This window comes from Phenylobacterium montanum, assembly GCF_018135625.1.
In the GTDB taxonomy this organism is placed as follows: Bacteria; Pseudomonadota; Alphaproteobacteria; order Caulobacterales; family Caulobacteraceae; genus Poindextera; species Poindextera montana.
In genome coordinates, this window is the sequence record NZ_CP073078.1 from 1714418 (window position 1) to 1768975 (window position 54558).

At 67.6% G+C, this 54558-nt stretch carries 59 protein-coding genes (1 of these 59 running past the window's edge); 31 read left to right on the forward strand and 28 right to left on the reverse strand.

From position 1 onward, the window contains the following. Positions 1-204 carry the start of a methyl-accepting chemotaxis protein gene (locus KCG34_RS07535; protein WP_211939765.1) on the reverse strand. It extends 1296 nt beyond the left edge of the window, so 204 of the gene's 1500 nt are visible here — the first part of the coding sequence; it begins with the start codon at positions 202-204; the stop codon falls past the left edge of the window. 185 nt (positions 205-389) lie between these two features. After that, complete coding sequence (locus tag KCG34_RS07540; protein WP_211939766.1) at positions 390-1181, reverse strand: competence/damage-inducible protein A; 792 nt, start codon at positions 1179-1181, stop codon at positions 390-392. A 59-nt stretch (positions 1182-1240) separates the two neighbouring features. Between KCG34_RS07540 and sfsA the strand changes: the two genes are divergently transcribed. From sfsA to KCG34_RS07560, 4 genes are all read left to right on the forward strand, one after another. Further along, positions 1241-1978: a DNA/RNA nuclease SfsA gene (gene sfsA, locus KCG34_RS07545; RefSeq protein ID WP_211939767.1), complete on the forward strand. Its 738-nt coding sequence runs from the start codon at positions 1241-1243 to the stop codon at positions 1976-1978. A 77-nt stretch (positions 1979-2055) separates the two neighbouring features. Next, the gene (locus tag KCG34_RS07550; RefSeq protein WP_211939768.1) at positions 2056-2523 is read left to right on the forward strand and encodes a hypothetical protein; all 468 of its coding nucleotides are present in this window, start codon (positions 2056-2058) and stop codon (positions 2521-2523) included. 136 nt (positions 2524-2659) lie between these two features. After that, complete coding sequence (locus tag KCG34_RS07555) at positions 2660-2956, forward strand: type II toxin-antitoxin system RelB/DinJ family antitoxin (protein WP_211939769.1); 297 nt, start codon at positions 2660-2662, stop codon at positions 2954-2956. Next, complete coding sequence (locus KCG34_RS07560) at positions 2943-3224, forward strand: type II toxin-antitoxin system RelE/ParE family toxin (RefSeq protein WP_211939770.1); 282 nt, start codon at positions 2943-2945, stop codon at positions 3222-3224. The genes KCG34_RS07555 and KCG34_RS07560 overlap by 14 nt, the downstream gene beginning before the upstream one ends. A gap of 16 nt (positions 3225-3240) precedes the next feature. On the opposite strand, the gene KCG34_RS07565 is transcribed toward KCG34_RS07560, so the two are convergent. Then, positions 3241-4167, reverse strand: a complete 927-nt coding sequence (locus KCG34_RS07565) for a phytanoyl-CoA dioxygenase family protein (RefSeq protein WP_211939771.1) — start codon at positions 4165-4167, stop codon at positions 3241-3243. Positions 4168-4346: 179 nt separating this feature from the next. Between KCG34_RS07565 and KCG34_RS07570 the strand changes: the two genes are divergently transcribed. The 4 genes from KCG34_RS07570 to radC all read left to right on the forward strand — a co-directional run bounded on the left by KCG34_RS07570 (position 4347) and on the right by radC (position 7856). Continuing rightward, the gene (locus tag KCG34_RS07570) at positions 4347-5063 is read left to right on the forward strand and encodes a TylF/MycF/NovP-related O-methyltransferase (RefSeq protein WP_211939772.1); all 717 of its coding nucleotides are present in this window, start codon (positions 4347-4349) and stop codon (positions 5061-5063) included. A 1-nt stretch (position 5064) separates the two neighbouring features. Beyond that, positions 5065-6225 (forward strand): class I SAM-dependent methyltransferase, encoded by a 1161-nt coding sequence (locus KCG34_RS07575; RefSeq protein ID WP_211939773.1) that lies wholly within the window; start codon positions 5065-5067, stop codon positions 6223-6225. Positions 6226-6357: 132 nt separating this feature from the next. After that, positions 6358-7179 carry a type I methionyl aminopeptidase gene (gene map, locus KCG34_RS07580; protein ID WP_211939774.1) on the forward strand — a complete coding sequence of 274 codons (822 nt, stop codon included), beginning with the start codon at positions 6358-6360 and terminating at the stop codon, positions 7177-7179. A gap of 71 nt (positions 7180-7250) precedes the next feature. Continuing rightward, positions 7251-7856: a RadC family protein gene (gene radC / locus KCG34_RS07585; protein WP_249138259.1), complete on the forward strand. Its 606-nt coding sequence runs from the start codon at positions 7251-7253 to the stop codon at positions 7854-7856. Here the strand turns inward: radC and KCG34_RS07590 are convergent. Genes KCG34_RS07590 through KCG34_RS07615 form a run of 6 tightly spaced genes read right to left on the reverse strand, consistent with a single transcriptional unit; the run spans position 7853 to position 12426 of the window. Continuing rightward, on the reverse strand, positions 7853-8287 hold the full coding sequence (locus tag KCG34_RS07590) for a DUF1810 domain-containing protein (protein ID WP_211939775.1): 435 nt from the start codon (positions 8285-8287) through the stop codon (positions 7853-7855). The genes radC and KCG34_RS07590 overlap by 4 nt on opposite strands. A gap of 3 nt (positions 8288-8290) precedes the next feature. Then, the gene (locus KCG34_RS07595) at positions 8291-9364 is read right to left on the reverse strand and encodes a Glu/Leu/Phe/Val family dehydrogenase (RefSeq protein WP_211939776.1); all 1074 of its coding nucleotides are present in this window, start codon (positions 9362-9364) and stop codon (positions 8291-8293) included. 12 nt (positions 9365-9376) lie between these two features. Next, complete coding sequence (locus KCG34_RS07600) at positions 9377-10396, reverse strand: alpha/beta fold hydrolase (protein WP_211939777.1); 1020 nt, start codon at positions 10394-10396, stop codon at positions 9377-9379. Further along, a complete protein-coding gene (locus KCG34_RS07605; RefSeq protein WP_211939778.1) occupies positions 10393-10977 on the reverse strand; it encodes a uracil-DNA glycosylase family protein in 585 nt (194 codons plus the stop codon). The genes KCG34_RS07600 and KCG34_RS07605 overlap by 4 nt, the downstream gene beginning before the upstream one ends. Before the next feature lie 59 nt (positions 10978-11036). Next, the gene (locus tag KCG34_RS07610; protein WP_211939779.1) at positions 11037-11276 is read right to left on the reverse strand and encodes a DUF3253 domain-containing protein; all 240 of its coding nucleotides are present in this window, start codon (positions 11274-11276) and stop codon (positions 11037-11039) included. Position 11277: 1 nt separating this feature from the next. Then, complete coding sequence (locus KCG34_RS07615) at positions 11278-12426, reverse strand: acyl-CoA dehydrogenase family protein (protein ID WP_211939780.1); 1149 nt, start codon at positions 12424-12426, stop codon at positions 11278-11280. Between the two features lie 79 nt (positions 12427-12505). Between KCG34_RS07615 and KCG34_RS07620 the strand changes: the two genes are divergently transcribed. After that, positions 12506-12961, forward strand: a complete 456-nt coding sequence (locus tag KCG34_RS07620; RefSeq protein WP_211939781.1) for a PaaI family thioesterase — start codon at positions 12506-12508, stop codon at positions 12959-12961. Here the strand turns inward: KCG34_RS07620 and KCG34_RS07625 are convergent. From KCG34_RS07625 to KCG34_RS07635, 3 genes are read right to left on the reverse strand one after another with little or no spacing between them, the layout of a single operon-like run. After that, the gene (locus KCG34_RS07625; RefSeq protein ID WP_211939782.1) at positions 12958-13815 is read right to left on the reverse strand and encodes a nickel/cobalt efflux transporter; all 858 of its coding nucleotides are present in this window, start codon (positions 13813-13815) and stop codon (positions 12958-12960) included. The genes KCG34_RS07620 and KCG34_RS07625 overlap by 4 nt on opposite strands. Positions 13816-13817: 2 nt before the next feature. Continuing rightward, complete coding sequence (locus tag KCG34_RS07630; protein WP_211939783.1) at positions 13818-14816, reverse strand: class I SAM-dependent methyltransferase; 999 nt, start codon at positions 14814-14816, stop codon at positions 13818-13820. A 44-nt stretch (positions 14817-14860) separates the two neighbouring features. Next, the gene (locus KCG34_RS07635) at positions 14861-15121 is read right to left on the reverse strand and encodes a metal-sensing transcriptional repressor (protein WP_211939784.1); all 261 of its coding nucleotides are present in this window, start codon (positions 15119-15121) and stop codon (positions 14861-14863) included. A 145-nt stretch (positions 15122-15266) separates the two neighbouring features. On the opposite strand from KCG34_RS07635, the gene KCG34_RS07640 reads away from it, so the two are divergent. From KCG34_RS07640 to KCG34_RS07665, 6 genes are all read left to right on the forward strand, one after another. Then, positions 15267-16226, forward strand: coding sequence for an ornithine cyclodeaminase family protein (locus KCG34_RS07640; protein ID WP_211939785.1), 960 nt, complete (start codon positions 15267-15269; stop codon positions 16224-16226). Further along, on the forward strand, positions 16223-17347 hold the full coding sequence (locus KCG34_RS07645; RefSeq protein WP_211939786.1) for an aminotransferase: 1125 nt from the start codon (positions 16223-16225) through the stop codon (positions 17345-17347). The genes KCG34_RS07640 and KCG34_RS07645 overlap by 4 nt, the downstream gene beginning before the upstream one ends. Beyond that, complete coding sequence (locus KCG34_RS07650; RefSeq protein WP_211939787.1) at positions 17344-17961, forward strand: helix-turn-helix transcriptional regulator; 618 nt, start codon at positions 17344-17346, stop codon at positions 17959-17961. Before KCG34_RS07645 ends, KCG34_RS07650 begins: the two co-directional genes overlap by 4 nt. 69 nt (positions 17962-18030) lie before the next feature. After that, a complete protein-coding gene (locus KCG34_RS07655) occupies positions 18031-19005 on the forward strand; it encodes a phytanoyl-CoA dioxygenase family protein (RefSeq protein ID WP_211939788.1) in 975 nt (324 codons plus the stop codon). Positions 19006-19235: 230 nt separating this feature from the next. Further along, positions 19236-21614: an ATP-binding protein gene (locus KCG34_RS07660; RefSeq protein ID WP_211939789.1), complete on the forward strand. Its 2379-nt coding sequence runs from the start codon at positions 19236-19238 to the stop codon at positions 21612-21614. Between the two features lie 98 nt (positions 21615-21712). Beyond that, positions 21713-23410, forward strand: a complete 1698-nt coding sequence (locus tag KCG34_RS07665) for an amidohydrolase (RefSeq protein WP_211939790.1) — start codon at positions 21713-21715, stop codon at positions 23408-23410. Here KCG34_RS07665 and KCG34_RS07670 read toward each other — a convergent pair. The 5 genes from KCG34_RS07670 to KCG34_RS07690 all read right to left on the reverse strand — a co-directional run bounded on the left by KCG34_RS07670 (position 23401) and on the right by KCG34_RS07690 (position 27355). Next, entirely contained in the window at positions 23401-23889 is a 489-nt protein-coding gene (locus KCG34_RS07670) for an NUDIX hydrolase (RefSeq protein WP_249138260.1), read from the reverse strand. The genes KCG34_RS07665 and KCG34_RS07670 overlap by 10 nt on opposite strands. Next, positions 23886-24881 (reverse strand): inorganic phosphate transporter, encoded by a 996-nt coding sequence (locus KCG34_RS07675; protein ID WP_211939791.1) that lies wholly within the window; start codon positions 24879-24881, stop codon positions 23886-23888. Before KCG34_RS07675 ends, KCG34_RS07670 begins: the two co-directional genes overlap by 4 nt. A gap of 16 nt (positions 24882-24897) precedes the next feature. Further along, positions 24898-25536, reverse strand: a complete 639-nt coding sequence (locus KCG34_RS07680; protein WP_211939792.1) for a DUF47 domain-containing protein — start codon at positions 25534-25536, stop codon at positions 24898-24900. An 89-nt stretch (positions 25537-25625) separates the two neighbouring features. After that, positions 25626-26627, reverse strand: a complete 1002-nt coding sequence (locus KCG34_RS07685) for a zinc-dependent alcohol dehydrogenase family protein (RefSeq protein WP_211939793.1) — start codon at positions 26625-26627, stop codon at positions 25626-25628. A gap of 110 nt (positions 26628-26737) precedes the next feature. Further along, complete coding sequence (locus KCG34_RS07690) at positions 26738-27355, reverse strand: glutathione S-transferase (protein ID WP_211939794.1); 618 nt, start codon at positions 27353-27355, stop codon at positions 26738-26740. A 170-nt stretch (positions 27356-27525) separates the two neighbouring features. On the opposite strand from KCG34_RS07690, the gene KCG34_RS07695 reads away from it, so the two are divergent. The 6 genes from KCG34_RS07695 to KCG34_RS07720 all read left to right on the forward strand — a co-directional run bounded on the left by KCG34_RS07695 (position 27526) and on the right by KCG34_RS07720 (position 34627). Further along, on the forward strand, positions 27526-28665 hold the full coding sequence (locus tag KCG34_RS07695) for an ABC transporter permease (protein ID WP_211939795.1): 1140 nt from the start codon (positions 27526-27528) through the stop codon (positions 28663-28665). Continuing rightward, positions 28662-29426: an ABC transporter ATP-binding protein gene (locus KCG34_RS07700; protein WP_211939796.1), complete on the forward strand. Its 765-nt coding sequence runs from the start codon at positions 28662-28664 to the stop codon at positions 29424-29426. Before KCG34_RS07695 ends, KCG34_RS07700 begins: the two co-directional genes overlap by 4 nt. Further along, positions 29426-30397 carry an HlyD family secretion protein gene (locus KCG34_RS07705; RefSeq protein WP_211939797.1) on the forward strand — a complete coding sequence of 324 codons (972 nt, stop codon included), beginning with the start codon at positions 29426-29428 and terminating at the stop codon, positions 30395-30397. Before KCG34_RS07700 ends, KCG34_RS07705 begins: the two co-directional genes overlap by 1 nt. Positions 30398-30605: 208 nt before the next feature. Continuing rightward, positions 30606-31511, forward strand: coding sequence for an SDR family NAD(P)-dependent oxidoreductase (locus KCG34_RS07710; RefSeq protein ID WP_211939798.1), 906 nt, complete (start codon positions 30606-30608; stop codon positions 31509-31511). 184 nt (positions 31512-31695) lie between these two features. Further along, the gene (locus KCG34_RS07715; RefSeq protein WP_211939799.1) at positions 31696-33117 is read left to right on the forward strand and encodes an MFS transporter; all 1422 of its coding nucleotides are present in this window, start codon (positions 31696-31698) and stop codon (positions 33115-33117) included. A gap of 85 nt (positions 33118-33202) precedes the next feature. Next, entirely contained in the window at positions 33203-34627 is a 1425-nt protein-coding gene (locus tag KCG34_RS07720) for an MFS transporter (protein WP_211939800.1), read from the forward strand. 3 nt (positions 34628-34630) lie between these two features. Here KCG34_RS07720 and KCG34_RS07725 read toward each other — a convergent pair whose 3' ends face one another. Continuing rightward, entirely contained in the window at positions 34631-35395 is a 765-nt protein-coding gene (locus tag KCG34_RS07725) for an AraC family transcriptional regulator (protein WP_211939801.1), read from the reverse strand. Between the two features lie 101 nt (positions 35396-35496). Between KCG34_RS07725 and KCG34_RS07730 the strand changes: the two genes are divergently transcribed. Then, positions 35497-36741 (forward strand): MFS transporter, encoded by a 1245-nt coding sequence (locus KCG34_RS07730; protein ID WP_211939802.1) that lies wholly within the window; start codon positions 35497-35499, stop codon positions 36739-36741. 3 nt (positions 36742-36744) lie between these two features. Here the strand turns inward: KCG34_RS07730 and KCG34_RS07735 are convergent, their stop codons facing one another. The 6 genes from KCG34_RS07735 to KCG34_RS26000 form a co-directional block, all read right to left on the reverse strand. Further along, positions 36745-37845 (reverse strand): NADH:flavin oxidoreductase, encoded by a 1101-nt coding sequence (locus KCG34_RS07735; RefSeq protein WP_211939803.1) that lies wholly within the window; start codon positions 37843-37845, stop codon positions 36745-36747. A gap of 218 nt (positions 37846-38063) precedes the next feature. Further along, entirely contained in the window at positions 38064-39287 is a 1224-nt protein-coding gene (locus KCG34_RS07740) for an acyl-CoA dehydrogenase family protein (RefSeq protein ID WP_211939804.1), read from the reverse strand. Between the two features lie 5 nt (positions 39288-39292). After that, positions 39293-39583 (reverse strand): putative quinol monooxygenase, encoded by a 291-nt coding sequence (locus tag KCG34_RS07745; RefSeq protein WP_211939805.1) that lies wholly within the window; start codon positions 39581-39583, stop codon positions 39293-39295. 72 nt (positions 39584-39655) lie between these two features. Next, positions 39656-40246 (reverse strand): DUF3052 domain-containing protein, encoded by a 591-nt coding sequence (locus tag KCG34_RS07750; RefSeq protein WP_211939806.1) that lies wholly within the window; start codon positions 40244-40246, stop codon positions 39656-39658. Then, positions 40246-41043 (reverse strand): crotonase/enoyl-CoA hydratase family protein, encoded by a 798-nt coding sequence (locus tag KCG34_RS07755; protein WP_211939807.1) that lies wholly within the window; start codon positions 41041-41043, stop codon positions 40246-40248. Before KCG34_RS07755 ends, KCG34_RS07750 begins: the two co-directional genes overlap by 1 nt. A gap of 123 nt (positions 41044-41166) precedes the next feature. Next, a complete protein-coding gene (locus tag KCG34_RS26000; RefSeq protein WP_256440754.1) occupies positions 41167-41301 on the reverse strand; it encodes a hypothetical protein in 135 nt (44 codons plus the stop codon). Positions 41302-41626: 325 nt separating this feature from the next. On the opposite strand from KCG34_RS26000, the gene KCG34_RS07760 reads away from it, so the two are divergent. Genes KCG34_RS07760 through KCG34_RS07775 form a run of 4 tightly spaced genes read left to right on the forward strand, consistent with a single transcriptional unit; the run spans position 41627 to position 45356 of the window. After that, the gene (locus KCG34_RS07760; RefSeq protein ID WP_211939808.1) at positions 41627-42301 is read left to right on the forward strand and encodes a TetR/AcrR family transcriptional regulator; all 675 of its coding nucleotides are present in this window, start codon (positions 41627-41629) and stop codon (positions 42299-42301) included. After that, the gene (locus KCG34_RS07765; RefSeq protein ID WP_211939809.1) at positions 42298-42669 is read left to right on the forward strand and encodes a c-type cytochrome; all 372 of its coding nucleotides are present in this window, start codon (positions 42298-42300) and stop codon (positions 42667-42669) included. Before KCG34_RS07760 ends, KCG34_RS07765 begins: the two co-directional genes overlap by 4 nt. Before the next feature lie 10 nt (positions 42670-42679). After that, positions 42680-44089 (forward strand): FAD-linked oxidoreductase, L-gulonolactone oxidase family, encoded by a 1410-nt coding sequence (locus KCG34_RS07770; RefSeq protein ID WP_211939810.1) that lies wholly within the window; start codon positions 42680-42682, stop codon positions 44087-44089. Beyond that, positions 44076-45356 (forward strand): alanine racemase, encoded by a 1281-nt coding sequence (locus tag KCG34_RS07775; protein WP_211939811.1) that lies wholly within the window; start codon positions 44076-44078, stop codon positions 45354-45356. Before KCG34_RS07770 ends, KCG34_RS07775 begins: the two co-directional genes overlap by 14 nt. Before the next feature lie 72 nt (positions 45357-45428). On the opposite strand, the gene KCG34_RS07780 is transcribed toward KCG34_RS07775, so the two are convergent. Together KCG34_RS07780 and KCG34_RS07785 are read right to left on the reverse strand one after the other, a co-directional pair. Next, positions 45429-46574: an acyl-CoA dehydrogenase family protein gene (locus KCG34_RS07780; protein ID WP_211939812.1), complete on the reverse strand. Its 1146-nt coding sequence runs from the start codon at positions 46572-46574 to the stop codon at positions 45429-45431. Between the two features lie 78 nt (positions 46575-46652). Beyond that, positions 46653-47852, reverse strand: coding sequence for an acyl-CoA dehydrogenase family protein (locus KCG34_RS07785; RefSeq protein WP_211939813.1), 1200 nt, complete (start codon positions 47850-47852; stop codon positions 46653-46655). A gap of 53 nt (positions 47853-47905) precedes the next feature. On the opposite strand from KCG34_RS07785, the gene KCG34_RS07790 reads away from it, so the two are divergent. Further along, complete coding sequence (locus KCG34_RS07790; protein WP_367576022.1) at positions 47906-48769, forward strand: endonuclease/exonuclease/phosphatase family protein; 864 nt, start codon at positions 47906-47908, stop codon at positions 48767-48769. 3 nt (positions 48770-48772) lie between these two features. Here the strand turns inward: KCG34_RS07790 and KCG34_RS07795 are convergent, their stop codons facing one another. Next, positions 48773-49480, reverse strand: a complete 708-nt coding sequence (locus KCG34_RS07795; protein WP_211939814.1) for a glutathione S-transferase N-terminal domain-containing protein — start codon at positions 49478-49480, stop codon at positions 48773-48775. A gap of 172 nt (positions 49481-49652) precedes the next feature. Here KCG34_RS07795 and KCG34_RS07800 point away from each other — a divergent pair, with 172 nt between their 5' ends. The 3 genes from KCG34_RS07800 (at position 49653) to KCG34_RS07810 (ending at position 53534) form a co-directional block, all read left to right on the forward strand. After that, a complete protein-coding gene (locus KCG34_RS07800) occupies positions 49653-50900 on the forward strand; it encodes a cytochrome P450 (RefSeq protein WP_211939815.1) in 1248 nt (415 codons plus the stop codon). A gap of 499 nt (positions 50901-51399) precedes the next feature. Continuing rightward, positions 51400-52659: a patatin-like phospholipase family protein gene (locus KCG34_RS07805; protein WP_211939816.1), complete on the forward strand. Its 1260-nt coding sequence runs from the start codon at positions 51400-51402 to the stop codon at positions 52657-52659. An 11-nt stretch (positions 52660-52670) separates the two neighbouring features. After that, on the forward strand, positions 52671-53534 hold the full coding sequence (locus tag KCG34_RS07810) for a transglutaminase family protein (protein ID WP_211939817.1): 864 nt from the start codon (positions 52671-52673) through the stop codon (positions 53532-53534). A 119-nt stretch (positions 53535-53653) separates the two neighbouring features. Here KCG34_RS07810 and KCG34_RS07815 read toward each other — a convergent pair whose 3' ends face one another. Beyond that, positions 53654-54112, reverse strand: coding sequence for a hypothetical protein (locus KCG34_RS07815; RefSeq protein WP_211939818.1), 459 nt, complete (start codon positions 54110-54112; stop codon positions 53654-53656). Here KCG34_RS07815 and KCG34_RS07820 point away from each other — a divergent pair. After that, complete coding sequence (locus KCG34_RS07820; RefSeq protein ID WP_211939819.1) at positions 54111-54446, forward strand: hypothetical protein; 336 nt, start codon at positions 54111-54113, stop codon at positions 54444-54446. The genes KCG34_RS07815 and KCG34_RS07820 overlap by 2 nt on opposite strands. Positions 54447-54558 lie beyond the last annotated feature (112 nt).

Below are 54558 nucleotides of genomic sequence, written 5' to 3' on the forward strand. Positions count from 1 at the left end.
GAAGTTGCTGTCGCGGCGGCCCTTTAGGTCAGAAAGGGCATAGCCGGTGGCGCGCAAAAAGGCGTCGTTGGCGTCGAGGATGGTCCCGTCCAGGTCGAACTCCACCACGGCCTGGGCGCGCTGGATGGCGGCGCTCATCGCCTCCAACTCGGCCATCCTCGTGGCCTGCTGTTCGCTCGCCCGGTTGCCGCCGAAAAGACCCATGCCCGCCGCCCCTGATGTTCGAATCCCGGCGCCGCGCGAAAGAGATTCGCGGCGCCTCTCGATTAGGCCGGCTTATGGTTAAGAGGGCTTAAAGAGCGGCTGCGAAAGAACACTCGCCCTTGAGGACTAGGGCGCAGAAAAGGCACACCTTTTCCTTGTGATTCACAGTGGGTCGAACCACCGCCTCAGGCGCTGTTGGCGACGGCCGCCTTGGGTTCGGGATCGATGATGGCGCCGGTGATCCCGGCCGCAGTCAGGGCCTCCACCAGCTCCTGGATCGCCGCCTCGATCTCGCCGGCGTCGCGCCCGCGCAGCACCAGGTTCGCGCCGTAGCCCTCTGGGGTAAAGAAGGGATAGCTGCCCAGCGCCATGGCCGGATGCGCCCTGGCCACCTGTTCCAAGGGCTCGGCGATCACCCCTTCGCCGAAGCCCTCGACCCGGACCGTGCGCGACAGCACCACCGCCCCGCCCTTCAGCCGCCAGCCCACGTCCTCCAGCATGCCGCGCATCACCTGGGGCACGCCGGCCATGACGAAGACGTTGCCGATGGTGAAGCCGGGCGGGCCGCCGACCGGGTTCTTGACCAGCTCGCCGCCCTCCGGCACCCGCGCCATGCGCCGGCGGGCCGGGGTCAGCTCCACGCCCTGCCAGCGCGCCTGCATCATGGCGATGATCTCAGGGTGCTCGCTCAGCGGGACGCTGAAGGCCGCAGCCACTGCGTCGGCAGTGATGTCGTCATGGGTCGGGCCGATGCCGCCGGTGGTCAGCACATAGTCGTAGCGGGCGCGCAGGGCGTTCAGCGCGTCCACGATCTCCTCGTGCACGTCCGCCACGACCCGCGCCTCGGCCAGGTCCACCCCGTGGGTTCCGAGGAACTTGGCGATGGCGTTCAGGTTGGTGTCCTGGGTGCGGCCGGAGAGGATCTCGTCGCCTATGATCAGGACGGCGGCCGTCACCCGCTCGGTGGTCGCATTCACGGCTCAGCTCTCCTATGGTCCGGCCCAGGTTCCTTTTCGCTATCCGAGTTAGGCTTCCGATGCAGTTCCCGCAACCGCTGGAGCACGGCGTGCTGCTGCAGCGCTACAAGCGCTTCTTCGCCGACGTGCGCATGGACGATGGGCGCCAGATCACCGCCCACTGCCCCAACCCCGGCGCCATGCTGGGGCTGAACATGCCGGGCCTGGGCTGCTGGCTCTCGCGCTCCGACGATCCCAAGCGCAAGCTGGCCCATACCCTGGAACTGGTGGAGGTCGAAGGCGGCCTCGTCGGCATCAACACCCTGCACCCCAACCGCCTGGTCGCCGAGGCCCTGACCGAGGATCGAATCCCCGAGGTCTCGGGCTATGCCGTGCATCGGCGGGAGGTCCGCTATGGCGAGAACAGCCGGGTGGATTTCCTGCTGGAAGACGAGGGCCGCCGCTGCTGGCTGGAGATCAAGAACTGCCACCTGATGCGCCAGGCGGGCGTGGCGGAGTTCCCCGACTGCGTGGCGGCGCGCTCGCTGAAGCATCTGCGTGAGCTTGCGGCGATGGTTCAGGCCGGCGATCGCGCCGTGGCCCTGTTCGTCGTACAACGCACAGACTGCGACCGCTTCAGCGCCTGCCGCGACCTGGACCCGGCCTTTGCGCGCGGACTCGACGAGGCGGCCGAGGCGGGCGTCGAGGTGCTGGTCTATGCCTGCGAGATGGACGTGCAGGCGGTCAGGATCGCACGGCGGATTCCTTGGCTCGGTAGCGCTGGCGAAGGGGGGCGCGCCGTCGTCGGGCTGACGTAGTCGCCGACGCTAGGATTCACGCATGCGGCGGTACTAGACCCATTGCAGTCGCCAGGTACATCCAGGATTTTAGGTGCATGAGAGAACATGACGCCGCGGCTGAAGCGCGGCTTTTTGATCGATTCGATTGTTGCCTCCCGTATGGCGACAAGCACGCAGCGTCGGGATTGATCGGTGAGGGCATTGAGATTTCCGTCAACGGTGCGTTTGGAGTGCTGGAGGAAATTTGTAATCCTCCTCCATCGGAGGATGTCTCATCTTCCCGCCGTCTCGATCTCCTCAACGAGTGGTGTGAGGTAAAGGGTCTGGATTTTCACCCTCTTGCCCGGCCGATCAGTCGGGTGGCAGCCTCAATGATCCGAGGTCTTCACGCGTCAGCCGAAGAATGCCTTGGCCTGATCGTCACCATTAGCCAATACCCAGCGCAGCGCGCGGCCCTGAACATCGTCGCCTCAGCCCTGGCCCCCGATGACGCGGAAGGCCAGGATCGCGTCGGCGACTTGGAGAGCGAAATCCGAGGTAGGTGGGACGGGATGGGCGTCTGAAGCCAATGGCAGAAATCCGCCTATCCGAGCCCTTAGGAACGACGGGTTTCGGGGAGCCGAACGGGCGCAAGTACGGAAGGCGTTGTCCGTATCGCAGTTGAGATACATACTGGCCCGCGATCACCAGGAGACTCCGATGGCCCAGACCACGATGCTGCATGTTCGGGTCGACAACGACTTGAAGGCCGATGCTGCGGAAAAGCTCGCCAGCTTCGGCCTGACGGTTTCCGACGCCGTGCGAATCCTGCTTACCCGCATCGTCAAGGAGGGCGGGTTGCCGGCCGGGCTTGCGGCCGACCCCAACGCCTATGACGCTTGGTTCCGGATGAAGGTCCATGAGGCTTTGGACGACACGCGGCCTGCAGTTGATCATCGGCAAGTGATGGACGAAGCACAGGTGCTGATCGACAGGAAGCGGCGTGCTGGCGCTTGAATGGCGGCAAGCGGCGCGCGCCGACCTGCTGGCGATCGTCGATTTCATCTCTGACGACAATCCCGAAGCAGCCCAGCGTTTGAAGGATCAGATCGAGGCCAAGGCGGCGAAACTCGCAACGCGTCCCAAGCTCTACCGGCACGGCCGCGTCCCCGGGACCCGCGAGATGTTGGTCCGGCCGAGCTATGTCGTGATCTACATGGAAAACGCCCGCGCGGTGACGATCCTGCGCATCTTGCATACGGCGCGGCAGTGGCCGCAACCTTAAGAAATATGACCGCGCCTCAGGCCCTGTTGACCGTATTGCCCTTGATCTGCGGCGAGCCGTCGGCGGCGAGGTCTAGGCGGGTGCTGGCGAGGCGAGCTGGCCCCTTCAAAGCGGCGTTGAGGTCGTCGATGGCGGCCTTGGTCCCTGGCCGCTTGGCGATCAGGTAGCGCAGGGATATGCGTTCGTGGTCGGCGGCGTCGGGCTGGGTGCCGTGCAGGGTGCAGGCGTGCCAGATGGCGACAAAGCCGGTCTCGCCGGTCAGGATGCGCTGGGCGCAGGCCACCTCCTGCCCCGCCCGGTCACCATAGAGCCAGGCCTCGCCGTCGCGGCGCAGGTCGTGCGGGAACACCGTCGCCCCCAGGGCGTGGCTGCCGTCCAGCAGGTACAGCGGCGCGTCGGCCCGGGTTACCGGATGCAGGTAGCAGTAGAGGGTGACGAAATCGGCGTCGCGGTCCTTGAAGTCGATCAGGTCCTGGTGAAAGTCGATGCCGTAGAAATAGGTGACGTCTCGATACTCGGGCCGCACATAGGGGCCGAGGTTGTTGACCAGGTCGTCGCCGATCTTGTCCTTGACCCACCCCGGGATCGCGCTCTGGGGCACGCCGCAGACGATCTTGCGGTTCAGGACCTCCCAGCCCTGCCCCAAAAGCGCGTCCAGGGCGCCCGTGACCATCGGCGAGCCCTCGACGAAACCCAGGCGGTCGGCGAACCGGTCCAGCAGGTTGCGCCCGGGGCGCGGATTGACGCCGGTATATTGCGGGTTCGCCTCGAAGCTCGCCTGGTCGAGGAACAGCGCCTGACCGAAGCTGCGGTCTGCGCGGATCTCGGCCAGCAGGGCGGCGGCGGCCTCGGCGTCTACGGGCGCGGGCAGGATGTGCCGGCCATGCTCGGTAAAGTCGGAGACGGCGGCGGAGGTCGCCGGCTGGGTTTCGCCAAAGGCCATGGCCAGGTCCTTGAGGGGTCCAATAGCGCCCGAGACTTTCCCATTGTAGTTAATGGCGGCTGAAACCCGGCTGCGACGTAATGCGTCACGTCGGCGCGGCGGCGCGAACGCCATTCGAAGCTATCCTTAACCCGTCATCAATAACGTCGGTCCCGACCACACGGCTTTGAGGCATCCCGATGATCCCGACGGACGAGACCCTGCGCACGCTGCTGAAGCGTCACCTCGACGACCACGACCTGATCGCCAATCTCGCCTCGTTCGGCCGGCGCATGCATTTCATGAAGCCGTTCGCGCACTACGAAGTGTTCCAGAAGGTGCGCGACCTGCCGGGCGACATCGTCGAGTGCGGCGTCTACAAGGGCGCCTCGCTTCTGACCTTCGCGCGGTTCCTGGAGACCTTCTGTCCCGGCGACCGGACGCGGAAGGTGATCGGCTTCGACCACTTCAAGGGCCTGGCGATCCGCACCGACAAGGACGGAACGGACGCACGGGTCAAGAACACGCCGGAGGGGTGGAACTCTTCGGGCTTCCAGGAGACGCTGTACGCCCTGGTCGACGCCTTCAACCAGGACAGCTTCGTGCCTCAGCGCGCGCGGGTCGAGCTGGTGGACGGGGATGTGAGCGAGACGGCGGCGCGCTATGCGGCCGACAATCCGGGCCTCAGGATTTCCCTGCTGCACCTGGACATGGATCTCTACGCCCCGACCCTGGCGGCGCTTGAGGCCTTTTGGCCCAGGATCGTGACGGGCGGCGTGGTCCTGTTCGACGAATTCGCCATCCGCGAATGGCCGGGAGAGACCGAAGCGGTCGAAACCTTCTTCAAGGGCGCGGTTCCGCGGATCGAGAAGTTCGGCTGGACCTCCGCGCCCGGCGGTTTCCTGGTCAAGGCCTGACATGGAAAACCAACCGATCGGCCGGGCCTGCTTCGTCTGCGGTTCGGCCGCGGGCGTGCGGATGTTCGACCAGGCGATCGAGGTCTGCGGCCTCGGGCCCGTCCGCTATGGCCTGCGCTGCTGCGATGGTTGCGGGCTGGTGCTGCAGGATCCGGCGGTGTCGCCGCAGACCATGGCGCGGCAATACGCCATGTTCTCGAACTACCTGGCGTTCGGCGACGGCGATCCGCCGCTGTCGTCGACCGCCGCCCGGATGCTCGACTGCGTCGCGCGCGCCGACCTGAAGCCGGGGCGGGTCTACGACGTCGGGGCCGCGGCCGGCTTCATGCTCTGGCACTTAAGGGCCCAGGGGTGGAAGGTCGGCGGGTGCGATCCGTCGCCGGCCGCCGTCGCCCAGGCCAAGGCCCGCTTCGGCGTGGAGCTCGACACCGGAACCGGTGAAATCACCCTCAAGGACCACGCCGGCCTCGATCTCGTCACCATGAGCCATGTGCTCGAACACATCTACGATCCGGCGGCGGCCCTCGGCGTCGTCCGGGCGGCCCTGGCCGAGGGCGGTCATCTGCTGATCGAAGTGCCGTGCCTGACGGCGCCCGAGATCAACCCGCCCGGGCTGTTCATGATGGAGCACCTCAACTACTTCGAGGCCGGCTCGCTGAAAAACCTGCTCTCCGGCGCCGGGTTCGAGATCGTGGACAGTGAAGTCACGCTGGATTTCTTCCCCTTCCCGGTCATCACCGTCCTGGCGCGAAAGGCCAGCGCCACCGGCGGAGCCGGCCTGGTCAACGGGTTCGCCGACAACCTGCGCTTCCTGGAGACCTATGCCGGCGTCGACGCCGAACGATGGCGCTCGGTCGACGCCCGCCTGCGGTCGGCGCTGGCGGAGGGGGAAGAGGTCTATGTCTGGGGCGCAGGCATCCATACCTCGACGCTGCTGACACGGACCTCGCTGGAGACTTGGGCCAATATCCTGGCGATTACCGACCGCGACAGCCAGAAGCATGGCCATAGGCTCGGCCATCATCCTGTCGTCGAACCGGACGCTGCGCTGCAGAGCGGGCGCAAGATCGTGATCTCGTCCTATGTTTCGGAAAAGGCGATCGCAGCGAGCCTTGGGGGCCAGGGCGTGGCGCCGGACCGCAACGTCCGCCTCTACACTTGAGCGGGCAGGCCTACGTGGCGGCCGATATGCGACCACGGCGCAATCTGGCCGTTGAAGATTTGTGCTATCGTTGCGACATAAGGGCCGCCGCCCCATCTTGGCGGCCACAGTGACCGGACTACAGGAACACCCATGAACGATCTTGCCCTGGAAGCCTCCGCCACACGGCGCGGCAATGGCATCAAGATCCATACGCCCGACGAGTTCGAGGGCATGCGCCGCGCCGGCAAGCTGGCGGCGGAGTGCCTCGACATGCTGACCCCGCATGTGAAGCCGGGCGCGGTGACCGACGAGCTGGACCGGCTGGCGCGGGAGTTCATCCTCGACCACGGCGCCCTGCCCGCCTGCCTGTTCTATCGCGGCTACGCCAAGACCCTGTGCATTTCGCCCAACCACGTGGTCTGCCACGGCATTCCCGGCTCCAGGACCCTGCGCGACGGCGAGATCGCCAATATCGACGTGACCGTGGTGGTCGATGGCTGGCACGGCGACACCAGCCGCATGTACCTGGTGGGCGACGTTCCCACCCGCGCCCGGCGCCTGGTGGACATCACCTATGAGGCCCTTGACCGGGGCCTCGCCGCCGCCAAGCCTGGCGCGCGCCTGGGCGACATCGGCTATGCGATCCAGTCCTATGTGGAAGCCCAGCGCTGCTCGGTGGTGCGCGACTTCTGCGGCCACGGCCTGGGGCGCGTGTTCCACGACAATCCCAATATCCTGCATTTCGGCCGCCGCGGCGAAGGCGCGGTGCTGAAACCTGGCATGTTCTTCACCATCGAGCCGATGGTGAACCTCGGCAAGCCGCAGGTGAAGCTGCTCTCCGACGGCTGGACGGCGGTCACCCGCGACAAGTCGCTGTCGGCCCAGTGCGAGCATTCGGTGGGGATCACCGAGGACGGCCTCGAGATCTTCACCCTCTCGCCCGCCGGCCTCTACCGCCCGGCCGCCGCCTGAGCAACGCCGCCGATCATTCGGACCACAGGGAGCGCCTGCGCGAGCGTGCGCTGAAGGGCGGCCTGGGCGCTTTGCCCGACTATGAACTGCTCGAGCTTTTCCTGTTCCGCTCGATCCCGCGCAAAGACGTGAAGCCGCTGGCCAAAGCGCTGCTGGCCCGGTTCGGCGACCTGGGCGGGGTGCTGGGCGCCTCCATCCCCGAACTGCGCGCCGTCAGCGGTATCGGCGAGGCCGTGGCCCTGGACCTGAAGCTGCTGCACGAGGCGGCGATCCGGCAGGGCCGCGCGCCGGTGGCCAAGCGGCCCCTGATCGGCTCGGCCAGCCAACTGCACGCCTATATCCGGCTGGCCCTGGCCAATGAGGCGCGCGAGCAGTTCCGGGTGCTGTTCCTCGACAAAAAGAACCAGCTGATCGCCGACGAGGTGATGAACCACGGCACGGTCGACCAGGCGCCCGTCTATCCGCGCGAGGTGATGCGCCGGGCGCTTGAGCTCTCATCCAGCGCGGTGATCCTTCTGCACAACCACCCCTCCGGCGACCCGAACCCCTCGTCCGCCGACGTGACCATGACCAGGCTGGTGGTCGAGGCCGGCAAGCCCCTGGGCGTCACCGTGCACGACCACCTGATCGTCGGCCGGCAGGGCGTTGCGAGCCTGAAGGGGCTGGGGTTGTTCTAAGGCCGACCCAGCCGCTCCAGCGTCGCCGGATCAACCTCGCCGTCATAGAAGCGCCGCAGCGCCTCGCCGAACACCGGCTGCTCGGGCGCGACCGCGGCGAACAGGGTCAGGCAGGAGCGGAACTTCATGTCGTCGGGCGAGCCGAAGATCTCGTGGGCGGTCTTCTCCGGCGCCGCCGTCACGATCGCCGTCAGCTCGCGCAGCCGCGGCCCCAGGACCGGGTGGGCCAGATAGGCCAGCGCCTCGGCGCGGCCGGTGATGGCATAGCGCTGGGCCATGGGGCTGAAGCCCAGTCCGGCGATCTGGGGAAAGATGAACCACATCCAATGGCTGGCCTTGCGCCCGCGCCTCAGCTCCTCGCGCACCCGGTCGATCACGCCGTCCTGGGCCTCGACGAAGCGCTGCAGGTCGAACGGATCGGCGCCGGTCATGGCTCAGGCCGCCGCCTTGGCTCCGGCGCGGGTCAGCCGGGCCTTGGCGACCTGGTTCGCGATCAGGTGGGTCGGGCGGTGTTCGTCGATCGAGCGCTGCAGAATCTCGCCCAGGGTCTCGGTCAGGCGGGCGAGCTTGGCGTCGACCCAGGCGCGGTCGAAGGCTTCGCCCAGCTCCAGCGCGCGGATCTCCGCCGCCACATTGATGATCCCGCCGCCGTTGATCACATAGTCGGGGGCGTAGATCAGGCCCTTTTCGTAGAGGGCCTGGCCGGCCTCGGCGCTGGCCAGCTGGTTGTTGGCGCCGCCGGCGATGATGCGGGCGCGGATGCGGGCCAGGGTCTCGATCGAGATGGCGCCGCCGAGGGCGCAGGGGGCGAAGACGTCGCAATCCGTGTCGAAGATGGCGCCGGGCGCGACCAGCTCAGCTCCGGTGCGGTCGGCCACCTGTTCGGCATGGGTCATGTTGGCGTCGGTGATGGTCAGGACCGCGCCGGCAGCGGCCAGCTTGTCGGCCAGGGCGCCGCCGACATTGCCGACACCCTGTATGGCCACCCGCACCCCGTCGAGCTCGCGGCCCAGGGCGCGGCGCACGCACAGCTGCAGGCCGCGGAACACGCCCTCGGCGGTGACCGGGCTGGGATCGCCCGAGGCCGCGTCGTGTCCCTCCAGCCCCGCCACGTAGCGGGTGCGGCGGCGGGTGTGGGCCAGGTCGGCGGGCGAGACCCCCACGTCCTCCGCCGCCCAGTAGCGGCCGCCCAGCTGCTCCACCGCCTCGCCGAAGGCCTCGAACAGGGCTGGGGTCTTCTGGGTGCGGGAATCGCCGATGATCACCGACTTTCCGCCGCCGAGCTCCAGGTCGGCCACCGCGTTCTTGTAGGACATGGCCCGCGACAGGCGCAGGGCGTCGTCCAGGGCCGCCTGGTCGTTCTCGTAGGCCCACATGCGCACGCCCCCGGCGGCGGGCCCGCGGACCGTGGAGTGCACGGCGATGATCGCCTTCAGCCCGGAAGCTTCGTCGAAGAAGGCGTGGACCCCTTCGTGGCCCTCGAAGGCCGGGGACTGGAACAGGGGCATGGGCGGGGCTTTCTAGCGGGTGGCCTGGACGGTCGGCTTCTCGGCCGGCGTCGGCGCGCCGGGAATGGGCGGTGTGTGCGACGCCAAGCGCGCCGCGGGGTCGCGGATATAGCCTTCGATGTCGCGCCAGACCACCCCCGCCTGCTTGTCGACCAACAGCAGGTGCCAGCCGTTGGGATAGAGGGCCGAGCGGTCGTCCGGCCGCAGTTTGCGGGCCGCCTCGAAGTGGGAATGCAGGGGTATGATCTGGTCGTGCTTTCCGGCGAGGTAGAGGGCCGGAATACTTGTCTGCCCGGCCTTCTCCCAGGCGGTCTGCATCAGGTCGACCAGGCCATACAGAGTGTCGGTGCGCGCGCCCCAGATCATCAGGGGATCGCGGCCCATGTGGCGCAGCTCGTCGATATTGTCGCTAGCGAGAATGTGGTTTTCCAGGAACCGCGGCGGGTTCATCACCAGTGGGCCGTCGATGTGGGCGGTCAGCCACAGGGCCGCGCTGTTGGGCCAGGGCTGGCTGGACCAGCCCCACACGGCTGGCGAGACCAGGACCAGCCGGTCCGCGGCCGGCGGCCGGTCGGAGGAGAAGGCGTCGATGGCCACAGCCGCGCCCATGCTCTCCCCAGCCACGGCGATGATCGCGTGCGGATAGCGCTGGCGGGCCAGGGCGGTGATCGTGCGCAGGTCCTCGGCCATCAGGTCCTGGCCGCCCCAGACGCCTCGCGCCGGCGAGCGGCCGAAGCCGCGCTGGTCATAGGCGATGGTCGTGATCCCGTCCTGGGCCCATTGTTCGCCGGCCAAGTGGAAGGCGTTGGCATAGTCGTTCATGCCGTGCAGGCCGATCACCACCGCCCAGGGCTCGCCGGTGGCAGGGTCCCATTCGCTGAGGCCGAGCCGGGCGCCGTCGAAGCTGACGAAGGCGTGCTCCTCCAGCCGCGGCCCCTGGAAAGTGACATCGGGCTTGCCGGCCAGCTGGGTCACCGGCGCGCAGGCGGCCAGCAGCATAAGGACGGCGGCGGTCAGGACAGCTCGGATCATGCGGCCAACATGGAGACTATGCGCGTGCGCAAATATGGCGCCGCTTCGTCTTCGAACCAGGGATTCTTCTTCAGCCAGGCGGTGTTGCGCCAGGAGGGGTGCGGCAGGGGCATCAGGTCGGGCAGGAGCGACCGCCAGGCGGCCACCGTCTCGGTCATGTTGGCGCCGGCCCGCTTTCCGAGCGCCCAGGCCTGGGCGTAGGAGCCGACCAGCAGGGTCAGCTTCACCTGCGGCAGTTCAGCCAGCAGCCGCTGTCGCCAAAGCGCGGCGCAGCGCGGCGGCGGGGGATAGTCCCCGCCCTTGGGCGCCGTGCCGGGATAGCAGAAGGCCATCGCCGCGACGCCTATCGCCGGGTGACCGTAGAAGGTCCCGCGATCGACGCCCATCCAGGCGCGCAGCCGATCGCCGGAGGGATCGTCGAACGGCAGGCCGCTCTCGTGCACCCGCCGCCCCGGCGCCTGGCCGCAGATCAGGATGCGCGTGTCGGCGCTGACCCGCACCACCGGCCGCGGCTCGTACGGCAACTCCTCCGCACAGGCCCGGCAGGCTCTGATCTCGGCAAGGACGGCGTCCAGGGACATGGCCCCTGTCTAGCGTGCGTCGCCGCCGGGCTCCAGACGACCGGGGGACGCAGGGGGCGTCAGGGCAGCCGCAGCCGATACACCCCTTTGAAACTGTCCGGGTCGGCCGGCTTGCCATGGCGGGTGATGACCAGCCGCTCCTGGCGGGCGAGGCCGATGGCGGTGGCGCGGACCTGGCCCAGCATGCGCCGCCAGCCCTCGGCGTCCACCGCCCGCGCCACCTGCTCGGGCGAGACCGACTTGCCGGGTTCGAGCCCCTTCAGGAGGTCGAAAATGGCCTCTTCGATGGGAGAACGCACCTCACCCGCCCCGCTTCATCGTCTCGCGGGCGATGACCAGCTTCTGGATCTCGCTGGCGCCTTCGTAGATGCGGAAGATGCGCACGTCGCGATAGAGCCGCTCGATGCCGTAGTCTGCGACATAGCCGGCGCCGCCGAAGATCTGCACCGCCCGGTCGGCGACGCGGCCGACCATTTCCGAAGCGAACAGCTTGGAGGAGGCCGCCTCCAGGGTGACGCTGTCGCCGGCGTCGCGCTTTCTGGCGCTGTCCAGCACCAAGGCCTTGGCCGCCAGGGCCTCGGTCTTGCTGTCGGCGATCATCGCCTGGACCATCTGGAAACTGGCCAGGGCCTGGCCGAACTGCTTGCGCTCGGCGGCGTAGGCCACCGAGTCGGCGATGAGGCGCTCGGCGACCCCGACGCAGATGCTGGCGATGTGCAGGCGACCGCGGTCCAGGACCTGCATGGCGATCTTGAAGCCCTCGCCCTCAGGCCCAAGCCGGTTCTCGACCGGGACCCGCACGCCCTCGAAGATCACGTCACAGATGTGGGCGCCTTGCTGGCCCATCTTCTTTTCCGGCTTGCCGACCGAAAGCCCCGGCAGGTCGCGCGGGACCAGGAAGGCGGAAACCCCCGGCGCGCCCTTCTTGTCCGGGTCGGTGCGGGCCATGACGGTAAAGAGGCCGGCCTTGTTGGCGTTGGTGATGTAGCGCTTGGAGCCGTCCAGCACGTAGTGGTCGCCGTCACGCCGGGCGCGCGTCTGCACGGCGGCCGAATCAGAGCCGGCCTCGGGCTCCGTCAGGGCGAAGGATGTGACCGTCTCGCCCGAGGCGATGCTCGGCAGCCACTTCGACTTCTGCTCGTCGGAACCAAACATGACCAGGCCCTGGCTGCCGATGCCGACATTGGTGCCGAAGGTCGAGCGGAAGGCCGGCGAGGTGCGGCCGAGCTCGAAACAGACCAGGCACTCCTCCTCCATCGAAAGGCCCAGGCCGCCGTATTCCTCGGGGATCGACAGGCCGAACAGCCCCAGATCGCGCATCTCGGCGACCACCTCGTCCGGCACGGCGTCGTTCTCGGCCACCTGGGCCTCGATCGGCCGCAGGCGCTCGGCGACGAAACGGCGCACGCCCTCGATCAGCTGATTGCGGGTTTCGAGATCGAGAGCCATGGCGTTCCCCTTGCCGTTCCGGCTATGCAGCGTCGCAACTGATCGAGGTTCATAGAGCGCGGAGAGGGGCGGAGCAAACATGGCCGACGGCGAGGATCTTTTTCCCGACCGCCCGCTGATCGCCGAGGGCGAATGGGCCGGCTGGCGGCTATGGCAGGGCAGCGACCCCTATGAGGACCTGAGCGGACCCTACTATTCGCGCGTGGAGCCCGACGGGTCGGTGCTCGCCGCCTTCCGCGCCGAGAATAAGCACATGAACGGCGGCGGCTTCATGCACGGCGGCTGCATGCTGACCTTCGCCGATTACTGCCTGTTCGTCTGCGGCCGCCACGCCCTGGCCGACACCCACGCGGTGACTGTGTCGCTGAACGCCGAGTTCGTGGGACCGGCCCATGTGGGCGACCTGATCGAGGGCCGCGGCGAGGTGGTGCGGGCCGGCGGCTCCCTGGTGTTCCTGCGCGGGACCATTTCCACCGGCGGGCGGACGATCATGACCTATTCGGGGGTGGTGAAGAAAACCCGCGCGCGCGCCTAGCCTGCCAGCGCCATCGCCGCCCGCACGCCCAGGATCAAACCAAGGCTCATCACCAGGCCGCCGGAGAGATAGGGCGCACGGCGCATCCAGCCATCCAGGCCCTGCCAGCGCTGCGTCGCCTTTCTGAGGCCGACCGCGGCGACGACGCCGAAGGTGACCATGGTCAGGGCGAGGCCGACCGAAAAGCCCGCAACCAGAACCGCGCCGAGGGCGATCTTCTTCACCTGCAGGCAGAGCAGCAGCACGGTGATCGCCGCCGGGCATGGGATCAGCCCGCCGGTCAGGCCGAACAGGATGATCTGGCCATTGGTCACCGGCTTGCCGGCGAAGCGGCTCATGATCTCGGCGGCGTGCTCGCGCTCGTGCGCATCCTGGGCCTCGCCGGCCGCCTCGAGCAGGGCGTGCGGGTCGAAGCCGTGGTCGTGATGGTGGTCATGGTCGCATTGATCATGGTCGTGATGGCCATGATCGTGGCTGTGACCATGATCATGGGCATGGGCGGCGGCCCTCGCCTCCCGCGCCGTGCGCCAGATCATCCAGGCGGCGATCGACACGATGGCGATCGCCGAGGCCAGCTGGAACCAGGGCTCGCTGGTCTCGACGTTCAGATTGCGGCCGAACCAGAGCCCGCCCAGGGCCACCAACCAGACCACCAGGGTGTGGGACGCCGTCGCCGACAGGCCCAGCATCACCGCCTGGCCCACCGTGCCGCGGACGGCGATGATGAAGGCTGCCATCATGGTCTTGGAATGGCCCGGCTCCAGGCCGTGCAGGGCGCCGAGCAGCACTGCGGTCGGGATGAACAGCCAGAGGTTGGCCGAGCCGGCGGCGATCAGGTGGGCGAGGTCGGGCATGATCAGGCCGCGGCTCCGCGCGGGCCGGGCTTTTGCAGCAGCAGGTACCAGGCGTGGTTGAAGGCGCCTTCCTCGACGATCTCGAACCCGGCCGCCTTCGCCATGGCCCGCCAGGCGGACTTGGGCGTCAGGAACATGGACAGGACATTGGCCACGGCGAACATCGACATCCCCGGGACCCAGATGGCCATCAGGAAGCGTCCACCGGGTTTCAGCACGCGGAAGGCTTCGGCGAGGCCCTTGGCCTTGCCGTCCCCCAGGTGGTCATAGACGTGGGTGCTGGCGATGGAATCGAAGTCGCCCTCGCCGAAAGGCAGCGCGGTGAGGTCGCCGGACTCGATCGTCACCTTGTCGCTCAGGCCCGCCAGCTGCAGGTTCCGCTCCAAAAGCGCCCGGCCGCCGTCGTCTATGTAGCCGGCGTCGAAGCGGTCGACGGCGATGATGTGGCCGCCGCGCACGATGCGGCCCAGCGCAATGCTGGTACGCCCGGCGCCGCATCCGGCGTCCATGACCACGTCGGCCTCCCCACGCAGAAGGTCGACCATGGGCAGCACCGCCTGATCCTGCCGGCGAAAGCCGCGCATGATCGAATTGCCGGCCAAGAACAGGCAGGCCAGCGCCACCAGGGCGAAGGCCAGCGGCCAGAGGCCCGGCGCCGAAACCTGCACAGCGACCGCCGCAGCGAGCGCGATCAGGGCGGCGATGCCTAAGCCGTTCATCCAGCCCGGCCCCCAGCCGAAGTCGAGCCGGTCGCCGCTCGCCGCCCGGTTCTTCCGCGCCCGGCGGAAGTGGTCGCGCAAGCCGCCGAAATAGAGCGAGGAGAGGATCACCACCGCCCCCACCAGATGGAAGCCGGCGAACAGGATCAGCGAGGCCGACACGGCCTTCAGATGCGGCACATAGATCATCAGGGCCGCCCCGGCCGCGAGGCCGACAAGGCCGAAGATCCAGAAGTGGCTGTGGGCGTGATGGGCCATCGGCCCGGCCTTGCCGTCCGCCATGGTCGCTCCTCCGTCTGTGTGGTTGCGGCCGCCCTGGTAGGCGGTCAGAGGTACTTGGTGAGCTGCTTGATCTCCTTCAGGTCGGCCTTGGCGCTCTCGCCGCCGCCGTCCAGGCAGTGCTCGATATGGTCGTGGATCAACTCGCGCTTGGCCGCGCCCACAGCCGCCTCCACCGCATGCAGTTGCTGAGCCAGATCGAGGCAACTGCGCCCGTCCTCGATCATCTTGACGATCGAGCGCAGGTGCCCTTCGGCCCGCTTCAGGCGGGAGGCGATGGCGGGGTGGGATGCGTGCTTGTGTTCCATGTCGATTATCCTATCCCCCTGGATAGGATAGAGTCAATCCGTTCGACGAGACTCCACAAATCAGATCAAAAATCCAATTTTTGATTCGACAGTCTAATTATTCAGGCCTAGTGAATTCGGTGTTTGCTGTCCGGAAGCCCGCCCCATGCCCACCGCGCCCATCCTCAACGAGACCGAGATCCTGGCCCTGCTGCCGCGGATCAACGTCGCGAGCGCGCTTCGCCGCATGTTCGCCGCCCTGCACGCGGGCGAGGCGGTGCAGCCGCCGCAGACGGTGACCCTGTTCCCGAAAGACGCCGGCGACTTCATCGCCTATGCCGGGATGCTGGCCGGCGAGGCCGCGTTCGGGGTCAAGCTGTCGCCCTACATCGTGCGCAAGCAGGGGCCGCTGATCACCGCCTGGACCCTTCTGATGTCGGCCGAGACCGGCGAGCCGCTGCTGCTCTGCGACTCCAAGCGGTTGACCACCGAGCGCACCGCAGCGACCACCGCCCTGGCCGTCGACCTGCTGACCGCGCCCGACGCCGGGACCCTGGCCATCGTCGGGACCGGCGACATCGCCGAAGCCCACCTGCGCCGCGTCCTGCCCTTGAGGGCCTGGCGCGATATCCGCATCACCTCGCCCTCGATCGAGCGCCGGCCAGCCGCCGACTTCGCCCGCTTCACCGACCTGAGTGAAGGGGTGCGGCTATGCGCCAACCTCGCCGAGGCGGTGCGGGACGCCGACGCCGTGCTGCTCTGCACCTCTTCCGCGAGCCCGGTGCTGGACCCGGCCATGCTGACCAAGCCCGCCCTGATCACCTCGATCAGCACCAACGCCCCCCGCGCCCACGAGGTCGCGCCGCAGGCCATGACCGCCTTGGACGTCTATTGCGACTACCGCCGCACTGCGCCGCTCAGCGCCGGCGAGATGGTGATCGCAGCCGAAAGCCACGGCTGGTCCGCAGACGCCATCCTCGGCGACCTGCCCGAACTGGTGGCCGGCGCGGTCCAGCCAGCCTTCGGCCGCCGCCACCGCTTCTTCCGCTCGATCGGCATGGGCTTGGAAGACATCGCCGTCGCCGCCGAAGTGCTGCGCGCCCACAATGAGGAGACCCGCCCGTGAAGATCGCCCCCTTCGCCGTCGAAATCTGGATGAACGCGCACGAGACCCGGTGCGTGCACAACATCGCCGAGACCTGCATCGACTCCATCCCCTTCGGCGAACTGATGGCCCTGGCCGGCAAGGACAATGTGATCCTGGAGGAGCTCAACGGCCTGAAGCTGACCTATGGCGCGATCGAGGGCAGCCAAAGGCTGCGTGAGGCGATCGCCGCGCTGTACCAGGGCCGCGGGCCGGACGAGGTGCTGGTGACCCACGGGGCCATCGGGGCCAACGCCCTGCTCTACGAGACCCTGGTCGAGCCGGGCGACGAGATCGTCTCGGTGGTCCCGACCTATCAGCAGCACTATTCTATCCCCGAGAGCTACCAGGCCGAGGTCAAGCGCCTGCAGCTGAGGGCCGAGCACCGCTACCTGCCCGACATCGCCGAACTCGAGGCCATGGTCGGGCCGCAGACCCGGCTGATCGCCATGACCAACCCCAACAACCCGACCGGCTCGGTGATGGACGAGGCCATGCTGCGCCAGATCGTCGAGATCGCCCGGCGGCACGACGCCTGGCTGATCTGCGACGAGGTCTATCGCGGCGTCGAGACCGGGGACCAGCCGACGCCGCCCTCGATCGCCGACCTCTACGACAAGGGGATCGCGGTCGGCAGCATGTCCAAGGCCTTCGCCCTGGCGGGCCTGAGGCTCGGCTGGATCAGCGCGCCGCGTGACCTGCTCGAACGGGTGATGATCCGCCGCGACTACAACACCATCAGCGTCGGCATGATCGACGACCACGTCGCCGCCATCGCCCTGGAGCACCGCGAGGCGCTGATGGCCCGCAACCGCGAGATCGTGCGGGTCAACCTCAAGATCCTGGATGACTGGGTCGCCGGCGAACCCCGGATCTCATGGGTGCGGCCCACGGGCGGGACCGTGACCCTGCTGAACTACGACGCCGAGCTGAGCTCAGAGGATTTCTGCCGAAGGCTCCTGCAGGAAACGGGCGTCCTGATGGTCCCGGGCTCGGCCTTCGAGATGGAGAGGACCGTGCGCCTAGGCTTCGGCAACGGGACCGAGACGCTGAAGGCGGGCCTGGCCGGCCTGTCGCGCTTCCTGAAGGGCCTGCCGGCTTGAGCGCGAACCAGCAACTGCTGGCCCGCTGGACCCCCTTTGCGGACGGCATCGCGGCCCTGCTCCATCCTCATGTCGAGGTGGTGGTGCATGACCTGTCCACCCAGACCGTGGTCCACATCGCCAACAACCTCTCCAAGCGCTCGCTGGGCGACGAATCCGCCCTGGACGAGATCGAGTTCGATCCGGACGAACAGGTGATCGGCCCCTATGGCAAGGTGAACTGGGATGGCTCGATGATGCGCTCGGTCAGCATCGTCGCCCGGGACGACGCAGGCGCGCCGATCGGCCTCGTCTGCGTCAATCTGGACATCTCGGTGTTCGAGCGCGCCAAGGCCGCGCTTTCCCTGTTTCTTGGGGAAGCCCCGCTGCCGCAACAGCCGGAAAAGCTGTTCCGCGACGACTGGCAGGAGCGGATCAACATCTTCCTCAACACTTGGCTGGCCGAGCGCGGCCAGACCCTGGCCGCCCTGGACCGGCGCGAGAAGAAGGCCCTGGTCGAGGCCCTGTTCGCCGAGGGCGCCTTCAGGGGCAGGAGCGCCGCGCCCTATGTCGCTGAGGTGCTGGGCCTCTCCCGCGCCACGGTGTTCAACCATCTGAAGGCGCTGAGAGGCTGAGAGGCGTTGCCGTAGATCGATCCGTGTAGTCTCCTTGGGCTAAGACAGGGAGGGCGACCGGCGATGTCGGTGAAGCTTCAACCGCAGGAGAACCGCAGCGGCGATGCGAAGATTGCGCGCCAGGGCTTCGGCCGCGTGCGGACTGACCCGCCACCGCCGGCCTTCGATCCGGAACGCGAGCGGGAGGCGGCCTGCGCCTTCTTCGAACGCTTCGGCTATGTGGTGCTGCGGGCTTGCCTGACGCCGGCTGAGCTGGCCCAGCTGAACGGCTTCTGCGACCGCACCCAGGCCGAGCGGCCAGAAGCCTGGGGCCTGGGCGAACGGCGCAAGCCGCATCATCGCGAACAGGGCCTGATCTTTTCCCAACCCCTGCTCGACCACCCCGAACTCGATCGCTACACGCGCCACCCGCGCTCGTTCGGGGTCGTGGCGCAGCTCCTGGGCGGCGAGGACAGGGCCCGCTTCTCAGAGTTCAATTTTCGCGAGACGCCGGAAGACGCCGGGGCTGGCGCAATGAACTTCCACCATGACGCCGTGCGGGACGACCGGCTCACGCGCACCCCCTACATGCCCTGCGACTGGCTGTGCGCCATCCACTACCTGACCGATGTGGAGCCGGGCACGCCGGCCTTCTGCGTCGTGCCGGGCAGCAACCGCTACGCCAGCCTGAAGGCGGCCTTCGAGGGGCTGGGCGAGGCCTATGCCGAGGTTCCGCTCTATGGCCCGGCGGGGACTTGCGTGCTCTACGACACCGCGACCTTCCACACCCGGCTGGACGGCGACGGGCGCCAGATGCGGCGGACCTGGCACCAGTACTACGCTCGCGGCGGCTGGCTGCGCAGCGCCTTGCCGACCACGGACCGCTATGTCCGCGCGCCTTCGCCCGTGCTGACCGACTGGAACCTGTTCCCGCAGCGGCTGGCCATGAGCCCGGACCCGGCCACACGCCTGTTCTTCTCGCACTGGAACACCGCCCAGGGCGAGTGGGCCGCCAGCGGCTTCGATCCCGAAGTGCGCAAGGCCATGCCGCGAGGAGAACAGTAGGCTGAGGTGCTGAAGGCCGGGCGCGAGCGCGGCTGCAAATCCGGCTCGGGTGTTGGCAGCCACGGCCATTTTTCAACCCTTGCCAATTGGCGGCGAATTCAGATCGCGCCCGCCGCGCCGATTGGTCGCAATTGCAAATACGAGCGATTTGCTTCGCCGAGGACTAAGGTCCGACTCGCCGGGGGCGGCGAATAAGTGGCAGGGCCCGCCCCGGCGAGCGGCAGGGCGGCATGAAGCCAGTTCAGTCTATCGGCTCTCGCGTTCAGCTCGTCGTCGGCGTTCTGGCCGCCGTGCTGGCGGCGTTTTGCGTGATGGCGGCGTGGCGTGCGGAACAGCGCCGCGAACAGGCCGACCGCGTGGTCCGGGTGACCGAGGCTTCGCGCGTGATCTTTGCGTTCATGAACAACGCGCGCCTGGAGCGCGGCACATACGTGCTGGGCTTTTCGGAAGACGCTCGGCCTACGCCGGACGAGATCCGCTATCGCGCCGACCTGCGCGCGCGCAACGCCAAGGGCTTTGCAGCCACGATCAAGGCTCTGCGCGGCCTGTCGAGCCAGGGCCAGTCCTACGGCCTCCAGACCATCGAGCAGCGCTGGTCTGCAGTCTCTGCTCTGAGGGACGCGGCCGCCGCCGCGTTGCAGGCGCCCCCGGGACGCCGCCCCGCCGACCTGTCGAACCCGTGGTTCGCCACCGTTACCGCACTGACCGATGCGCTCGATGCGACCAGCGGACAGCTTGCGGCCGAGGTGAGCCGGGACGATCCGATGATCGCCCGCATGATGAACGTCGGCCGCATGGCCTGGTCGGTGCGAGACGCGGTCGGCACCGACATGGTCATGCAGGCCCGGGCCAACACCGGCCGCGCGCTGACGCCTGAGCAGCAGAGCGCCTTTGACACCATGGTCGGCCGCATCGACGCGCCCTGGCGGCTCTTGAAGGACTACGCCGGGGTCGACGCCTCGCCGCGGCTACAGGCGGCCATCGCCAAGGCCGACGAAGCCTATTTCAATGTAGACCGGGCCCGTCGGAGCAAAATCCTGGCCGCCTTCGCCGCCGGCCAGCGTTCGCCCTTCGAGACGCACAAGAACATGCAGGCCGACACTGTCGCGCTCGACAGTCTGATGGGCGTAGCCGGAACGGCGTTCGACCTCGCCGCCGAGCGCGCGGCGAGCCAGGCGGCCTCAGCCGAGCAGGAATTCTACGAGGCGCTGGCGATCATGGTGCTGGTGATCATGATCGGCGCCCTCGCCTGTCTGTTCGTCAACCTGCAGGTGCTTAGGCCGATCGACCGCATCACCCGGGCCACGCGCGAGGTCGCGAAGGGCGACCTGGCCCTGGCCGTCCCCGGGGTCGGGCGCTCGGACGAGGTCGGCGAACTGGCGCGGGCGCTGAGCGTGTTCCAGGCCAACGCCCTGGCCAAGCTGAAGGCCGACGAGGACCTGCTGGCCAGCCGGGTGGCCCAGGAGACCGCCGAGGCCGCCGCCGTCGCCAAGGCCCAGTTCCTGGCCAATATGAGCCACGAGATCCGCACGCCCCTGACCGCCGTGATCGGCTTCGCCGGCCTGCTCGATCGTTCCAGCGCCCTGCCGGAGCGCGAGCACGGCCACGTCCGCCGCATCGTCGGCGCAGGCCAGGCCTTGCTCAGCCTGGTCGACGACATCCTCGACGTCTCGCGCATCGAGTCGGGACGCGTGCAACTCAATCCTGGCCCCACCGGGCTGGAGGACTTTCTTGCTGACGCCCTGGCCCTGGTCGGCCAGGAGGCGGAACGCAAGGGGCTGGAGCTGCGGCTCGACCTGCCCGCCGAGGCGCCGCGGTGGGTTCATATCGACCCCGACCGCACCCGGCAGGTGCTGCTGAACCTGGTCGGCAACGCGATCAAGTTCACCGAGCACGGCCGCATCGTCGTCGCCGTCGGCTATTGGGGCGCGCAGGGCGGGTTCCTGAGGATCGCGGTCAAGGACACCGGCGTCGGGGTGGCGCCCGCCGACGCGGCCCGCCTTTTCCAGCGGTTCTCCCAGGCCGACGAGTCCAACACCCGCCGCTACGGCGGGGCGGGGCTGGGCCTGGCGATCGCCAAGGGCCTGGTCGAGTTGATGGGCGGCCAGATCGGCGTCGAGAGCGCCGAAGGCGTCGGCTCGACCTTCTGGTTCACCGTCGCTGCGCCGGTCGCGGATGCGCCGACCGCCCAGGCCGCAGCGATTGAAGAGCCCGATCCCGAACTCGCTCCCATGCGCATCCTGCTGGTCGACGACGTGACCAACAACCGCGACTTGGTGGCGACCATGCTCTCGCCCTTCGACATCGAGATCGTCGAAGCGGTCGATGGAGCCGAGGCGGTCAGGGCCGCCGATCGGTCCCGCTTCGACCTGATCCTGATGGACCTGCAGATGCCCCGAATGGACGGCCTGGCGGCGACCCAGGCGATCCGTGCGCGGTCGATCCGCAACCAGGCGACGCCGATCCTGGCCCTCAGCGCCAATGTGCTGCCCGAACAGGTCGCCGCCTGCAAACGGGCCGGGATGAACGACCACATCGCCAAGCCGGTCAATCTGGAGGATCTGGTCGGCAAGATCGAAACCTGGACCGCTACGGCGGAGGCCCGCTAGGCCCGGCGCGGCCGGTTGGCCTCGGCAGGGTCGAATGAGTATAGTCGCGCTCGTTCCACGATAGGCCCGCCTAGAGGCCGAGGGACGGAGGCGAGGCCATGACTGCGAGCACCACCAGCCGGCGCGCGTTCCTGGGCGGGGCGGCGGCCCTGCTTCCGGCCCTGGCGCGGGCCCAGAACCTCGACCCGAGAAGCGCCGACAGCGTGGTGCTGAACGCCCGGGTGCTGACCGTCGACAAGGGGTTGCCCAAGGCCGAGGCCTTCGCCGTTCGCGGCGGCCGCTTCATCGCCGTCGGCCGCTCGGAGGACATCAAGGGCCTGGTCGGTCCGGGAACCCAGGTGCTCGACGCCAAGGGCATGGCCGTCGTCCCGGGCTTCATCGACTGCCACAACCACGCGCCCGGCGAGGAGCTGCTCTACGAGGTCCTGGTCGGCAATCCGTACGAAGTCGAGTTCGTCACCATCGACAGCATCATCGGCAAGCTGCGCGAGCGGGCTGCCAAGACCCCGCCGGGCTTCTGGGTCGAGGGCTTTTTCCACGACGACACCAAGCTGAAGAGCGACCGGCCGCTGAACCGCCACGACCTGGACCAGGTCTCGTCCCAGCATCCTGTGATGGTGCATCACCGGGGCGGCCATACCGTATTCGTCAATTCCAAGGCGCTGGACCTGGCCGGGATCACCAAAGCGACCCCAAATCCCTTTGGCGGCACCTACGACCACGGGCCGGACGGAGAGCTGAACGGGCGGGTCACCGACCTGGCCGACCGTGTGTTCTATCGCGTAGGCCAGCGGCCGAGCTTTACCGCGGCGGAAACCGCCGAGCGGGCGCGGGCCGGTCTGGCGCACATCTCCAGGCAGTTCGTGCGATACGGCCTGACCAGCGTGCACCACGAGGCGGGCGACCTTTCCGCCCTGCAGGAAATCCGCGCCCGCGGCGATCTCCTGCACCGGGTTAGCTACGAGGCCGACGACGCCGGCGTCGACCGGCTGATCGCCGAAGGGGTCAGGAGCGGCTTCGGCGACGAGTGGCTGCGTTTCGGCGCCACCTTCGAGCACCTGGTCGACGGTTCGTTCTCGGAGCGGACCATGGCCCTCTCGACGCCCTATCCGGGCTCGAACCCGCCCTATCGCGGCAATGTCACCCAGACCCAGGAGGACCTGAACGCCTGGATCGAGAAGGTCTGGCGGGCGGGTGTCCAGGTGAACTGCCACGCCAACGGCGATGTGGCCATCGGCATGTACCTGACCGCCTGCGAGCGGGCGCAGCAGCTGTTTCCGCGTGCGGACGCCAGGCCCAAGATCACCCACTGCACCCTGGTCAATGACGACCTGATCCGCCGCATCAAGGCGGCCGGCGCGGTCCCGGCGGTGTTCTCCACCTACCCCTACTACAATTCCGACAAGTTCAAGTTCTATGGCGAGGCGATGCTGGAGCACTGCATCGCCATCCGACAGATGCTGGACGCGGGCGTGGTGGTGGCGGCCGGCTCGGACTTCCCGCCGGGGCCGTTCTCGCCGCTGATGGCGCTGCAGGCCATGGTCACGCGCACCGGCTGGGACGGCAAGACCTGGGGCGCGAACCAGCGGGTCAGCGTGGAGGAGGCCTTGCGCGTCCACACCCTGAACGGCGCCTACAATTCCGGCGAGGAGGCGATCAAGGGCTCGATCACCCCCGGCAAGCTGGCCGACTACGTGGTGCTGGCCGACAGCCCGGCCGAGGTCGATCCAGCGAAGATCAAGGACATCGAGATCGTGCGCACTGTGACCGGCGGGGTGGCGCGGTATCAGGCATAGGCGCCGAAGCGCCAGGCCCAGTAGTTGCGCAGGGTCCGGACGATGGGGTTGGCGGCCTGGACGGCGCCGAAGTCACGGATCAGGCGGCGCAGGCTCGGCTCGGCCACCAGGCCGGCCGCCTCCTTGTAAGGAAACCAGCGGGCGGTGCGCTCCCCCTGCTCCTTGAAATCCTCCACCCGCTCCTCGACGCGGAACGGAAACACGATCACCTGGATGGACTTGGACTGCTCTTTCTTCAGGCGCTTGAGGTAGTGGTAGGAGCCGATCGGCCGCTGGGCGATCTCGCCGATCAGGCCGGCCTCTTCCGCCGCCTCGACCGCCGCCGCCTCCTGGGGGCTGAGCCCGCCCATCGGCCAGCCCTTGGGGATCACCCAGCGCCCGGTGTCGCGGGAGGTGATCAGCATGACCTCGACCCGCCGCCCCTCCAGGCGATAGGGCAAGGCCGCGTACTGGATGCCGGTGACCTTGAACGGCTTCACTGGAACACCGATCCGCCGACCGCGTAGAGCAGGGCGGCCACGAGCCCGGCCATGGGCATGGTGATGATCCAGGCGGTGACGATGCCCCGCGCCACGCCCCAGCGCACGGCCGAGGTGCGGCGCGCCGCGCCGACGCCAACGATGGCCCCGGTGATGGTGTGGGTGGTCGAAACCGGGATACCGAGGGAATTGGCCATATAGAGCGTGATGGCCCCGCCAGTCTCCGCGCAGAAACCCTGCATCGGGCTCAGCCGAGTGATCTTCGAGCCCATGGTGTGCACGATCCGCCAGCCTCCGCTCAGCGTGCCGAGAGCCATGGCCGCCTGACAGGCCAGCACCACCCAAAGTGGCACCTGGAACGCGCCGTGACCACCCTGATGGACGTAGAGCAGGACCGCAATGATGCCCATGGTCTTCTGCGCGTCGTTGCCGCCGTGACCCAGCGAATAGGCGGCTGCCGAGAAGAACTGCAGGATACGGAACAGCCGATCCACGGCCGCTGGCCGCGAGCGCACGAACAGCCAGGTGACCAGGCCTACCAGCACCAGGGCCAGCAGGAAGCCGAGCAGGGGCGAGACCACCACGCCAGCAGCAGTCTTGCCCACCCCCGCCCAGACGATCGCCTTCAACCCGCCCTTGGCCAGGCCCGCGCCGATCAGGCCGCCGACCAGGGCGTGGGACGAGGACGAGGGGATGCCGGCGAGCCAGGTGACGATATTCCAGACGATGGCGCCGCCGAGCGCCCCGAATATCAGCCGGTCGGTGACCAGGCTGACCGAGATGATGCCCGAGCCGATCGTATGGGCCACATGCAGGCCGAAGAACAGGAAGGCGACGAAGTTGAAGAAGGCGGCCCAGACCACCGCCCAGCCGGGCTTGAGGACCCGGGTCGAGACGATGGTGGCGATCGAATTGGCGGCGTCGTGCAGGCCGTTCAGGAAGTCGAACGACAGGGCGACGGCGATCAGCAGCCAGAGGGTGAGCGAGGTCAATTAAGCCGCCCCGCCGTCAGAGATGCTCGATCAGGATGCCGCTGATCCCGTTCGATACGTCCTCGAACCGGTCGAGCACCTTTTCCAGGTGGTCGAACACCTCGGCCCCGGCGATGAAGTCCATCGGGCGGTTCTGCGAGGCCTTGAACAGGGCGCGCATGCCCTGGTCGTAGATCTCGTCCGAGCGGTTCTCGATACGGGTCACCGCCTCGGCGATGGCGTTCAGCTGGGCGGCGTTGCGGCGCATGTTGCGCAACAACTCCACCCCTTCGAGGGTCAGATAGGCCGCCTGGATGGCGAGGTCGCCCAGCTCGCGCATCTCCGGGCTGAATTCGGTCATGTCGAACAGCATGATCGACTTGGCGGTCTTCTGCATCTGGTCGATGGCGTCGTCGAGCGAGGTGGTCAGGTCACGGATGTCGCTGCGATCGAACGGGGTGACGAAGGTGCGGCGGATCTCGAGAAACACGGCGCGGGCGATCTCGTCCGCCGCCGCCTCGTGCCGCACGATGTCAGCGCAGGCTCCCGGGACGGCGTCGCCGCCGTTCAGGAGATTGCGCAGCGCCTCCGCGCCCTGGACCAACTGCCGGGCATGATCGATGAAATGATCGAAAAAGCCGTGCTCACGCGGCAAAAGAGCCTGAAACCAGCGCATTCAACCCGCCTCCCTGCCGCTGGATATAGACTCGACTCACGCGCTGGCGAGCACTTTTTATCCGTGTGCGGCGTTTTCGCCGCAGGCCGTCAGAACTCCAGGCATATCTTGCCGAAATGGCGCTGGGCGATCTGGTGCTCGAAGGCGGCGGCGATCCCCTCCAGCGGGAAGCTTCGGTCGATCACCGGACGAATGCCGGTCGCCTCGACCGCGGCGATCATTTCCCGCTGCTCCTGCTTGGAGCCCACCGTCACCCCCTTGATGGTGATGTTCTTGGCCATCACCGTGGCGGTCGAGATCTCGCCCGCCCAGCCGGCCAGGACGCCGATCAGCGAGATATGGCCTCCGAGCCGTGCGGCGGTGATCGACTGGCTCATGGTCCCGGCCCCGCCGATCTCGACCACCGCATCGACCCCGCCCTTCGACCAGGCGGCTGCGGCCCGGCCCCACTCGGGCTCTTCCTTGTAGTTGATCAGGTGATCGGCCCCCAGCGCCTTCAGCCTGGCCAGCTTTTCGGCCGAGGAGGAGGTGGCGACCACCCGGGCGCCCATGGCCTTGGCCAGCTGCAGGGCGAAGATCGAGACCCCGCCGGTGCCCTGGGTCAGCACCACGTCGCCGGGTTTGATCCGCGCCTCGACCACCAGGGCCCGCCACGCGGTCAGCGCCGCGCAGGGCAAGGTGGCGGCCTCGGCGAAGGACCAGCCTTCGGGCTGGCGGGTGAAGGCTTCGGCCGGCATGGCCACCAGCTCGGCGGCAAAGCCGTCCGCGCCGTCCCCCGGGACCGCCGCCATGCGCTCAACTGCGGGCAGCCCGGCCTCCCAGTGGGGGAAGAAGGTCGAGAGGACCTTGTCGCCGGGTTTGAAGACGGAGACGCCAGCCCCGACCTCGACCACCTCGCCGGCGCCGTCGGACATGGGGATGCGGCCGTCGGGCGTCTTGATGATCCCGGCGACCACCGCATAGTCGTGGAAGTTCAGCGAGCTGGCGCGCACCCGCACCAGCACCTCGCCCGGCCCCGGCCGAGGGTCCGGACGCTCCTCGATGACGATCTTGTCCAGCCCGCCGGGGGCCTTCAGGGCGGCGACTTTCATCCGGGATCCTCCTGCGGCGTGGGAGCGCCTTTGCTTGTCGGCTCAGTCGAACAGCCCCCACGGCCCGTGGCAATTCCCCTGCCGTTACGGCGATCCCGGCTTTATGCGCCTCACACTCCAGCCTGGGCCGCCGGGCGGGCCATCATGGCGTCGTACCAGCGGCGGACGTTGACCAGTTCTTCCGGCGGCTTGAACCTGGCCATGCGGGCGAAGTCGATGGCGGTCGCGGCCAGGATGTCGGCAATGGTCACCCGATCGGCGGCGATGAATTCGCTCTCGGCCAGGCGCCGGTCGATCAACTTCAAGCCGCGGGCGCCCGACTGGCGGCCGTTCTCGGCGATCTCGGGGATCTGGGTCTCCAACGCCGCCAGGGCCGGGTGGCTGTGGCGGACGGCCATCATCAGCGGCGTTGCGACCAGCATCTCGGCGCGGCGGGACCACATTTCAATGATCGCCGTCTCCTTCGCATCGCGGCCGAACAGGTTGGGCTCGGGATAGACGCTCTCCAGATAGCGGCAGATGGCGACGGATTCGGTGATGGCCGTGCCATCGTCCATCTCCAGGGCCGGAACGTTGGCGGCGCCGAATTTCTGCAAGTATTCGAGCTGCTTGTGCTGGCCGCCGAACAGATCGACGTCGATAATCTCGATATCGTCTATGCCCTTCTCGGCCATGAACCAGCGAACACGGCGCGGATTCGGCGCTCTGCGGCTGTCGAACAGTTTCATCCCCGGATCTCCCAAAATTAATTTTCTGTCATCAACAGAATTTGGCCCAAGAATTGGCGCATTCGGCCGTCGCCTTACCTCGATTTAACTTGGTTCCGCGAGCGGCCGGTGGCTCTTATCGGGCCAAGGCGCGATCCTAGCTCAGCCTCGCGCCCCTTGTGGGGAAAACCGTGTCGCTCGCCCTGGCCACGCTGATCTACGAATGGCGCCGCTACATGGCGGCGATCATGGCGCTGGCCCTGTCGGGCGTCCTGATCATGGCCTTCGTCGGCCTGTTCGCCGGCATAGCCGGGGCCTTCACGGCCACCATCGACCGTTCCCGCGCCGAGATCATGGTGATGTCGCCCCAGTCCGAAAGCCTGATGGGCGACGGCCAGGGCCTGCCGGCCCGGGTCGAGCCGCTGATCTATCTGAATCCCGACGTGGTGGACGTGAAGGACATGGAGGGCGACGGAGCTCTATGGAAGAGCCGCCCCGTGCCCGGCCAAAAGCAGAAGCACGAGTTCGTGCAACTCTTCACCGTCGGCACCGAGAAGGGCTCGGTGACCCTGCCCACCGACTTCACCGAGGCCCAGCGCCTGGCGCTGATGGAGCCATATGCGGTCGCCATCGACCAGACCAGCCTTGACCGGCTAGGGGTCAAGCTCGGCGACGCCGCCAGCCTGAACGGCAAGACCGTCTATCTGCGCGCCGTGTTGCACAACTACCCGAACATGGCCCAGGCCACCGTTTACGTGTCGCGCCAGACCCTTAGGCTGCTCGGCATGGGTTCGAAGGCCGACCGCACCGGCCCGCTGCTGGTCCGGATCAAGGACCCTGCCATGGCCATTCAGGTGCGTGACCAGCTCAATGCGAACGCCAAGGGCCTCTATCGCGCGTGGACCCGCGAGGAACTGGCCAGGGCCAACCAGTCGGCGCTGCTGAAGGACCAGATGGTCGGCATAATCATCGTCTTCTCAGTGTTCATCGGCATCGTCATCGGCGTCAGCATAACCTGGCAGACTCTGCGCGGGGCGATCTTCGCCAATATCAAGGAGTTCGCGTCGCTGCGAGCGCTCGGCGTGTCGATGGGCTCGCTGAGGGTGATCGTGATGGAGCTGAGCTTCTGGGTCGGCGTCGCCGGCCTGGCGGCCGCTATCGGCTTCGTCTCAGTGGTCGCTGGTCTAGCCAATCTGGCCAACCTGCCGATGACTTTCCCACTCGGCTTCATGACCTTCGTCTCGATCCTGCTGGTCGCCATCGCCGTTATCTCCGGCGCCCTCTCGCTCGGCGTGCTCAAGCAGAGCCAACCTGCGGACCTCCTCAGATGACCCCCAACGGCCTCCACCTGCAGCCTGTGGGCGCCCTGCGCGCCACAAGCCTGCGCAAGAGCTTCAAGACCGGCCGCACCAAGGTCGAGGTGCTGAAGGGCGTGGACTTCGACGCCCGCCATGGCGAGGTGACCATGGTCATGGGTCCTTCCGGCTCCGGAAAGTCGACCCTGGTGGCGGCGCTGTCCGGCCTCTTGCGCCCCGACGAGGGCGACGTCGTCGCCCTGGGCGAGCCCCTGTGGAGCAAGCCGTCCGGCAAGATCGACAAGTTCCGCCTGGATCACTGCGGCTTCATCTTCCAGGGCTTCAACCTGTTCCCGGCCCTGACCGCGCTTCGCCAGATCACCACTGTCCTGAAATACCAGGGCGTGCGTAACGACGAGGCGAGGGCCAGGGCCGAGCAGGCGCTGGACGAGGTCGGCATGAAGCCGAAGATGAACCAGCGCCCCTCGGAGCTGTCCGGCGGCGAGAAGCAGCGCGTCGCCATCGCCCGGGCGCTCGCCAAGCAGCCCAAGCTGCTGTTCGCAGACGAGCCGACCTCGGCCCTCGACGGCGAGAACGGCCAGATCGTCATCCGTCTGCTTCAGCGCGCCGCCAAGGCGCACGACGCGGCGGTGATCTGTGTGACCCACGACCCGCGCCTGGAGGCCTACGCCGACCGGGTGATCCATATCGAAGACGGCCGGATCCTGGATGATCGCCGCCGTCTCGCCCCGGCCCATGAGGCCCATGAGAGGCGGCTCCAGGGAGCCGAAGTCTGATGCCGCAAATCCTTCGCCGACCCGCAACCTGGCTGGTGGTCCTGGCCGTGCTGACCGTCGTCGCCATCGGCGGCGGCCTTTCCCTGCGCGCCAAGGCCAAGACCGCCCAGGCCGCCAAGCAGGCCCCGCCGCCCGAAAGCCCCTATGCCGCCATCGCCAACGGCAAGGCCGACGTCGAGGGCGGGGTGATCCAGGTCGCCGCCCGCGCCCCCGGCGTGGTGCGCGAGGTGGACGTGAACGAGGGCGAGCGGGTGAAGAAGGGCCAGGTGCTGGCCCGGCAGGAGGACGACCAGGCCCGCCTGGCGGCCCAGACCGCCGGCGCCGACCTGGAGCAGGCCAGAGCCCAGGTGGCGGCGATCCAGGTGCAGCTGACCACCGCCCACCGCGAATATGACCGCCTGGCCAAGCTGGCCGCGGCCAATTTCGTCGCCCGCCAGCAGCTCGACCAGGCCATGGACGCCATCCACGCCGCCGAGGCGCAAGGCGAACTGCAACGCGCCGCAATCAGCGCCGCCGAGGCCCGCCTGGCCCAGGCCCGCTACAACGAAGAGTTGACCATCGTGCGGGCGCCGGCGGACGGGACCATCGTGCGCCGCTACGCCCAGCCGGGCGCCGGCGCCTCGACCCTGAACGTCTCGACCATGTTCGACCTCGAACCCGACACCCCGCACATCGTCCGCGCCGAGATCGCCGAGGCGGCCCTACCGGTGGTGGCCGTGGGCCAGACCGTGCGCATGACCCCCGAGGCCGACCCCGGCAAGACCTTCCAGGGCCAGGTGCTGCGCCGCTCGGGCGTGTTCGGCGCCCGCAAGCTGCTCTCGGACGACCCGGCCGAGGCCGCCGACGCCCGCGTGGTCGAGGTGGTCATCTCCGCCGACGACGCGCCCTTCCTGGTCGGCCAGCGGGTGCTGGTGAAGTTCCTCAAACCCGGCAAGACCGCCGAGGCGGCGAAGGCGGGGGCTAGGGGGTAGGATTTGGGGAGGCCAGCGGACTTTCCTCGGCCCGGGCCCCGAGGGCGACCAGCAGCAGCGACGTCAATGGAGCAGCGCCGCAAGGTAGCCGAACTGATCGAGGCCCTGGGGCGGGCGTCGCCCTGACCTAGCGGAACCCTTGACGCTTACGCGCGCGCGACCCAAAAGGGCCGCCAATTGCGTTTCAAACAGACGTTAAGAGGGCGACATGGCGGACATCCGCTTCGACGGCAAGGTGGTGATCGTGACCGGCGCGGGCGGCGGCCTGGGCCGTCAGCACGCGCTGGAATTCGCGCGGCGCGGGGCCAAGGTGGTGGTCAACGACCTGGGCGGCTCGATGGACGGCTCGGGCGGTTCGTCCGAGGCGGCGCAGAAGGTGGTGGAAGAGATCAAGGCCTTCGGCGGCGAAGCCATCGCCAACGGCTCGTCGGTGACCGATGACGCGGGCGTGGCCCTGATGGTCAAGCAGGCCATGGACACCTGGGGCCGCATCGACATCCTGGTCGCCAACGCCGGCATCCTGCGCGACAAGTCCTTCTCCAAGATGACCATCGAGGACTTCGAACTGGTTTTGAACGTGCACCTGATGGGCACGGTCAAGCCGGTCAAGGCGGTGTGGGAGATCATGAAGGCCCAGAACTACGGCCGCATCATCGTCACTACCTCGTCCTCGGGGCTCTACGGCAACTTCGGCCAGTCGAACTACGGCGCGGCCAAGCTCGGCATCATCGGCTTCATGAACACCATCAAGCTGGAAGGCCAGAAGAACAACGTCCACATCAACGCCATCTCGCCGGTCGCCGCGACGCGGATGACCGAGAACCTGATGCCCCCGGCCATGCTAGAGAAGCTGAAGCCGGAATACGTCACCCCGGGCGTGGTCTACCTGGCCTCGGAAGAAGCCCCGACCGGCGCGATCCTGGCGGCCGGCGCCGGCGTCTTCGCGCTGGCCCGCATCTACGAGACCGACGGCGTGCACCTGGGCGAAAAGGGCTTGTCGGCGGAAGAGGTCCGCGACAGCTGGGCCAAGATCAGCGACGAGGCCGGCCAGCAGGCCTATTTCCAGGGCGGCGAACAGGGCGGGAAGATCTTCCGCAAGCTGTCGGAAGGCTGATCGCTTTTCGAAGCGCGCTTTCGAGGGCGGCCTTCGGGCCGCCCTTTTTCGTTTCAGGCGTGAAGCACAACAGCAGACCGGGCGTTCGAAAAGGGCTTGCCTAGGCCGGGTGACCAGCGTTCAGTTGTAGTCCGAGGCGCCCGCCAAGAGGCGCCCTTTGGTCCGAGCGCTCCAGGAAGTCCGCGTGTCAAAATCCGCCGCCCCAAAGGGCCTCTCGTTTCTCGGCGCCCTCGCCTTCGCCGGCCCGGGCCTGCCCATGGGCGCCTTCGCCGTCGCCCTCGCCGTCTACCTGCCCAACCACTACGCCAGCCGCCTGGGCCTGCCCCTGGCGATCGTCGGCGCGGCGTTCATGGGCGTGCGCCTGATCGACATCATGTTCGATCCGGCCATCGGCCTTCTGATGGACCGCAGCCGCACCCCGCTGGGGCGCTATCGCCTGTGGATGGTCGCTGGCGCGCCGATCTTCGCCTTCGCCGCCTACCAGCTGTTCATGGCCCAGGCGGGGGTCAGCGCGGCCTATCTCGTCGGCTGGCTCTTGGCCTTCTACATCGGCTATTCGATCATCCTGCTCTCGCACATCTCCTGGGCCTCGACGCTGGCCCGGGACTACCACGAGCGTTCCCGGATCTTCGGCTTCATCCAGGTGGTCAGCGTCGCCGGCGCCACGGCCGTGCTCCTGATCCCCGCCCTGATGGCCAAGGCCGGCCATGGCGGCGGCGTGGAAGGCATGGGCTGGTTCCTAGTGGCGGTGACGCCGCTGGGCGTGCTGATGGCCCTGGCCCGCACCCGCGAGCCGCCGCCCCTGAGCGCCCAGGCCGAGCACTTCACCCTCAAGGACTATTGGGAGATGATCGTCCGGCCGGACATGCGCCGGATCATCGTCGCCGATTTCTGCCTGGCGCTGGGGCCGGGCTGGATGTCGGCCAGCTACCTGTTCTATTTCCGGGATGTGCGCGGCTTCACCATCGAGGGAGCCTCGCAGCTGCTGTTGCTCTATGTCGCCGCGGGGTTGATCGGCGCGGCGGTGCTGAGCCGGGTCGCGGTCTGGCTCGGCAAGCACCGCACGCTGATGCTGGCCAGCACCGGCTATTCCCTGGGGCTGGTGGTCATGACGACCTTGCCCAAGGGCAGCTTCGCCCTCACCGCACCCTTCATGTTCCTGATGGGCTTCCTCGCCACCAGCTTCACCCTCCTGGACCGGGCCATGGTCGCCGACGTCAGCGACGCGGTGCGGCTGGAGACTGGCAAGCAGCGCATCGGCGTGCTCTACGCCCTGATCACCAGCGTGCAGAAGGTCGCCGGCGCCCTCAGCATCTTCGTGACCTTCAAGATCCTCAGCCTTGTCGGCTACGACCCCAAGGCCGGCGCCATCAACACGCCGGATGCGATCCATGGCCTTTCGCTGGTCTATCTGATCGGGCCGGTGGTGTTCGTCATGCTGGGGGGCGCCTGCTACTTCGGCTACAAGCTGGACGCCAAGAAACACGCCCAGATCCGCGCCGAGCTGGAGGCCCGCGACGCCCTGGCGCCCGAGCCGGCGGTGCTGGAGACGCTGTCGTCGGCGGCCGGCCTGCCCTCGACCGCCATCGAGCCCGAACCGACCTGACCCGTTTCCGGCCGCTCCGCAAGGCGCGGCCGTTTTCATGTCGCGAGCGCCCGAAGAGACGCCGCGATCCCGTTGGAGGCGCCCAGTGACCCAGCTTGCAGAGCCCGCGCCCTCGGCGCGGCTGCCGTTCCATCGCATCATCTCCTTTTCCTGCCTGGCGGTGCCGGCGACGCCGATCCTGCTCTTGATCGGGGTCTATCTGCCCCGCTTCTACGCCGGCCACGTCGGCGTGACGTTGGGCGCCGTGGGCGCCGCCTTCGGGCTGGTGCGGTTGATCGACATCGCCTTCGACCCCCTGGTGGGCCTGGTCATGGACCGCACCAGGACGCCGATCGGCCGCTACCGGCCCTATGTGATCGCCGCCGCGCCGATCCTGATGATCGCCATCTACAAGCTGTTCCTGCCGGCCAAGGGCGTAGGACTTTCCTACATGGTCCTTTGGCTGGTCGTGCTCTACGCCGGCAACTCCATGTACATCCTGGGTCAGGCGGCCTGGGGCGCGGTGCTGGCCACTGACTATCACGAGCGCTCGCGAACCTATGGCTGGATGCAGGCCCTGGGCGTCGCCGCCACCGCCGCCTTCCTGATGCTGCCGGCCCTGACCCACGGCAAGATCCAGCCTGGGCGCCATGACAGCATGGGCGCGATCGGCCTGCTGCTGGTCGTCACCATCCCTTCGGCCCTGGCGGCGACTCTGCTGTTCACGCCTGAGAAGATCACCCCCCAGGCTGGACGGCCGCAGTTCCGGCTCGGCGACTATGTCTCGGCCATCTCCCGGCCGGACATGCGGCGGCTGATCTTCGCCGACCTGACCCTGTCCTTCGGCACGGGCCTGACCGGGCCGATCTACCTCTTCTTCTTCCACGACGCGAAGGGCTTCGGCATCCCAGCCACCTCGAGCCTCCTGTTCTTCTACATCGCCGCCGGTCTGTTCGGCTCACCGGCCTGGGCGGCCCTGGCCAAGCGGGTCGGAAAGCCACGCACGGTGCAGGTCGCCTGCATCGCCTACGCCATCTGCCAATCGGTCCTGATGATGCTGCCCCGGGCGCAATACCTGCCCACCGCCGCCGCCATGTTCGCGGTAGGCCTTTGCGCCAGCGCCTTTGTTCCCATCGTCCGGGCGATGGTCGCCGATGTGGGCGACGAGATCCGGTTGGAGACGGCCAAGAACATCAACAGCGTGCTCTATTCCATGGTCACCACCACCCAGAAGGTCGCCCTGGCCATGGCGGTGTTCATCGTCCTGCCGGTGCTGGGCATGGCCGGCTACAACGCCGCGGAAAACGCGGTGAACACCCCCCAGGCCATTTTCGCGCTGGAGATGTGCTACCTGTTCGCGCCGATCTTCTTCGTCGCCATCGGCGCCCTGACCATGATCGGCTTCCGCTTGACGGGCGAGCGTCACGCCGAGGTGCGGGCGGCTCTCGACGCGAGGGATGCGGCGGCGATCGACATCGCAGCCTCGGAGGAAGCGATCACGGGACCGACCGCCGCGCCGAGCGCGGTCTGATCCTCAGGCGAAATACCGGCTGGGCGGCTCGCCCAGGGCGCGCTTGAACATGGTGGTGAAGGCGGCGGGGCTGTCATAGCCGAGGTCCAGGGCCACGGTGGTGACCGCCTCGCCATCGGACAGCCGCGGCACAGCCGACAGCAGGCAGGCGCGCTGGCGCCATTCGGCGAAGGTCATGCCGGTCTGCAGCTTGAAATGGCGGGTGAAGGCGCGCCGGCTCATGCCCAGTTGGCCGCACCAGGCGTCGATGGTGTCGTGCGCTGTCGGCCTGGCCACGAACCCGCGGCACAGAGCCGACAGCGTCGCCGCCGCCGGCAGGGGCAAGGACAGCGGCTGGACCGGCAGGCGCCGCAGTTCCTCCAGGATCAGGGCCATGACCAGCCCGTCGCGGGTTTCCCGCTCGTATTCCAGCGGCAGCCAGATCGCCTCCATCAGAAGGCTGCGCATCAGCGGCGTCACGCCCAGCACCTGGCACTGGCGCGGCATGTCGGCCACGGCGGCGGGCTCGAAAAACAGGCTGCGCGTATGCAGGAGGCCGCTGGAACGGACCTCGTGCGTCACGCCTGAGGGCAGCCACAGGCAGGACTGGCGCGGCACCACCCAGGCGCCGTGGTCGGTGGCCACGGTCAGCACGCCGGTCGGCCCATAGAGCAGCTGGCAGCGTCGATGGCTGTGCGGCAGGACCACATGGCCCGGTGCGAACTCGTTGCCGATGGCGATCACCGGCCGGTCGATGTGGTCGTAGGCCTCGATGGTGTTGTCGCGCATCAGTCTGGCCCAATCGCGAAAGAACAAGACCCACCGCCGATAGCGGGCCGCTCAGCCCGTTCTATCTTGCGAGCCGATCTCAGCCAAGCCGAGCCGCGTCCATGACCAGCGCTGCAGCCCCCGCCCGATCCTCAGCCGAGACCACCGCCTTTGGCGTGCTGTTCTCGCTCAGCCTCGCGCATCTCCTGAACGACATGATGCAGTCGCTGCTGCCGGCGATCTATCCACAGATCAAGGGCCAGTTTCACCTGAACTTCACCCAGATCGGCCTGGTCACCTTCACCTTCCAGCTGACCGCCTCGCTGCTACAGCCGGTGGTGGGCATGGTGGCGGACAAAAAGCCCCAGCCCTTCTCCCTGCCGATCGGCATGCTGTTCACCCTGGCCGGCCTGATCCTCCTGGCCTACACGCCGAGCTATGGCCTGTTGCTGCTGGCCGCGGCCCTGGTGGGGACCGGCTCTTCGGTGCTGCACCCTGAGGCGTCGCGGGTGGCCCGTATGGCGTCCGGCGGGCGGCGGGGCCTGGCCCAGTCGCTGTTCCAGGTCGGCGGCAATTTCGGCTCGGCGCTCGGCCCTCTGGCGGCCATGGTGGTCCTGACCTTCGGCCAGCACAGCATTTCCTGGTTCGCCCTCGCCGCCCTGACCGCCATCCTGGTCCTGTGGCGGGTGGGGATCTGGTACAAGCATCATGGCTTGGCGGTGCTGAAGCGCGCCGCCGCAGCCGGCCACGACAAGCCGCATCTGCCCAAGGGCAAGGTCGCTGCAGCGATGACCGTGCTGCTGGCCCTGATCTTTTCCAAGTACGTCTACCTGGCCAGCATCACCAGCTACTTCACCTTCTACCTGATCCACCACTTCGGCCTGTCGATCCGGAACGCCCAGCTTCACCTGTTCGCCTTCCTGGCGGCGGTCGCGGCCGGCACCCTGGCCGGCGGCGCTATCGGCGACCGCTTCGGCAGGAAGCCGGTGATCTGGTTCTCGATCCTTGGCGTTCTGCCCTTCACCCTGGCCCTGCCCTATGCCGACCTGACCTGGACCACGGTGCTGAGCGTGCTGATCGGCCTGATCCTCTCCTCGGCCTTTTCGGCGATCGTGGTCTACGGCCAGGAGCTGGCGCCGGGGCGGGTGGGCATGATCGCCGGCCTGTTCTTCGGCTTCGCCTTCGGCATGGGCGGCCTGGGCGCCGCGGCCCTGGGCGCCCTGGCGGACGCCACCAGCATCGAGTTCGTCTATCGTCTGACCGCCTTCCTGCCGGCCATGGGCGTCCTCGCGGCCCTGCTGCCGAACCTGAAGGGCGTGGCGACAGAGCCGGTGGTGATGCTGGAGGCGGCAGGTCCGGCGGAGTAGGCCCTAGTACAGCGTCGCCAGGGCGGTCCGCTCGAAGGGCTGAAGTTCGCTGTTGCGCGCCTCGCGCACCTTCACCACCCATTCGGGGTCCTGCAGCAGGGCTCGGCCGACGGCCACGAGGTCGAACTCCTCGTTTTCCAGCCGGCGGGTCAGCTCGTCCAGCGAGGCCACGCCCGCGCCCTGGCCGGCGAAACCGGCGATGAAGTCTCCGTCCAGGCCCACCGAGCCTACGGTGATGGTCGGCTTGCCGGTCAGCTTTTTGGCCCAGCCCGCGAAGTTGAGGTCCGAGCCCTCGAACTCCGGCTCCCAGAAGCGGCGCTGCGAGCAGTGGAAGATATCTGCGCCGGCCTCGGCCAGCGGGACGAGCCAGGCCGACATCTCGTCGGGCGTATGGGCCAGCTTGGCGGTGAAGTCCTGCTGCTTCCACTGCGACAGGCGGATGATCACCGGATAGTCCGGCCCGACCGCCGCGCGCACGGCCTTCAGGATCTCGGCCGCGAAATTGGCGCGCTGGGTCAGCTGCTCGCCGCCGAAGAGGTCGGCGCGCTCGTTGGTGCCGGCCCAGAAGAACTGGTCGATCAGGTAGCCATGGGCGCCGTGCAGTTCGACGGCGTCGAAGCCCAGGCGCTTGGCGTCGGCGGCGGCGCGTGCGAAGGCCGAGATGGCGTCGGCCACCTCTTCCTCGGTCATGCCTTCGCCGAACTTGTGGCCCGGGCTGGAGAGGCCCGAGGGGCTGTCATAGGGACCCGGCGGCGACCAGTTGGGGTCGCGGGAGCGTACCGCGCCCACGTGCCACAGCTGGGGCGCCATCAGCCCGCCCTCGGCGTGCACCGCGTCGATCACCCCTTTCCAGGCGGCCAGCTCGGCCTCGCCGTGGAAGCGGGGGATGTTGGGATCGTTCAACGAGGCCGGCCGCGCGACGCCCGTGCCTTCCGAGACGATCAGCCCGACCTGGTTGGCCGCGCGCCGGCCGTAATAGGCGGCGACATCCTTGGTCGCCACGCCGCCCGGCGAGAAGGATCGGGTCATGGGCGCCATGACCACACGGTTGGGCAGGGTCAGGCCTTTGAAGGAGAAGGGCTGGAACAGGGCGTCAGCGGCCATGGAAGGCTCCGGGAATGGCGATGTTCGGGCTAGCTAACCGGTGCCCCCCGGAAAGTCAGTCCAGAAAAACTACTGAGTGGCGCAGGCGATGTGCGTGGTTCGAGACGCCCGCTTGCGCGGGCTCCTCACCATGACGAGTCTTGTTGGCGCCCACCGACCCTAGTCATGGTGAGGAGCGATCCGTCAGGGGCGCGTCTCGAACCACGCACAATCCCCCGTCAGATCCCCAGGATCATCTTGGCCATGATGTTGTGCTGGATCTCGTTGGAGCCGGCATAGATCGAGGTCTTGCGATAGTTGAAATAGGTGGGGGCCGTGGGCGCGGCGTAGTCGGGGCCGGCGCGAGGCTCGTTCCTGTCGCCGCGCAGGTGGGCCCAGGTGTCCTCGACGAATGGCGCAGCGAAGATCCCGACCGCCTCCAGGGCCAGCTCGGTGATCTGCTGCTGGGCCTGGGAGCCCTCCAGCTTCAGCATCGAGGAGACCGGACCCATGGCCGCCCCGGCGGCGCGGCCCGCGAACACCTTCAGCTCGGTGGCGTTCAGGGCGTCGACCTTGATCTGCATCTCGGCCAGCTTGCGGCGAAAGTCGATGTCCTTGATCAAGGGCTCGCCGCCGTCAGAAAGCTCCGTCGCAGCGATCTTCTTTACCTTGTCCAGCATGTTGGTCAGGCCGGGGGCGTAGGCGTTGCCGCGCTCGAACTGCAACAGGTACTTGGCGTAGGTCCAGCCCTGGCCCTCCTCGCCGATGCGGTTGGCGACCGGCACCCGCACGTCCTCGAAGAAGACCTGGTTGATCTCCTGTTCGCCGTCCGGGGGCCCATCCAGGGTCGGCAGCGGCCGGATGGTGATGCCGGGGGTCTTCATGTCCAGCAGGAGGAACGAGATGCCGCGCTGGGGCCGCTCCTCTTGGTTGGTGCGCACCAGGCAGAACATCCAGTCGGCGTACTGGGCGTAGGTGGTCCAGATCTTGGAGCCGTTCAGCACATAGTCGTCGCCGTCCCGCACCGCCTTCATCGACAGGGAGGCCAGGTCTGAGCCCGAGCCCGGCTCGGAATAGCCCTGGCACCACCAGACGTCGGACGAGAGGATCTTGGGCAGGTGCTGCTTCTTCTGCTCGTCCGAGCCGAAGGCCATGATCACCGGCGCGCACATGCGCAGGCCCATGTTGCTGGTCGCCGGGGCGCCGGCCAGGGCCATCTCCATGTTGAAGATGTACTTCTGGGCGTCGTTCCAGCCCGTGCCGCCGTATTCCACCGGCCAGTCGGGCGCGATCCAGCCACGGTCGTTCAGGCGCTTCAGCCAGCGGATCTGGCCCTCATGGTCCACGTGGCCGTTCTTCGACTGCTCCAGATGCGCGCGCATGCTGTCGTCGAAGGCTTCGGCGATGAATGCGCGAACCTCGTCCCGGAAGGCGAGGTCTTCAGCTGAGAAGGCGATGTCCATGGCGATCAGCCCACCGCGTCGAGATATTCGATTTCGGGCCGGCCGGCCATGCAGGGACCCATCTTGGCGCCGGCGGCCTTGAAGTAGTCGGTGCCGCCGTGGGCCTTGAGGGCGTCGGCGTCCTTGTAGAGCTCCAGCACCTTGTAGGTCCCGGCCTCGGTGCGCGACTTGGTCAGCTGGTACATCAGGTTGCCGGGCTCGTTGGCCCGCACCTGGGCCGCCAGGCCGGTGAAGATGGCTTCGAACTCCTCAGCCTTTTCCGGCTGCACCTTGAGCACCGCAACGACGCCGATCATGGCCTTCTCCCGCCTGTCTGTAGGTTTCAAACAGATGTTAGAACGCGAACGAGACGTGGGGCAAGAGGCGGTTCAGCGCCGGCGAACAAACCTCAGCGCCGTGCGCGCCTCAGAGAAGGCGCAGACCTTGGTGTCGGCCAGCCCGAGCGGCCGCAGGGCGGCGAAGACGTCGAGATCCTTGATCCGCGCCGGCTTGCCCTTGAGCGAAATCACCCACAGGGCGCCGCGGTCGGCCAAGGCGGGGATCAGGCTCGGGGCGCGCGCCAGGTCTTCGGCGCTGTCGGCGCCATAGAACAGGAGGTCGAGGCCGCTTCGCTCGCTGGCGACCGCGATCCCGGCGGCGTCCAATTCGGCCAGGAAGCCTGGATCATCGAGGTTGTCGAGGCCGACCTTCAGGCCCGGCTTCACGCCCAGCTTATCCAACCGCCCCTTGGGCCGGGCGATCGCCTCCGCCCAGGAAACCGCGGCCTTCTCGCCCAAGGTGAAGCGGCTGCCATCGGCAAGCACCAGGTCGGCGGCCTCGGCCTTCACTCCCGCCAGGGCCTCGCCGGTGAAGACCAGCCGCTCGCGACCGCGGAAGATCAGCTTCGGCGGCTCGTACTGCAGCCGGCCCTCGTCGGACCCGCCGGCCAGAACCGCGCGAACCTGGGACTCCTTGCCCATCAGGCGCCCTTGAAACTGGGCGCCCGCTTTTCAAGGATCGCCTCGACCCCTTCCATGTGGTCCTCGGTCAGGTGCGCGATCGCCTGGGCCGCGGCGGACATCTCCATCAAGGTGTCGTAGCTGGCGGTCTGGCCCTGCTTCAGCAGTGACTTGGCCAGGCGCAGGGCGTGCGGCGGCTGCTGCGCGATCCGCTCGGCGAGCCCCACCGCCTCCTCCATCAGCTTGTCGGCCGCGACCACCCGGCTGACCAGGCCCCATTTCTCGGCCGTGGCGGCGTCGATCACGTCGCCGGTGAACAGCAGCTCCGCCGCGCGGCTCATGCCCACGGTACGCGGCAAGAGCCAGGCGCCGCCGTCGCCGGGGATCAGGCCGAGCTTGAGGAAGGTCACGCCGAACTTGGCGCCCTCGGCGGCGATGCGGATGTCGGTCATGCAGGCCACGTCGCAGCCGAGGCCGATGGCCGCGCCGTTGACCGCCGCGATCGAGGGGACCTCGAGCCCGTAGATCGAACGCACCACCCGGTGGATGTTGTTGCGATAGCCGTCGCGGATGGCCACGCCCGTGCCTGCGAAGGCGCCTTCCCGCGCCTTCATCGCCTTGACGTCGCCGCCGGCGGAAAAGGCCCGGCCGGCGCCGGTCAGCACCACGCAGCGGATTTCCGGATCGGCGTTGACCTCGTCGCAGGCGGCGCGGACCTGGTCGCCGTCACCGGGCGCGCCGAGGGCGTTCATGCTCTCCGGGCGATTCAGGGTCAGGATGGCGACGTGGCCGCGTTTTTCGAGGGTGAGAAGGGACATCGGCCGCTCCGCTGCTTCAATTTCGCGGGCAGAGAGGCAAAATCCGGCGACTTCCACAAGCCCTAACGAAAAGCCCCGCGACCGAAGCCGCGGGGCCGTGACGTCAACCTCGGATCGAGGCGGCTATTTCTTCTTCGGCGTCTGCGAGGGCGTGGTGGTCGTCGTCTGCCGGGGAACATCATACTCGCGCCGATGCGGCGCCAGCATGCCGGCGAAGGCGAATTGGATGATGGCCGAGTTCAGGGTCTGTTGGTTCATGGTCCTGCGTCTCCTTGACCAGCGGCGAAGCCAGAAAGAGACGCCCCGCGGCTCCCAGGGAAGTTGAGGCCCTCTCAGTCGTCAGCGCGTCGGATTGGATCATGACAGGATTGCGGCGGCTGGCAAGAATCCGATCCGTATCCGGATCAATTCTGCGTGCAATCCACTGACCCATGTCACTGAATTTACGGAACTTGCCTCAGAGACGCGTCACGTGGATTGACCATGCTGCGCTCCCTTTGGCGCAGCGGCGCGAAACACCCGGGTTGACGAACGGCTGCGTCTCGATTTAATTCGAAAAAATTCGAATAAACCACCAACCCAAATGCACATGCCCCAGGACGCGCTTTCACTGGCCGCCGCCGACCGGCTCCAGCCCAAGTCACCCAAGCGAGCGGCGGCGCGGGCGCGGGTCGACGCCATTCTGGACGCCGCCGACGTCCTCGCAGCCAGCCGGCCAACCGAGAGCCTCAGCCTGCCGCTGCTGGCCCAGGCGGCCGGTGTCCCCGCCTCCAGCCTCTATCACTTCTTCCCCTCCATCGAGGCCGTTCTGGTGGCGCTGGTGCGGCGTTACAACGCTGAATTGGACAGGGATATCGAGCAGTTGCTCGAAACGCTGGAAGCCGGCTCTTGGCAGGCGACGACCCGCGCCCTGTCGGCCTGCGCACGCCAATTCCACGACCGCAACCCCGTCTACGCCCGCCTGGTCCTGCGCACCGCCGCCTTCACCAGCCTTCGCCGGGCGGACGACGAACATATCCGACAGCTGGCCGAGCGTTTCCTTGAGCTGATGAACGCCCGCTTCCACATGCCCAACGCCCCGGACCTGGTCACCCCGCTCGGCGTGGCCATGGCCATCAGCGACCGCATCTGGGCGCTGCTGTCGGACGAAAATGGAAATATTTCGGATAAAGCCTTCGAGGAGTCGCAGATCGCCATGATCAGCTACCTGTCCAACTATCTGCCGCCGCAGATGGCGCTGCGCGAGGGCGCGGCATGACCCGGGCCGCGCTCCTCCTCTGCGCCGGCCTCGCCCTGGCCGCCTGTTCCAAGACGCCCAGCCGGCCGATCGAGCACGACCCGGCCAAGATCGCCGCCAACGCCGTCGCCGCCCAGCCAGCCGATCCCAAGCTCGCCGGCCTCTACGACACCTCCTGCAAGGCTTGCCATGGGCGGCCCGGCAGCGGCGCGCCCCTGGCGCTCGACCACACAGCTTGGGACTCGCGCTGGGCGCGCGGCCTGCCCTCGCTGATGCAGAGCGTGATCGGCGGCAAGGCCGGCATGCCGGCGGGTGGACAATGCTTCGCCTGCACCGAGGGCGACTACAAGGCCCTGGTCCGCTTCATGGCCGACCAGCAGGGCAGCTGAGGGGGATCAGATGAGCAAGGTTTCGAGACGCGCCCTGATGACCGGGGCGGCGGCGGTGGGGGTCACCGCGGCGGGGGCGGTCGGCTATCGCGTCTGGCGCGACCGCGAACCGACAGCCCCGGCGGCGCAGGACGCGCAAGGCCATCTCTTGTGGCGCAACTGGTCGGGCATCCGCGACTGCTACCCTGCCCAGCGCGGCGCGCCCGCCAACGAAGCCGAGCTCGCCGGACTGATCAAGACCGGCCCGGCGCCGATCCGCGCCGTAGGCGCCGGTCACTCCTTCACCGCCCTGGTCCCGACCTCGGGCCTGCTGCTGACCCTCGACCAGATGAGCGGGGTCATCAGCCACGACGCGGACAAGCTGCAAGCCACGGTTCGCGCCGGCACGCGCCTCGGCGACCTCGGCCCGGCCCTGGCCGCCATCGGCCAGGAGATGCCGAACCTGCCGGACATCAACAAGCAGTCCCTGGCCGGCGCCATGTCCACCGGCACCCACGGCACCGGCCATGGCCTGAAGGCCGTCCACGGCGAGGCCCTGTCGTTCCGCCTGGCCACCGCCAAGGGCGAGGTGATCGACTGCAGCCCGACCAGCAATCCGGACATCTACAACGCCGCCCGCGTCGGCCTGGGCGCCTTCGGCGTCCTGACCGAAGTCACCCTGCAGAACCAGCCCCTGAAGCGGATCGTCAAGCGGGTCGAGCTGCGCGATTTCGACGAGATCTGCGAGGACTGGCCCAAGGTTCGCCTGCAGCATCGCAACGCCGAGTTCTACGCCATTCCCTTTACCGGCAAGGCCGCCCTGATCACCGCCGACGTCACCGACCAGCCGGTGGTCCCGCGCGGGCCGGACGTCGACACCCAGACCCTGATGGACCTGAAGAAGCTGCGCGACCTGTTCGGCTTCGTCCCCCCGTTGAGGAAGGCTGTGGCCCAGTCCCTGATGGGCGGGATCAAGCCTGAGGTGATGGTCGACGAGGGCTGGAAGCTGCTCTCCAACGACCGGCCGGTGCGCTTCAACGAGATGGAGTTCCACCTGCCGCGCGAGGCGCAGATCCCGGCGCTGAAGGAGGTGGTGGCGGCGATCGAAAAGCACCGCAGCGACGTGTTCTTCCCGATCGAGGTCCGCACCATCGAGCCGGACGACGCCTGGCTTTCGCCCTTCTACAACCGGCCGAGCGGCTCGGTGGCCGTCCACGCCTATTACAAGGACGACTACCAGTTCCTGTTCGACCTGATCGAGCCGATCTTCCGCCGACATGAGGGCCGGCCGCACTGGGGTAAGCTCAATTCGCTGAAATACGCCGACTTCGCCACGCTCTATCCCCGCTGGAAGGACGCCTGCGCGGTGCGCGCCGAACTGGACCCCACCGGGCGGTTCCTGAACCCCTATTTGAGGAGCGTCTTCCTTGGCCAAGCCTGACGGAAAGCCTTCGCGCCGCCTGGCCCTGACCGGGCTCGGCCTGGCCGCCCTCGGCGGCGGGGTGCTCTTGGCCCGCAAGGCCGATCGCGGCGCCGGCGGGCACGACGCCTATTTCACCGGGCTCTCAAGGGCGCTGACGGAGGCGAAGCTGGTCCAGCCGACCCTGATCGTCGACCGGGCGCGACTGCGTCAGAACATCGCCGCCGTGCGCGACACCCTCGCCGGCAAAGACCTGCCCGTCCGTGTGGTGGTCAAGTCGCTGCCCTCGATCGACCTGATCGACGAGGTGGCCGCCGGCCTGGGCACGAACCGGTTCATGGTCTTCAACGCCGAGATGTTGGGCGAGATGCGCCGGCGACGGCCGGATGGCGACCTTTTGTTCGGCAAGCCCATGCCCGCGGCCGTGGCCGCGGCCTATTACGACGAGTTCGGCGTCGCCCACGGCCCGGCCGAGCCGCAATGGCTGATCGACACCCCCGAGCGCCTGGCGGAATACGCCGCCATCGCCCGGGCCAAGGCCACGGCCATGCGGGTCAATTTCGAGCTCGACGTCGGCCTGCATCGCGGCGGCTTCACGAGCCCAGAAGCCCTGGCCGCAGCGGTCGAGGCGTCGAAGGCCGAGCCCTTGCTGCAGGTCTCAGGCCTGATGGGCTACGACCCGCACGTGCCCAAGACGCCGGACCCCAAGGCCGCCTTCGCCAAGGCGCAAGGCGTCTACGCCAAGGCCATCGAGGTCTTGAAGGCCCACCTGCCCGGCGATCCGCGCCGGCTGACGTTGAACACCGCCGGCAGCCCGACCTATGCCCTGCACGCCCAGGGCACGGTGGCCAACGAGGTCTCGATCGGCTCGGCCTTCGTCAAGCCGGTGGACTTCGACCTGAAGACCCTCAGCCGCCACGTCCCCGCCGCCTTCATCGCCACCCCGGTGATCAAGGCCCTGCCGCACATGCAGATCCCCTCGATCGAGGGCCTGAGCGGGGTGATGCGGTTCTTCGACCCCAACACCGACCAGGCCTTCTTCATCTGGGGCGGCCACTGGCTGGCCCAGCCGGTCTCGCCGCCGGGGTTGCAGACCAACGGGCTCTACGGGCTATCGAGCAACCAGGAGCTCCTGACCGGCTCGAGCAAGGTGAAGCTGAAGGTCGACGACTACGTCTTCTTCCGCCCGAACCAGAGCGAAGCCCTGTTCCTGCAGTTCGGGGATCTGGCGGTGTTCGAAGGCGGGAAGATCAATGGCCGGTGGCCGACGTTTCCGGTGTCGGCCTAGCCCAGAACAATAGGTAGTTCCGCTCATCCCTGCGAAGGCGGGGATGAGCGGATTATTTGCTAGGCCAGCGCCTTACGCCGCCGCGCCGAAGCTCAGCCCCTCATAACGGCGCAGGTGGTGGTCCACCGAGCCGAACAGGCCTTCGATGATGGTGGCGCGCTTGAAGTAGTGGCCGATGGCCATCTCGTCGGTCATGCCCATGCCGCCATGCAGCTGGATGGCGTTCTGGCCGACGAACTTGCAGGCGCGGCCGACCTGGACCTTGGCCGCCGAGATGGCCTTGGCCCGCTCATCATCGCTCTCGCCCAGCTTGATCGTGGCCATGTAGGTCATCGACACCGACTGCTCGACCTGGATGAACATGTCGACCATGCGGTGCTGCAGCACCTGGAAGTTGGCGATCGGCTGGCCGAACTGCTTGCGCTGCTTGGTGTATTCCAGAGTGCCTTCGTGCAGCTTGCGCAGGGTCCCGACGGCCTCGGCGCAGACCGCGGCGGTGGCTTCGTCGATCACCTTCTGGACCAGCGGCAGGCCTGCCCCTTCGGCCCCGATCAGGGCGTCGGCGCCGACCGAGACGTTCTCGAAGAAGACTTCCGAGGCCCGCGCCCCGTCGACGGTCGGATAGTCGCGGGTGACCACGCCCTTGGCGTTCTTGTCGACCACGAACACCGAGACCCCGCCCTCGTCGCGCTGGCCGCCGCCGGTGCGGGCAGTGACGATCAGGTGGCTGGCCCAGGGCGCGCCCACGACCACCGCCTTGTGGCCGTCCAGCACCCAGCCCGAACCGTCCTTCTTGGCCGTGGTCTTCAGGTCGCTCCAGGTATAACGGCCTTGCGGTTCGGCGTAGGCGAAGGCGAAGGTCGCCTCGCCGGCCACGATGCCGCCGATGAGGTCGGCCGCGCCGGCATAGCCCGAATGCTTCAGGAAGCCACCGCCGATGACCACGGTGCCGAGATAAGGCTCGACCACCAGGGCTTTGCCGAACTCCTCCATCACCACCATGTTCTCGGTGGCGCCGCCGCCGAGGCCGCCCAGCTCTTCCGAGAACGGCGCACCCAGGATGCCCAGCTCCTCGGCGAAGGCCTTCCAGTAGTCGGGCCGCCAACCGGCCTCCGACTTCACGATCGCCCGGCGGGTCTCGAAGTCGTACTTGTCCTGCAGAAAGCTCGCGACCGTGTCGCGCAGCATCGATTGTTCTTCGGTGAAGCTGAAATCCATTTTTTCCTCGCCTGGCGGTCCCCGGCCGGGCTTTTTGGCCGGGAACGATGTCATTCAAACATACGTTCGAAACGCGGCCTAGAGCCCCAGCACCATCTTGGCGATGATATTGCGCTGGATCTCGTTCGAGCCGCCGTAGATCGAGGTCTTGCGGCCGTTGAAATAGGTCGGCGCGGTGTCGTGGGCGTATTCGGGGCCGATCGGATGGGCGTTGTCGCCATCAGTGGGGAAGCCGCGGAAATAGGGCGCGCCGTAGTGGCCTGCGGCCTCCAGGGCCAGCTCCTGCACCCGCTGCTGGATCTCGGTGCCCTTGATCTTGAGCAGCGAAGATTCCGGCCCAGGCCCCTTGCCCGCGGCCTCGCCGGCCAGGGTGCGCAGCTCGGTGTATTCCAGCGCAGTCAGGTCGATCTCGAGCTCGGCCACCTTGCGCTTGAAGAAGGGGTCGGCCAGCAGCGGGCCATTGTCGTCGGCGCGCTCGGTGGTGGCCATCTTGCGCACCCGCTCGATGCCGCGCTTGGAGCGGGCGACGCCGGCGATGCCGCTGCGCTCATGCGCCAAGAGGAACTTGGCCGCGGTCCAGCCCTGGTTCTCCTCGAAGATGCGGTTTTCCACCGGCACCTTGACGTTGTCGAGGAAGACGTCGTTGACCTCGTGCTCGCCGCCAAGGGTGATGATCGGGCGCACGGTGATGCCGGGCGTCTTCATGTCGATCAAAAGGAAGCTGATGCCGGACTGCGGCTTGGCGTCGGGATCGGTGCGGACCAGGAAGAAGCCCCAGTCAGCGAATTGGCCGAGCGTGGTCCAGGTCTTCTGGCCATTGACGATGTAGTAGTCGCCCTCGCGCACGGCGCGGGTGCGCAGGCTCGCCAGGTCAGAGCCCGAGCCCGGCTCAGAATAGCCCTGGCACCACCAGATGTCGCCATTGTAGGTGGGTTTGAGGAACCGTTCCTTCTGCGCCTGGGTGCCGAAGGTGTATATCACCGGCGAGACCATGTTGATACCGAACGGCAGGATCGGGATGGTGTCGGCGCGGGCCTGCTCTTCCGACCAGATGTACTTTTGGGTCGGGGTCCAGCCAGGACCACCCCATTCCTTCGGCCAACCCGGCGCAACCCAGCCCTTCTTGGCCAGGATCTTGTGCCAAGCCAGGTAGTCATCCTTGGAGAGCGCGTCCTCGCTCAGCTGCTTGTCGCGCAGATTGGCCGGATAGTTCTCGGCGATGAAGCGGCGCGCCTCGTCGCGGAAGGCGAGATCCTCAGGCGAAAAATCGAGGTTCATGGACGTCTCCTAAACTCCCTCGGCGCGCCTTCCCCGGCGCTCCAGCCGCATTCGTGACCGATGATAAGGATCGCTCCGGGCTTTGCATAGATGACGTTAGCGTCAACGTCATCTATGCCGCCCCCCGGAACACCCCTGGCGGCTCGATCATTGCGCCGGAGCCCGCCACGGTCCATCACCAAACCATGCCCCGCATCCTGACCTACAACGTCCATCGCTGCGTAGGCCCCGACCGGCGGCTCGACATCGGCCGGGTGGCGGATGCGATCGCGGCCTGCGAGCCCGACATCGTCGCCCTGCAGGAGCTGGACGTCGGCCGTCCCCGCACCGGCGGCCTGGACCAGGCGCACGAGATCGCCCAGCGGCTGGGCATGAGCTTTCACTTCAACGCCGCCCTGCGGGTCGAGGAGGAGCAGTACGGCGACGCCATCCTGACGCTGCTGCCTGAGCGGCTGGTCAAGGCCGGCCCCCTGCCGGGGCTGGATCCCCGCGTGCCGCTGGAGCCGCGCGGGGCGCTGTGGGTCGAGGTGACGGTGGACGGCCGGCCGCTGCAGGTGATCAACACCCATCTGGGCCTCGCCCCCGGCGAGCAGCAGCGCCAAGCCCGGGCCCTGGCCGGCGACGCCTGGCTGGGCCATCCGGAACGGCGAGACCCGGTCATTCTTCTGGGCGACTTCAATGCCGGCCCGGCCTCGATCGTGCATCGCACCCTGAGCCGTCGCCTGACCGACGCCCGCCGCCTGACGCATCATCGCCGGCGCACGCCGACCTTTCCGTCCCATCTACCCCTGCTGCGCATCGACCACGTGTTCGTCAGCCATGGAATCCGGGTGCTGCAGCTCGACGCCCCGTTCACGGTCCAGACCCGCATGGCCTCCGACCACCTGCCCCTGGTGATGGCGTTCGAGCTGCAATAGGGTTCACCCGCCCCGGCTCGGGATGGTCAGCCCCCGCTGCACCGCCGGCCGCGCCAGGCCGCGCTCCAGCCAGGCGGCGACCTTTTCGAACCGGTCGAACCCCACCAGCTCCCGCGCCTCGTAGAAGCCGATCAGGTTGCGCACCCAGCCCAGGGTGGCGACATCGGCGATGGTGTAGTCCTGGCCGACCAGCCAGGGCCGGTCCGCCAGCCGCGCGTCCAGCACGCCCAGGATGCGGATCGCCTCGTCGCGGTAGCGGTGCAGGGGCCGCTTGTCCTCGTATTCGCGCCCGGCGAACTTGTGGAAAAAGCCGACCTGACCGAACATCGGCCCGACCGCGGCCATCTGGAAGAACACCCATTCCAGGGTCTCGTAGCGCCCGGCGGGGTCGGTCGGCATCAGCTGTCCGGTCTTCTCCGCCAGATAGACCAGGATCGCCCCGCTCTCGAACAGGCCGATCGGCCGCCCGCCGGGGCCGTCCGGATCGATGATGGCGGGGATCTTGGCGTAGGGGCTCAGCGAGACGAACTCAGGCTCCTTGTTCTCCCCGGTCATGATGTCGACCAGATGCGGCTCGTAAGCCAGGCCCAACTCCTCCAGCATGATCGACACCTTGACCCCGTTGGGCGTCGGCAGGCCGTAGAGCTGGATCCGGTCTGGATGGGCGGCCGGCCAGCGGCGGGTGACGGGAAAAGCGGAAAGGTCAGACACGGGGAACTCCTGCCAGGAACAAGGTCGCTGAACCTAGATGGGGGCTCGCAGCACGGCGGAAAGGCGCCTCGCGGCGGGCAGGCCCCATCCCGAGCGTTACGTGTCGTTCACTTGTCCCGCGGCGAGGACGGGTGTTCCATCGTGCTCAAACAAGACCGATGGGAGGCCGGCCATGGCCGATGGCGCCATAAATCTCCTCAGCGCCGCGCGCGAGGAAGCCTATTCCACCCCGCTGGACCAGCTGGACGTCAGCCTGGGCGAGCGGTTCCAGCACAACGTGATGTGGCCGTTCTTCGAGCGCCTGCGCCAGGAAGCGCCGGTGCACTACTGCCGGACAAGCGAGTACGGCCCCTACTGGTCGATCACCCGCTATCACGACATCGTCGAGATCGAGACCAATCACGGGGTGTTCTCCTCGGAGGGCAGCATCACCATCGAAGAACAGCGCGACGACTTCGTGCTGCCGATGTTCATCGCCATGGACCCGCCCAAGCATGACGCCCAGCGCAAGGTGATCGCGCCGATCGTGGGGACCGAGAACCTGGCCCACCTGGAACCGATCATCCGCCAGCGCGCCGGCCTGATCCTGGACGAGTTGCCGATCGGCGAAACTTTCGACTGGGTGGACAGGGTCTCGATCGAGCTGACCACTCAGATGCTGGCCACCCTGTTCGACTTTCCTTTCGAGGAGCGGCGCAAGCTGACCTACTGGTCAGACCTGACCACGGTCGACATGAGCGACGTGATGACCGAGGAGGAGGCCAAGGCCGAGCTGATGGGCTGCGCCTTCTACTTCCAGAACCTGTGGAACGAGCGGGCCAACAAGCCGCCGTCGACCGACCTGATCTCCATGCTGGCCCACGGCGAATCGACCAAGGACATGCCGCTGATGGAGTTCCTGGGCAACATCCTGCTCCTGATCGTCGGCGGCAACGACACCACGCGCAACTCCATCACCGGCGGCCTTTTGGCCCTGAGCCAGAACCCGGACCAGTTCGCCAGGCTGCGCGCCAACCCAGGGCTGATCAGCTCGATGGTGCCGGAGATCATCCGCTGGCAGACCCCGGTCGCCCACATGCGGCGCACGGCGAAACGCGACTTCGACTTCCATGGCCAGACCATCCGCCAGGGCGACAAGGTGGTCATGTGGTACGTGTCCGGCAACCGGGACGACACCGTGATCGAGCGGCCCGACGCGTTCATCATCGACCGCGAGCGGCCCCGCCAGCACCTGTCGTTCGGCTTCGGCATCCACCGCTGTGTCGGCATGCGCCTGGCCGAGATGCAGCTGCGCATCGTCTGGGAAGAGATACTGAAGCGCTTTCCGGTAATCGAGGTGGCGGACGAGCCGGTGCGGCTGAAATCCAACTTCCTCAGGGCCTATCGCAGCATGCCGGTGCGGATTCCGGCGCGGGAGTAGGCTTGGGTTGGCTCCGCGGCGATCCTCGAGGGGGCGCTGGGGGACTACCGAGGCCCCTGCTCGCCAAAAGAAGCCACCAAAGCCAAGCAGAGCCTCGCCCAAACGCAAAGGCGCAAGCGAATTTTGGCCCGGGCGCGGCAAGCCGGAAAGAAGGCCTTAGCGGGGCTGTTGGCCTCATCGTTGGATCGTTGTGGAGCCAGCGCCGTCGCCTTGCAGTCATGACGCTTGAATTCGGCGGATTGCCTGGATCGCTTGAGGCCGGGCTCACCGCATCAGGTCTCGCGGGCGAGGTTGTCCGGCCGGCCCTGATCGTTGGGCGGGCAGAGCTTACGCAACCGCGATATCGCGTCGCAACAATCCGTCGCCCGACACGTTGGTCTGACGCCGCTCCTCCTCCAGGGTCAGGACCCCAAATGCGCCTGCCATTGATTGCGCCGGCCGATCTCACGCCTGAGCAAAGGCCGTTCTACGACGACATGCGCGAGAACGGCGCCCGAACATGAATAGGCCCGACAGCACAATTCCGCGGCCCCGGGGCGCCGCGCCGGCGGAGAAGGCGAAGCCCTGCGCCTCGCCGTTCCAGAGCATCGCCCTTCTGCTCCAGGGCGGCGGCGCGCTGGGCGCCTATCAGGCGGGGGTCTACGAGGCGCTGCTGGAGGCCGGCGTCGAGCCGACCTGGATCGCCGGCATTTCCATCGGCGCCATCAACAGCGCCATAATCGCCGGCAACCCCCGCGAAACCCGCATCGAAAAGCTTCGCGCGTTCTGGGATCTGGTCAGCGACGCCGGAGACGGCGGCTGGTCTGCGGCCTTGGAGGGCCTGGTTCGGGGGGAGGCCTTGCGCGGCTGGGTCAACCAGCTGGCCGCCGGCGAGGTCATGATCCGGGGCGTCCCCGGCTTCTTCACGCCGCGCCTGCCGCCGCCCTACCTGGTCCCGCCCGGCGCGGCTGGAGCCACCAGTTGGTACGACACCGCCGCGCTGCGCTCGACGCTCGAAAGTCTGGTCGATTTCGACCGCATCAACACCAGGGAGATGCGGTTCAGCATCGGGGCGGTGAATGTCCGAACCGGAAACTTCGCCTATTTCGACAATGAGACCGACACGATCGGCCCCGAACACGTCATGGCCAGCGGCGCCCTGCCGCCCGCCTTCCCGCCGGTGGAAATCGATGGTGAATTCTACTGGGACGGAGGCATGGTCTCGAACACACCCCTCGACTGGGTGCTGTCGGCGCGATCCAACCTCGACACGCTGGTCTTCCAGGTCGATCTCTGGAGCGCCATGGGCGAGCTCCCCCGCGACCTGGCCAGCGTGGCGGTGCGGATGAAGGAGGTGCAGTTCTCCAGCCGCACCCGGGCCGCCACCGACGATTTCCGCAGGCTGCAGGCCCTGCGCGCCACCTTCAACCGGCTGCTGGCCCAGATGCCGCCCGAACTCGCCGCAACGCCTGAAGCGCGTCTTCTGGCCAAGGCTTCCGACCCCGCCGTCTACAACATCGTCCAGCTGGTCTACCGCTCGCCCACCTATGAGGGCCAGTCGAAGGACTACGAGTTCTCGCGCCGGACCATGGAGGACCACTGGTCCGCCGGCCGGCGGGATGCGGAGATCACGCTCGCCCATCCCGAGGTTCTGACCTTGCCGACGGCTGCGAACGCCGTTCACGTCTACGATTTCATCACGCCCCGGCACGACCGCTCGGGCGTCGCCCCCGGCCCGGCGGCGGGGCCCGTCCGACCAGGTCATCGGTACGGCGCTTGAGGAGGGTTTGAGTGACCGCACTCGCGATCCGTCACCGCACCCGTTACCGCTACAATCAGGCTGTCAGCTTTGGGCCGCACCGGTTGATGCTGCGCCCACGGGAGAGCCGCGATCTCCGCCTGATTTCCTTTGAGTTGTCGACCTCGCCCGAGGCGTCGGTGACTTGGGCGCAGGACGTGTTCGGCAATGCGGTGGCGACGGCGACATTCGGGCCCATGGCCGACGCGCTGGTGATCGAGAGCGTCGTGGAGCTAGAACTCAGCGCCGAGGCTTGGCCTGTGTTCGACATCGCCGCCCAGGCCGTTTCCTATCCGTTTCAATATGCCGATGATCAATGGACCGACCTGGGCGCCTTGACGGTCCAGCAATACACGGACCCCGGCGCGCGCCTCGCGAACTGGGCGCGCGCCATCGTTCGCAGCCCGCGAACGGATACTCTTGCCGTGCTGAAAGATTTGAGCGCCAACGTCTCGGCCAGCGCGAACTACCAGAGCCGGGAGGATGAGGGCGTCCAGGCGCCGACCCAGACCCTGGACGGCGGCTGGGGTTCCTGCCGGGATTTCGCGGTGTTGTTCGTCGAGGCGGCGCGCAGCCTGGGTTTCGGCGCCAGGATCGTGTGCGGCTATCTCTATGACCCGGGACGCCAGCTTCAGGGAACCCGGGGCGCTGGTTCGACCCATGCCTGGGCGGAGGTGTTCGTCCCGGGCGCCGGTTGGATCACGATCGACCCGACCAACCGCAGCCTCGGCGGCTGCAACCTGATCCCGGTCGCCGTGGCCCGCGATCTGCGCCAGGCGATGCCCATCGCAGGCGGCTTCATCGGGGCGTCCGACGCCTTTCAGGAATTGGCCGTCGAGGTGCAGGTCGCCGGCTGAGCCGCCGGCCCGTCGCCAGCAAGTCTTTCGGCGAAGCCCCGTTTCAGAGGCCTCGCCAAAGCGAATTCAACGATCGCCGTCGAGAACGATGGTGGCGATCAATATTTATTTGAACTAGCTCAAATCCATCGGGCCGACTGCTGATCCGAGATCGGGGCGCCATCGTCGAGGCGCGCCGCCATGTAAGCGCCGACCGCCGCGCCCTGGGCGTCGAATTCACAGCCGTCAGCGTCCAGCGCGATCAGCGTGACCTCCAACTCGCCGCCGTCATCCAGGCGCAGGCGCAGGCCCATCGGCCTGGCGAACTCATCCGGATCGTTGGGGATCAGCGAAGAAAAGTCTCCTTCGAGATTGCCATTCGCCACGCGCAGCGGCCCACGGCCGAACAGGTCGAGTTCATAGGTCACCTGGACCGCACCGGCGGGCCAGACCAGTTCGCCGCCCCCGCGCAGCGCGCCCAGGAGGCGCAAGCGCGTCCGATCGTGAGCTTTGCCATGAACGCCCCAGCCGCCGCGGGTCTGTGGCGCGGCCGATGGTGCGGCTTTGGACCGATGGGCCACAGGGGGCGCGACGCTCATGACGCGACTTTCCAATGCGGATGCAGCTGCGCAGATATCGCGCCGACTTTCATCCTCAGGCGGCGAAGCGCCGCAATTAAGTAAACATAGCGAGAAAACATCAAATTGTCGCGCGATTTATCTCGCACGATTTCAAGCCTCAACGCATCATACGGTTTATCGCTTCGAAGTAATATCGAGGAATTATTCAATAGTAGCGCTGTCAATTTTAATGCTGGCGATGTATATTTCCAAACCAATCCAATTGCACGCTCTTGACCGGATCATTGATCCGCCCGAATGGCCGCCGCTGTGGCGGATTGAGCGTCACCGCCAAAGTCTGGAAACCCTCTGACAACCCGCACCAAGCGACACGTTGAACTGCTTGACCTGGCCGATGGATTACGCCGCTACGCCAGGGACAGGCAGGCCGACGCCAACGCCGCCTTCCTTCTGGTTCACCAGGC

Excerpts from the sequence above, each read along its gene's own strand:
- KCG34_RS07660 (WP_211939789.1), top strand. The coding sequence starts at position 19,236 with ATGAAGCCAGTTCAGTCTATCGGCTCTCGCGTTCAGCTCGTCGTCGGC.
- map (WP_211939774.1), top strand. The coding sequence starts at position 6,358 with ATGAACGATCTTGCCCTGGAAGCCTCCGCCACACGGCGCGGCAATGGC.
- KCG34_RS07745 (WP_211939805.1), bottom strand. The coding sequence starts at position 39,583 with ATGATCGGCGTCGTTGCGGTGCTCAAGGTGCAGCCGGAAAAGGCTGAG.
- KCG34_RS07735 (WP_211939803.1), bottom strand. The coding sequence starts at position 37,845 with ATGGCCGCTGACGCCCTGTTCCAGCCCTTCTCCTTCAAAGGCCTGACC.
- KCG34_RS07625 (WP_211939782.1), bottom strand. The coding sequence starts at position 13,815 with ATGCCCGACCTCGCCCACCTGATCGCCGCCGGCTCGGCCAACCTCTGG.
- KCG34_RS07740 (WP_211939804.1), bottom strand. The coding sequence starts at position 39,287 with ATGGACATCGCCTTCTCAGCTGAAGACCTCGCCTTCCGGGACGAGGTT.
- KCG34_RS07680 (WP_211939792.1), bottom strand. The coding sequence starts at position 25,536 with ATGCGCTGGTTTCAGGCTCTTTTGCCGCGTGAGCACGGCTTTTTCGAT.
- KCG34_RS07565 (WP_211939771.1), bottom strand. The coding sequence starts at position 4,167 with ATGGCCTTTGGCGAAACCCAGCCGGCGACCTCCGCCGCCGTCTCCGAC.
- KCG34_RS07640 (WP_211939785.1), top strand. The coding sequence starts at position 15,267 with ATGCCCACCGCGCCCATCCTCAACGAGACCGAGATCCTGGCCCTGCTG.
- KCG34_RS07605 (WP_211939778.1), bottom strand. The coding sequence starts at position 10,977 with ATGTCCCTGGACGCCGTCCTTGCCGAGATCAGAGCCTGCCGGGCCTGT.
- KCG34_RS26000 (WP_256440754.1), bottom strand. The coding sequence starts at position 41,301 with ATGAACCAACAGACCCTGAACTCGGCCATCATCCAATTCGCCTTCGCC.
- KCG34_RS07770 (WP_211939810.1), top strand. The coding sequence starts at position 42,680 with ATGAGCAAGGTTTCGAGACGCGCCCTGATGACCGGGGCGGCGGCGGTG.
- KCG34_RS07570 (WP_211939772.1), top strand. The coding sequence starts at position 4,347 with ATGATCCCGACGGACGAGACCCTGCGCACGCTGCTGAAGCGTCACCTC.
- KCG34_RS07820 (WP_211939819.1), top strand. The coding sequence starts at position 54,111 with ATGACGCGACTTTCCAATGCGGATGCAGCTGCGCAGATATCGCGCCGA.
- KCG34_RS07595 (WP_211939776.1), bottom strand. The coding sequence starts at position 9,364 with ATGCCCCTGTTCCAGTCCCCGGCCTTCGAGGGCCACGAAGGGGTCCAC.
- KCG34_RS07635 (WP_211939784.1), bottom strand. The coding sequence starts at position 15,121 with ATGGAACACAAGCACGCATCCCACCCCGCCATCGCCTCCCGCCTGAAG.
- KCG34_RS07620 (WP_211939781.1), top strand. The coding sequence starts at position 12,506 with ATGGCCGACGGCGAGGATCTTTTTCCCGACCGCCCGCTGATCGCCGAG.
- KCG34_RS07710 (WP_211939798.1), top strand. The coding sequence starts at position 30,606 with ATGGCGGACATCCGCTTCGACGGCAAGGTGGTGATCGTGACCGGCGCG.
- KCG34_RS07755 (WP_211939807.1), bottom strand. The coding sequence starts at position 41,043 with ATGTCCCTTCTCACCCTCGAAAAACGCGGCCACGTCGCCATCCTGACC.
- KCG34_RS07665 (WP_211939790.1), top strand. The coding sequence starts at position 21,713 with ATGACTGCGAGCACCACCAGCCGGCGCGCGTTCCTGGGCGGGGCGGCG.
- KCG34_RS07760 (WP_211939808.1), top strand. The coding sequence starts at position 41,627 with ATGCACATGCCCCAGGACGCGCTTTCACTGGCCGCCGCCGACCGGCTC.
- KCG34_RS07575 (WP_211939773.1), top strand. The coding sequence starts at position 5,065 with ATGGAAAACCAACCGATCGGCCGGGCCTGCTTCGTCTGCGGTTCGGCC.
- KCG34_RS07765 (WP_211939809.1), top strand. The coding sequence starts at position 42,298 with ATGACCCGGGCCGCGCTCCTCCTCTGCGCCGGCCTCGCCCTGGCCGCC.
- KCG34_RS07725 (WP_211939801.1), bottom strand. The coding sequence starts at position 35,395 with ATGCGCGACAACACCATCGAGGCCTACGACCACATCGACCGGCCGGTG.
- KCG34_RS07685 (WP_211939793.1), bottom strand. The coding sequence starts at position 26,627 with ATGAAAGTCGCCGCCCTGAAGGCCCCCGGCGGGCTGGACAAGATCGTC.
- KCG34_RS07630 (WP_211939783.1), bottom strand. The coding sequence starts at position 14,816 with ATGGCGGACGGCAAGGCCGGGCCGATGGCCCATCACGCCCACAGCCAC.
- KCG34_RS07750 (WP_211939806.1), bottom strand. The coding sequence starts at position 40,246 with ATGGGCAAGGAGTCCCAGGTTCGCGCGGTTCTGGCCGGCGGGTCCGAC.
- KCG34_RS07700 (WP_211939796.1), top strand. The coding sequence starts at position 28,662 with ATGACCCCCAACGGCCTCCACCTGCAGCCTGTGGGCGCCCTGCGCGCC.
- KCG34_RS07705 (WP_211939797.1), top strand. The coding sequence starts at position 29,426 with ATGCCGCAAATCCTTCGCCGACCCGCAACCTGGCTGGTGGTCCTGGCC.
- KCG34_RS07800 (WP_211939815.1), top strand. The coding sequence starts at position 49,653 with ATGGCCGATGGCGCCATAAATCTCCTCAGCGCCGCGCGCGAGGAAGCC.
- KCG34_RS07805 (WP_211939816.1), top strand. The coding sequence starts at position 51,400 with ATGAATAGGCCCGACAGCACAATTCCGCGGCCCCGGGGCGCCGCGCCG.
- KCG34_RS07615 (WP_211939780.1), bottom strand. The coding sequence starts at position 12,426 with ATGGCTCTCGATCTCGAAACCCGCAATCAGCTGATCGAGGGCGTGCGC.
- KCG34_RS07690 (WP_211939794.1), bottom strand. The coding sequence starts at position 27,355 with ATGAAACTGTTCGACAGCCGCAGAGCGCCGAATCCGCGCCGTGTTCGC.
- KCG34_RS07785 (WP_211939813.1), bottom strand. The coding sequence starts at position 47,852 with ATGAACCTCGATTTTTCGCCTGAGGATCTCGCCTTCCGCGACGAGGCG.
- KCG34_RS07590 (WP_211939775.1), bottom strand. The coding sequence starts at position 8,287 with ATGACCGGCGCCGATCCGTTCGACCTGCAGCGCTTCGTCGAGGCCCAG.
- KCG34_RS07730 (WP_211939802.1), top strand. The coding sequence starts at position 35,497 with ATGACCAGCGCTGCAGCCCCCGCCCGATCCTCAGCCGAGACCACCGCC.
- KCG34_RS07780 (WP_211939812.1), bottom strand. The coding sequence starts at position 46,574 with ATGGATTTCAGCTTCACCGAAGAACAATCGATGCTGCGCGACACGGTC.
- KCG34_RS07555 (WP_211939769.1), top strand. The coding sequence starts at position 2,660 with ATGGCCCAGACCACGATGCTGCATGTTCGGGTCGACAACGACTTGAAG.
- KCG34_RS07550 (WP_211939768.1), top strand. The coding sequence starts at position 2,056 with ATGAGAGAACATGACGCCGCGGCTGAAGCGCGGCTTTTTGATCGATTC.
- sfsA (WP_211939767.1), top strand. The coding sequence starts at position 1,241 with ATGCAGTTCCCGCAACCGCTGGAGCACGGCGTGCTGCTGCAGCGCTAC.
- KCG34_RS07815 (WP_211939818.1), bottom strand. The coding sequence starts at position 54,112 with ATGAGCGTCGCGCCCCCTGTGGCCCATCGGTCCAAAGCCGCACCATCG.
- KCG34_RS07600 (WP_211939777.1), bottom strand. The coding sequence starts at position 10,396 with ATGATCCGAGCTGTCCTGACCGCCGCCGTCCTTATGCTGCTGGCCGCC.